We start from the raw sequence: 55,597 nt of genomic DNA on the forward strand, positions 1-55,597 counted from the left end.
AGTGATCCACCCCCAGTGCGACTGAACGATCTCGACGAACGCATCGTGCACGCCCTCGCCGAGGACGCCCGCCGCTCCTACGCCGACATCGGCCAGCTGGTCGGGCTCTCCGCGCCGGCCGTGAAACGGCGCGTCGACCGGCTGCGGGAGACCGGGGCCATCACGGGATTCACCGTGCGGGTCGACCCGGCCGCGCTCGGCTGGGAGACCGAGGGGTTCATCGAGATCTACTGCCGTCGCAACACCTCGCCGGAGGCGATCCGGCGAGGTCTGGAGAGGTATCCGGAGATCGCGTCCGCGTCCACCGTCACCGGTGACGCGGACGCGGTCGTCCAGGTCTTCGCCGCCGACATGCGGCACTTCGAACGGGTACTGGAACGGATCGCGGGTGAGCCGTTCGTGGAACGGACGAAGTCCGTGCTCGTGCTCTCGCCCTTGATGCGGCGCTTCTCCTCCGGGGCGCCCGCTTAGTCAGTCCGTCGGGTACGTGGGGTGCCAGGGTGTGACGTCGAAGTCGCCGGTGCTCTTCTTGACCTTCTCGAAGGGGGCGGAGCTGGTGCACTTGGTCAGCTTCTTCGTCCCGTCGGGGTGGCCCACCGCGGCCCAGCTGTAGCCCACGCGATCGTGCTTGCCCTGGTCGTGGACCGTGAAGCCCACACGGCCGCCCTTGATCTCCTTCAGGTTCGTGTCGGTGATGATGCCGGTGGCCGTGGCCACCTTGCCGCCCGTGATCAGGCAGTCGATGCGGCCCTTCGCCCAGCCGCCCTCGCCGCCCGGCTTGTCCAGGTGCACGAACTTGAAGGTGCCGGTCGCCTTGTCCGGGCGCATGGTGTCGCGCTGCGCCAGGTGCGCGTCGAAGGTGAACGTCACGTCCTCGGTGGTCTTGCGGTACAGCTTCGCGCTGCCGGTGAGGGCGGCGGCCTCGCGGGCCCGGGAGTCCGAGGCGGCCTCGGATGCTCCGCCGCCGTCCGACGCGACGGCGGCTCCCACCGCCCCCAGGGACAGCAGCAGGGCGGTCCCGACGGCGATCGCGCGGCTGCGCGTGCTGGTCGGGCGGCTGTCGGTGATCCGGGTGCTTGCGTTGCGGCTCACGGGGAGCCTCCGTCCGAAGTGCCGTTCACCCGGTCCTTCCGGGCGAGATCACCGTCTCGCGGCAGGGGGTACCGGCACGTCCGGCCACAGGCGGCAATCCGCCTCCGCCGCGCGGCGGGGAACACCTCCGCCCGCCCTGCACCCGGCGGTGGACACGGCTACGGCTCCGGTCCCACACCGTCGCGCAACGAATCGCCGCCGAGGGGCCCGTACGCGCAACAGATCAAGCATCTGCCCGCAACGCTCGCGCCTTGTCCCGGCAGGGCCGCCGACCGTACCGTCTAACGGACCCCACCTGCCCCTTCGTACGCCCCGAGGATCCGCCATGCCTGCGCTGCGCACCGCCCTGCTCCAGAGTTCCGGGCAGCTCGGCTCCGTCGCCGAGAACCTCAAGGCGCTCGACGACGCCGCGGGCCGTGCCGCTGCGGCGGGCGCGGGCCTCCTTGTCGCGCCCGAGCTGTACCTCACCGGGTACGCGATCGGCGACGACGTGCCGCGCCTCGCCGAGGCCGCCGACGGTGCGTCGGCCGCCGCGATCGCCGAGACCGCCGTACGCCACGGCGTCGCGATCGCCTACGGCTACCCGGAGCGGGACGGGGAGCGGGTCTTCAACTCCGTCCAGCTGATCGGTCCGGATGGTGTCAGTCTCGCGAACTACCGCAAGACCCACCTCTTCGGCTGCTTCGAGCGCGACTACTTCACTCCCGGTGAACAGACCGTCGTACAGGCCGAGTTGAGCGGTCTGCGGGTCGGTCTGATGATCTGCTACGACGTGGAGTTCCCGGAGAACGTCCGCGCGCACGCCCTCGCGGGCACCGACCTGCTGCTCGTGCCCACGGCCCAGATGCACCCCTTCCAGTTCGTCGCCGAGTCGGTCGTGCCGGTGCGGGCCTTCGAGAACCAGATGTACGTCGCGTACGTCAACCGGGTCGGCAAGGAAGGGGAGTTCGAGTTCGTCGGGCTCTCCACGCTGGCAGGACCCGACGGTGTCGCGCGCACCCGTGCCGGACGGGACGAGCAGCTGGTGTTCGCCGACGCGGACCCGGTCTTCCTCGCCGCGTCGCGCGAGGCCAACCCCTACCTCCGCGACCGCCGCCCTGGTCTGTACGCCTCCCTGGTCTGACCCCTGGTCCGCGCCGCCCCGAGCTTCCCCTTCTTCTGTTCTGCCGTTCCCGCAAGGAGTCCGTACCCCATGACGTCCACGGTGCCCACCGCCGTCCAGCACACCGACGCCCAGCCGCCGATCACCATGTTCGGTCCGGACTTCCCTTACGCGTACGACGATTTCCTCGCCCACCCGGCCGGCCTCGGCCAGATACCCGCGACCGAGCACGGCACGGAGGTCGCGGTCATCGGCGGCGGCCTGTCCGGCATCGTGGCGGCGTACGAACTGATGAAGATGGGCCTCAAGCCCGTCGTCTACGAGGCCGACCAGATCGGCGGCCGACTGCGCACCGTCGGCTTCGAGGGCTGTGACGGCGAGCTGACCGCCGAGATGGGCGCGATGCGCTTCCCGCCGTCCTCGACGGCGCTGCAGCACTACATCGACCTGGTGGGCCTCAAGACCCAGCCGTTCCCCAACCCCCTCGCGGAGTCGACCCCCTCGACGGTCGTCGACCTCAAGGGCGAGTCGCACTACGCCGAGACCGTCGCCGACCTGCCGCAGGTCTACCGCGACGTGGCGAAGGCGTGGAACGACTGCCTGGAGGAGGGCGCCGACTTCTCCGACATGAACCGCGCCCTGCGCGAGCGTGACGTGCCGAAGATCCGCGAGATCTGGTCCAAGCTCGTAGAGAAGCTCGACAACCAGACCTTCTACGGCTTCCTCTGCGAGTCCGAGGCGTTCAAGTCCTTCCGGCACCGCGAGATCTTCGGCCAGGTCGGCTTCGGCACGGGCGGCTGGGACACCGACTTCCCCAACTCCATCCTGGAGATCCTGCGCGTCGTCTACACCGAGGCCGACGACCACCACCGCGGCATCGTCGGCGGCAGCCAGCAGCTGCCCCTGCGCATGTGGGACCGCGAGCCGCAGAAGATCGTGCACTGGGCGCCCGGCACCTCCCTGAGCTCGCTGCACGAGGGCGGCGTGCCGAAGCCCGCCGTGACCCGTCTGGACCGCACCGCGGGCAACCGCGTCACCGTCACCGACGCATCGGGCGACATCCGCACCTACCAGGCCGCGATCTTCACCGCCCAGTCCTGGCTGCTGCTCTCGAAGATCGCGTGCGACGACACGCTCTTCCCCATCGACCACTGGACGGCGATGGAGCGGACCCACTACATGGAGTCCTCCAAGCTGTTCGTGCCCGTGGATCGGCCGTTCTGGCTGGACAAGGACGAGGAGACCGGGCGTGACGTCATGTCGATGACGCTCACCGACCGGATGACGCGCGGCACGTACCTGCTCGACGACGGCCCGGACAAGCCCGCCGTCATCTGCCTCTCCTACACCTGGTGCGACGACAGCCTGAAGTGGCTGCCGCTGTCGGCGAACGAGCGCATGGAGGTCATGCTCAAGTCGCTCGGCGAGATCTACCCGAAGGTCGACATCAGGAAGCACATCATCGGCAACCCGGTGACGGTGTCGTGGGAGAACGAGCCCTACTTCATGGGCGCCTTCAAGGCGAACCTGCCGGGGCACTACCGCTACCAGCGGCGGCTGTTCACCCACTTCATGCAGGAGTCGCTGCCCGAGGACAAGCGGGGGATCTTCCTTGCCGGGGACGACATCTCTTGGACGGCGGGGTGGGCCGAGGGTGCGGTGACGACCGCCTTGAACGCCGTGTGGGGCGTCATGCACCACCTGGGCGGTGGCACGGACGCGACCAACCCGGGGCCCGGGGACGTGTACGACGAGATTGCTCCCGTCGAGCTGCCTGAGGACTGACACCGCCGTCTTGCTCAGGGCGCGTGGGGACCTGCCGGACCGTCGTGGCTGGTCGCGCAGTTCCCCGCGCCCCTAGGGCTGCGCCCCTTCGGGGCACTCGCCCTATACCCCGGCCGCCCTCGCCGCCTCGTACACCTCCGCCGCCAAGTCCTTCAGTTCCTCCGCGTCCCTCGTGCTGCCCTGTAGTTCGATGAGGATTTCCTCCACCGCGCCCGTCGAGGCGTGTGCCTCGAGGTCCTCGACGATTTGGGCGACGTTGCCCCGGAAGGGGGCGCGCTTCTCGCCCTCGTACGGCTGCGCCGTGTACCGCGCGTTGGCCCGCAGGACGCTCTGGACCGGCTCGGTGCGGCCCCGCTCGGCAGCGAGTTCCTTCAGTGCCTGGGCCTGTTCGGCCAGCTTCTCGGCGCCCACGCCCACCGGCATCCAGCCGTCGGCGCGGTCGACGAGCCTGCGCAGGGCGCGCGGGCTGTTGGCGGGCAGCAGGATGGGGATGGGGCGGGCGGGCTTGGGGCCGACCACCGAGGGGGTGATCGTGGTCAGCTCACCCTCGTACGACACCGGGTCCGGGCCCCACACCGCGTGGCAGACGTCGATCAGTTCGTCCAGGACCTTGCCGCGCTTCTCGAAGGGGGCCACCCCCGAAGCCGCGTACTCGTCATGGGACCAGCCCGTGCCGAACCCCGCGACGACGCGGCCGCCGCTCGCCGCGTCCAACGTCGCCAGCGAGCGCGCCAGTTGGAACGGCACGTGCAGCGGGGCGACCAGGACGCTGGTGCCCAGGCGGGCCCGCTCGGTGGCTGCGGCGGCCAGGGTCAGTGTGATCAGCGGATCGGGCACCGAGCGGTAGGTGTCGGGCCAGGGCAGGCCCTCGACGCCGTACAGACCCTGGGTCGCGGGTTCGGGGAACAGGACGCGTTCGTAGACCCACAGGCTCTCGTACCCGATCTCCTCGGCGGCGCGGGCGACAGCCGGGACGTCCCGGCCGATGCTGTACTGCCGGCCCTGCGGGAGGCTGAGGCCGAGTCGTGTGGCCATGCTGGTGCTCCTTCGCGTCCTGGGTCATCCGGGGTCACTGCCTTCAACGTACAGCTACCGTCCGGGAGTTCCTCGGCGCGGGCACACGGCGGCCGGATCAGTCCGGCAGGGGAGTGAGCAGCATCCGGCCCACCAGGCCGACCGCTCCGTCCAGGCGCTCCAGGAACTCGTCGGCGACGCCGGGCAGTTCGTCCAGGGCCCGCATCGTCAGTGCCGTCGCCCAGGCGCTGTCCCTGGCCCGCTCCAGGCTCCAGGAACCCAGCAGGTGGGTGAGCGGATCGGCGATCTGGAAGAGGTCGGGGCCCGGCATCAGGTCCTCGCGGATGCTCTCCTCCAGCGAGACGAGGATGTCGCCCACGCGGTCGAACTCGTCCTCCAGGTCGGCCGGTTCACAGCCGAGCGTACGACAGGTGTCCAGGACGGCCAGCGGAAGGTCGTGGCCGATGTGCGCGTTGATGCCCGCGAGCGCGAACTGCAGCGGACGTACGCCGGGATGGCGCCGGAGCTGGAACAGGGGGCGCCAGCAGGCAGGCGGCCTGCGGTCGGCGGCCACCGCGTCGACCGCCCGCAGATAGCGCTCGGCGAAGAGCACGTCCAGCGTGACCGCGGCTGCGCTGTCCGGAAAACGCCCGGTGTCGAGATGGCGTCCCACCTCTTCGGTCACCGACAGATAGACCCGGTTGAAGACCCCGACCCCGTCGCCCGAGGGGAATCCGGCGCCCAGCGCGCGCATCCGCGTCACCACGCCGTCCACCCCGTGTGCCGAGCCCGTGAACTCCGCGAACCGCTCCGACTGCGCCATGGTGGCAGGGTCCCAGCCGTAGGCTGGCCCGAGTGCCACCGCACCGGCCGCTTCCCCAGAACGAGGGAACGGCGACCGTGTGTGCCCCTGGGGAGGGGAGCCGGCGCGCCGTGTCAGGGGGACACGGGAGAGGGGAGGGACAGCACACCGTGACAGGTAAACGCGCACGACATCGCGCCGACAGGACGACTGAGCGGAGCGCCGGGCACTCAGGCGCCGCCCGCCGCGGTGTCATGGTCGCCGCGGCCTCGGTCGTGGCCGCAGTCGGCACCGTCACCGGCATGGTGTCCGCCCTGGACGAAGGCGGCGGCAAGGACCAGGCGCGCCCGAAGGTGACGAAGTCGCCGACGCTCGAACCGCTGCCCGCCGTGCCGACGCCGTCCGCCACGAAGACCTCGGCGAAGCCTTCGCCCGCGAAGTCCTCCACGGCCCCGAAGCCGAAACCGAAGCCCTCGACGCAGCGCCCGAAGAAGCCGACCAGCGCCGCCGCCCCGGCCGCTTCCCTCTACCGGCACGGCGATTCGCAGGTCCTGGACTGGGTCAGGGCGAACCGGAGCGACCCGCGCAGGCCGCTCATCGAGTCGCGGATCGCCGCCCACCCCGCCGCCGTGTGGTTCGCGGACTACGCGCCGGGGACCATCACCTCCCGGGTGCGCGCGGTGACGTCGAACGCCGGGAGCCGGGTGCCCGTCGTCGTGCCGTACGCGATACCGGACCGCGACTGCGGTGGCGCGTCGCAGGGCGGGGCGCCGGACCTCGCGGCGTACGACGCGTGGATCGAGAAGTTCGCCGCGGGCCTCGGCTCCGGCGAGGTCATCGTCATCCTGGAACCGGACGCGATCGCGCTCTCCGAGTGCCTCTCGGCGCAGGAGCGCTCGGCCCGCTATGCCTCGCTCGCCCGCGCGGGCCGCACCCTGAAGGCCGCCAACCCCAGGGCCAGGGTCTATTACGACGCCGGGCACTCCGGCTGGAACGCCGCGGCCAAGCAGGCCGGACGGCTGCGCGCGGCGGGCGCGGCGTCCTCCGCGTCGTCCGACGGCGTCTTCACCAACGTCTCGAACTTCCACCGCACCGACGCCGAGGCCGCGTACGCACGCAAGGTCCTGTCCGCGCTCGGCGGTCCGGCGGGTCTCGGCGCCGTCATCGACACCAGCCGCAACGGAAACGGCGCCCCGGCGGACGGCGAGTGGTGCGACCCGGACGGCCGCACGCTCGGGCCGAACCCGACGCTGCGTACCGGCCAGGCCCGCATCGACGCCTACCTGTGGGTCAAACTGCCGGGCGAGTCCGACGGCTGCAAGGGCGCGCCGGGGACGTTCACGCCCGGCTACGCCTACGACTTGGCGCGCGGCTGAGGGCCGTCGCCCCTCTCGTCGGCGTCGGCGTTGGCGTCCCGGTCGGTGGCGTCGTACGTGGACGTGCCCGAATCGAGCAGCGGCTCCTGCGACTTGAGGTGCGGCGGCGCGAAGGCGCGAAGCACGTGGTAGCCGGTGATCACGACGATGGTGCCGAGCGCGATGCCGCTCAGCTCGAAGTTGTCGGTGATCTTCAGCGAGACGCCGCCGACGCCGATGATGATGCCCGCGGCGGCCGGGACGAGGTTCAGCGGATTGCGCAGATCCACCCCGGCGTTGATCCAGATCTGGGCGCCGAGCAGGCCGATCATGCCGTACAGGATGACGGTGATGCCGCCGAGCACGCCGCCCGGGATGGCCGCGACGACCGCGCCGAACTTGGGGCAGAGGCCGAAGAGCAGGGCGAAGCAGGCGGCGGCCCAGTACGCGGCGGTGGAGTAGACGCGGGTCGCGGCCATCACGCCGATGTTCTCGGAGTACGTCGTGTTGGGCGGGCCGCCGACCGCCGTGGAGAGCATGGAGGCGGCACCGTCGGCGGAGATCGCGGTGCCGAGCTTGTCGTCCAGGGAGTCGCCGGTCATCTCGCCGACCGCCTTGACGTGTCCGGCGTTCTCGGCGACCAGCGCGATGACGACGGGCAGCGCGACGAGGATCGCGGACCACTCGAAGCTCGGCGCGTGGAAGGTCGGCAGGCCGATCCAGTCGGCGTTGCCGACGGCGGAGAGGTCCAGGCGCCAGTGGTCGACGACCTTGCCCGAGCCGTCCGCCGAGTGGATCTTGCCGAAGACCAGGTCGAGGACCCAGGACAGGACGTACCCGAAGATCAGCCCCAGGAAGATCGCGACGCGTGACCAGAATCCGCGCAGGCACACCACGGCCAAACCGGTGAACAGCATCACCAGGAGCGCCGTCCACTGGTCCTGCGGCCAGTACGTGGACGCCGTGACCGGGGCCAGATTGAAGCCGATCAGCATGACGACGGCGCCGGTGACGATCGGCGGCATCGCGGCGTGGATGATCCGCGCCCCGAACTTCTGGACGGCGAGGCCCACCAGGAACAGCGCCGCGCCGACCACGAAGACCGCGCCCGTGACGGTCGCGGAGGAGCCGCCCTGCGCGCGGATGACGGCGGCCACGCCCACGAAGGAGAGCGAACAGCCCAGGTAGCTGGGCACCCGGCCGCGCGTGGCGAGCAGGAAGATGACCGTCGCGACGCCCGACATCATGATCGCGAGGTTCGGGTCGAGGCCCATCAGGACGGGCGCCACGAAGGACGCGCCGAACATGGCGACCACGTGCTGGGCGCCGAGCCCGAAGGTGCGCGGCCACGAGAGCCGCTCGTCGGGACGGACGACTGCTCCGGGCGCGGGGGTGCGCCCGTCGCCGTGCAGTCTCCAGCGCACGCCGAGATCCATGGTTCAGTTCCGCCTTCTGTGCGCCCGACTTTGTCAAGACCCGAATGAGTCAGCGCAATGTTAATCCGGCGTAAGGTTCACGGGTTCCCGGCGGGCGCGTCCGCCGGGACGACCGGAGTGGCCTCGCGGCCGTCCGTGCGCAGCACTCCCGCGAACACCGCGAGCCCGCAGGCGAGCACGGTCACCAGGCCGAAGGAGACGACCAGGCTCGTCGCGTCGGCGAGGGTGCCGATCGCGGACGGGGCGATCAGGCCCGACGTGTACGTGATGGTGGCGACGCCCGCGATGGCCTGGCTCGGGTTCGGTCCGCTGCGTCCTGCCGCGGCGAACGCGAGGGGCACCACGACCGCGATGCCGAGCCCGAGCAGCGCGAACCCGGACATGGCGACCGCCGGGTGCGGTGCCACCACCACGAGGAGACCGCCGAGCGCCGCGACCACGCCGCCCACACGGACCGTGCGGACCGCGCCGAAGCGGTCCACCACCGCGTCGCCCGCGAGCCGCGCGATGGCCATGGTGAGCGTGAACCCGGTGGTGCAGGCCGCCGCGACACCGGCCGAGCTGTCCAGGACGTCCCGCAGATAGACCGCCGACCAGTCCAGGCTCGCGCCCTCGGCGAAGACCGCGCAGAAGCCGACCGCGCCGATCAGGAGCGCCGACTTGGGCGGCAGCGAGAAGCGCGGCGGCGCCACGTCCTCGGGCTCCGCCTGGAGGTCGAGCACGCCCCGGCAGGCGATCAGGCCGATCGCGGTGAGCGCCGCGGCGGCGAGCGCGTGGTGCAGGCGCGCGTCCGCGCCCAGATGGGCGGCGACCGTGCCGGCCGCGGAGCCGATGAGGGCGCCGACGCTCCACATGCCGTGCAGTCCCGACATGATCGACTTCTTCATGCGGGCCTCTACCTCGACGCCGAGGGCGTTCATCGCCACGTCCGACATGCCCGCCGTCGCGCCGTACACGAACAGGGCCAGGCAGAGCGTGAGCAGGTTCGGCGCGAGCGAGGGCAGGATCAGGGAGAGCGTCCACAGGGCGAGCAGGCCGCGCAGCGCGGTCCGTGCGCCGAAGCGGTGGCTGACCCAGCCCGCGAGCGGCATCGCCACGGAGGCGCCGATCGCGGGGAAGGCGAGGGCGAGGCCGAGCAGTCCGGCGCTGAGGTCTGCGTGCTCCTGGATCCAGGGCACGCGGGTGGCGAAGGAGCCGGTGACGGCGCCGTGCACACAGAAGACGGCCGCCACGGCGTACCGCGCCCGCTTCAACTGCCCTACGTCGTAGGTCACTTCACTCATCGATGCCCTGCCCCTCCCGAGGTGCCGCCCGCTACGGCGACGTAAACTATCAGGAACCCTGCCTGATAAATAGCAGCTTTATGGAAGGATCCCCGGCATGCCCGCATCACCGAGCACCGCCCGGGCCATCAACGACCGGCTCGCCCTGGGGCTCCTGCAGCGCGAAGGACCGCTGACGGCCAACCAGTTGAAGCAGCTCACCGGCCTCTCCCGGCCCTCGGTCGCCGACCTGGTCGAGCGCCTCCAGGGCTCCGGCCTGATCGCCGTCGTGGGGGAGGCGGGTGCCCGGCGCAGGGGGCCCAATGCCCGGCTGTACGGGATCGTCGCCGACCGGGCCCACCTTGCGGCCGTCGACGTACGCACCGACGGCCTCTCCGTCGTGGTCACCGATCTGCTCGGCGCGGTCCTCGCCGAGGCCTCCACGCCCATCGGCGGCGACACCCGCACCGGGCCCGCCGTCGAACGTGCCGTCGCCCTCGTGGAGCGCACCGCGCGGGACGGCGGGGCCCAGCGGCTGCACACCGTGGCGATCGGCGCCCCCGGCCTCATCGACCCCGCCACCGGCGAACTGCGCGACACCACCTCGCTGCCCGCCTGGCACCGCCGCCTCGCCGGAGCGCTCCAGGAGCGGCTCCCGGCCCGCGTGCTCGTGGAGAACGAGACCAACCTCGCCGCCCGCGCCGAGCAGCGTGACGGCGCCGCCCACGACCGCGACACGTTCGTCCTCCTGTGGCTCGGCGAAGGCGTCGGCGCCGCCGTCGTGCTCGACGGGACCTTGCGCCGGGGGGCGTCCGGCGGCACCGGGGAGATCGGCTTCCTGCCGGTGCCCGGCACACACGTACTGCCCTCCGCCACGTCCTGCGAAGGCGGCTTCCACTCGCTGGTCTGCGCCGCCGCCCTGCGCGAGCTCGGCGAGAAGCACGGCATGGCGGCCGGGGGCGAGGCCGCGGACATGGTGCGCCGCGCGGTGGAGTCGGGCCCCGAGGCCTTCCTCGACGCCGCCGCCGACCGTGTCGCCGTGGGCGCCGCCGCCATGGCCGCCATCCTCGACCCCGGCTGCGTCGTCCTCGGCGGTGAGGTCGGCCGCGCGGGCGGCGACGCGCTGGCCGCCCGGGTGGCGGAGCGCCTCGCCGCCATGTCCCCGCTGCACACCGAGGTGCGCGCGAGCGTGCTCGGCGGCGCGGCCGTGCTGCGGGGCGCGCTGCTCGCTGCCCGGGACGCCGCGCAGGACGACCTTTTCGGGCCGGGACAGGGGCCCGGACACGGAGGCTGAGACCCGATGCGGGGGTCGTCACCGCCGGTCAGAGGTCTGTCACAGGCTGCTGTGAGCCAGGCCACAGGGGTTCGCCCGTATGGGCGCCGATCAGGCGTGGCACACTGGCCTCGTACCAAAAGCAGCGCACTCCGGGGTCGGTGTAATTCCGAACCGGCGGTTATAGTCCGCGACCCGGCCGCCTCCAGCGGTCGGTTGACCAGGTGAAACTCCTGGACCGACGGTGAAAGTCCGGATGGGAGGCAGTGCGCGGCGGGCGGGCATTCGTGCACGTCGCCGAGTGGCTTGTTTTTGGGATACCCGTTTTCTCGGGTTTCCCGGGGAGAGGTCTCGTTTCCGGCGACGCTCCCGGTGTCGCAGTCCGTACATTCTGTCGTCATCGACAGGCCCCGGAGTCCGTGCCCCATGAGGCAGGAGGACCCGGTGGCCACCGCACCCGCAACAGCAGCGGACGAGCACGAGCTCGCCGCCATGCGCCGTGCCATCTCGCTCGCCGCCCTCGGGCTCGGCTCCACCAGCCCCAATCCGGTCGTCGGATGCGTGATCGTCGACGCCGCCGGAGAGATCGTCGGCGAGGGACACCACCAGCGCGCCGGCGGCCCGCACGCCGAGGTCCACGCCCTGCGCGCGGCCGGCGAGAAGGCCCGCGGCGCCACCGCCCTGGTCACCCTCGAACCCTGCAACCACACCGGACGCACCGGCCCCTGCGCCCAGGCGCTCATCGACGCCGGCATCGCCCGCGTCGTCTACGCCGTCGGCGACCCGAACCCCACCGCGACCGGCGGTGCGCAGCGCCTGCGCACCGCCGGGGTCGACGTGCGGGCGGGCCTCCTGGAGGACGAGGCCGCCGCGGGCAACGCCGCCTGGCTCACCTCCGTACGCCTCGGCCGCCCCCACGTCACCTGGAAGTACGCGGCGACGCTCGACGGCCGCATCGCCGCCGCCGACGGCAGCAGCCGCTGGATCACCTCCGCCGAGGCCCGCGCCGACGTCCATCGGCTGCGCGCCGAGTGCGACGCGGTGGTCGTCGGCTCAGGCACCCAGCGCGCGGACGACCCGCACCTCGCCGTGCGGGGCATCGAGGGCGCCGTCCAGCCGCTGCGCGTCGTCGTCGACACGAACGGCACCGCGGTGACGCCCGGCGCCCGCGTCCTGGACGACGCGGCGCCCACGCTCGTCGCGGTCGCCGACAACGTGACCGCCGAAGGCACGGCTCAGACCGTCCGACTGCCGCGCGCGGACGGTGGGTTGGACATCCCCGCCCTCCTCGACGAACTCCACACGCGCGGGGTACGGGCCGTCCTCCTCGAAGGCGGGCCGACCCTCGCCGGAGCCTTCGTCGCCGCGGGCGCCGTCGACCGCGTCATCGCCTACCTCGCCCCCGTCCTGCTCGGCGCGGGCCCCGCCGCCCTCACCGGCGGCGGAATCACGACCATCACCGAAGCGTTGCGGCTCGACGTGAGCGAGACCGTCCGCATCGGCCCCGATCTGCGCGTCACCGCGACCCTCGTAGCGAAGGAGCACTGAAGTGTTCACCGGAATCGTCGAAGAGCTGGGCGAGATCACCGCCGTCGAGAACCTGGACGACGCGTCCCGCTTCCGCGTCCGTGGCCCCGTCGTCACCGAGGGCGCCAAGCACGGCGACTCCATCGCGGTCAACGGCGTCTGTCTGACGGTCGTGGAGCACGAGGGCGACGAGTTCACCGCCGACGTGATGGCCGAGACCCTGAACCGTTCGAGCCTCGGCGCGCTCGCGGCCGGATCGCGGGTCAACCTGGAGCGGCCCACCGCCGTGGGCGACCGCCTGGGCGGCCACATCGTGCAGGGGCACGTGGACGGTACCGGCGAGATCGTCGAGCGCAAGCCCTCCGAGAACTGGGAGATCGTCAAGGTCTCGCTCCCCGCGGACCTCTCCCGCTACGTGGTCGAGAAGGGCTCCATCACCGTCGACGGCGTCAGCCTGACGGTGGTCGACGCCGGGATCGACTACTTCACCATCAGCCTCATCCCCACCACCCTCGCCCTGACCACGCTCGGCATCAAGCAGCCCGGCGACCCGGTCAACCTCGAGGTGGACGTCATCGCCAAGTACGTCGAGCGCATGCTCGGCGACCGCGTCGGTGCCGCAGCTGCCGCCGCTCCCGCTCCCGCTCAGGAGGCCACGAAGTGAACTGGCTCAACTCCGAAGCCTTCACGGCCTTCGGGCAGCACGTGATCTGGTCCGACATGGTGGGCAACACCATCGGCCTGATCGCCCTCGCCCTCGGCTGGCGGCGCTCCATATGGACGTGGCCCGCCCAGTTCCTCTCCGGTCTCATCCTCGTCGGCGCCTACGCCTCCGCGCAGCTCTCCGGCGGCGTCGGCAAGCAGCTGCTCGTCATCGGCGTCGCCCTGTGGGGCTGGCGGCTGTGGACCAACGGCAGGCAGCAGGCGCAGGACGGCTCCATCGCCGTTCGGTTCGCCACCTGGAAGGAGCGCGGGGTGCTGCTCGGCGGCACCGCAGTCGGCACCCTGGCGGTCGGCGCCCTCTTCTCCGCCGTGCCCGACCTGTCCTGGAACCCCTGGCCCGACGCCTACATCTTCGTCGGCACCCTCGCGGCGATGGTCGCCCAGGCCCGCGGTCTGGTCGAGTTCTGGTTCGCCTGGCTGCTGGTCGACGTGGTGGGTGTCCCCCTCGCGTTCAGCAGTGGTCTGGCCTTCTCCGGCCTCGTGTACGTCATCTATCTCGCGCTCGTCCTGTGGGGCATGCGCGACTGGTGGCTGCGGTCGCGCACAGCGTCCTCGCAGCCCGTCATGGAAGGAGCCCCGGCATGAGCGCGGCACCGGTCTGGTACAGCACGGGACATGAAGAAGACGCCTCCGACCTGGCCCTCGACCCCGTCGAGGCGGCCATCCGCGACATCGCCGCCGGACGGCCCGTCGTGGTCGTCGACGACGAGGACCGCGAGAACGAGGGCGACCTCGTCATCGCGGCCGAGAAGGCCACGCCCGAGATCATCGCCTTCATGATGAGCGAGTGCCGCGGCCTGATCTGCGCGCCCATGGAGGGCGAGGAGCTGGACCGCCTCCAGCTCCCGCAGATGGTCGAGAACAACACCGAGTCGATGCGGACGGCCTTCACCGTCTCCGTCGACGCGAGCGGCGCGCACGGCGTCACCACCGGAATCTCGGCCGCCGACCGCGCCACCACGCTCCAGATGCTGGCCGCGGGCACGTATCAGCCCACCGACTTCGTGCGCCCGGGACACATCTTCCCGCTGCGCGCCAAGACCGGCGGCGTCCTGGTCCGCAACGGCCACACCGAAGCCGCCGTCGACCTGGCGCGGCTCGCGGGCCTGCGCCCGGCCGGCGCGATCGTCGAGATCGCGGGCGAGGACGGCACGATGCTCCGCCTGCCGGAACTGATCCCGTTCGCCCGCAAGCACGGCCTGACGATCATCTCCATCGAGGACCTGATCGCATACCGCGGCAGCTCCGAGCCGACCGTCCGCCGCGAGGCCGAGGTCCACCTCCCCACCGCCTTCGGCGAGTTCACGGCGTACGGCTACCGCTCCACCGTCGACGGCGTCGAGCACGTCGCCCTCGTCCACGGCGAGGTCGGCGAGGGCGACGACGTCCTGGTCCGCCTGCACTCCGAGTGCCTGACCGGCGACGTCTTCCACTCCCTTCGCTGCGACTGCGGCCCCCAGCTTGAGGCGTCGATGCGGCGCATCACGGACGAGGGACGCGGCATCGTGGTCTACCTCCGCGGCCACGAGGGGCGCGGCATCGGCCTGCTCTCCAAGCTGCGCGCCTACGAGCTCCAGGAGCGCGGCAGCGACACCCTGGACGCCAACCTGGAACTCGGCCTGCCCGCCGACGCCCGGGACTACGGAGCGGGGGCGCGCATCCTGGACGACCTCGGCGTCCGCAGCGTGCGCCTGATGACGAACAACCCCGACAAGACCGACGCGGTGATCCGGCACGGCCTGAAGATCACCGGACGCGAGCCCATGGCGGTCACGGCGGGCGAGCACAACCTGCGGTACCTGCGCACCAAGCGGGACCGCATGGGTCACGACCTGCCCTGGCTGGACACCCCTGAGGTGTCCGCCTGCGGCAATCAGTAAGTACCGGCATACGAGCAGCACGGCACACGAGAAACCAGGAGAAGCGCGTGAGCGGCAAGGGTGCACCCGAACTGAGCGTGAAGAACTGCGGAGACCTGCGGGTCGCGGTGATCGCCGCCCAGTGGCACGAGAAGGTCATGGACGGCCTCGTCGACGGCGCCCTGCGCGCCCTGCACGAGCTCGGCATCAGCGAGCCGACCGTCCTGCGCGTACCCGGCAGCTTCGAGCTGCCGGTCGTCGCCAAGGTCCTGGCCGGCCGTGGCTACGACGCGATCGTGGCGCTCGGCGTCGTCATCCGCGGCGGGACCCCGCACTTCGAGTACGTGTGCCAGGGCGTCACGCAGGGCCTGACCCAGGTCACGGTGGACACCGGCGTGCCCATCGGCTTCGGCGTCCTCACCTGCGACACCGAGGAGCAGGCCCTGGACCGGGCGGGCATCGAGGGCTCCCGCGAGGACAAGGGCCACGAAGCGGTCACCGCGGCCGTCGCCACCGCGACCACGCTGCGTACGATCTCCGAACCCTGGCGGTGAGCGGGGCCGGGGAGCCGCGTAAAGTAAGCGACATCATGTCCAAGAAGACTTTCGAGGAGCTCTTCACCGAGCTCCAGCACAAGGCCGCCAACGGCGACCCCGCCACGTCGCGCACCGCCGAGCTGGTCGACAAGGGCGTCCATGCCATCGGCAAGAAGGTCGTCGAGGAGGCCGCCGAAGTCTGGATGGCCGCCGAGCACGAGGGCAAGGAAGCCGCGGCCGAGGAGATCTCCCAGCTCCTCTACCACGTGCAGGTGATGATGGTCGCCCGCGGCATCTCCCTCGACGACGTGTACGCCCACCTCTGAGCCGTACACCCACTCCGCCCCACTCTCCCGTCACGCAAAGGAATCCGACCTCATGCTGCGCATCGCCGTCCCCAACAAGGGTTCACTGTCCGGACCTGCGTCGGCGATGCTCCATGAGGCCGGATACCAGCAGCGCAAGGAGTCCAAGGAGCTCGTCCTCGTCGACCCCGAGAACGAGGTCGAGTTCTTCTACCTCCGGCCCAAGGACATCGCGATCTATGTCTCGGCCGGCAAGCTCGACATCGGCATCACCGGTCAGGACCTCCTCGTCGACTCGGGCGCCAACGCCGAGACGATCCTGCCGCTCGGCTTCGCCCGCTCCACCTTCCGCTTCGCCGCCAAGCCGGGCACCGCGAACACCATCGCGGACCTCGCGGGCAAGACGGTCGCGACCTCGTACGAGGGCATCGTCGCCAAGCACCTCGCGGACAGCGGCATCGACGCCTCCGTCGTCCACCTGGACGGCGCCGTCGAGACCGCCATCGAGCTGGGTGTCGCCCAGGTCATCGCGGACGTCGTGGAGACCGGCACCTCGCTGCGCAACGCGGGCCTCGAGGTGTTCGGCGAGCCGATCATGAAGTCCGAGGCGGTCGTCATCCGGCGCACCGGCGCGGACACCGACGAGCCCAAGGTGCAGCAGTTCCTGCGCCGCCTGCAGGGCGTCCTGGTCGCCCGGTCGTACGTGATGATGGACTACGACTGCCGTGCCGAGCACCTGGAGCAGGCCGTCGCCCTCACCCCGGGCCTCGAGTCGCCGACGATCTCGCCCCTGCACAACGAGGGCTGGGTCGCCGTCCGCTCCATGGTCCCGGCCAAGGAAGCGCAGCGGATCATGGACGACCTGTACGCCATCGGGGCGCGGGCCATCCTGACCACGGCCATCCACGCCTGCCGCCTCTGAACGGGCAGGAGAACCCGCCTCATGTCCGAGCACCCCGCGCTCCCCGCCCTGCCCGTCACCTTCCGGCCCGGCCGGACCCGGGCCGTCCTGCTCACCGCGGGCGTCGCCATCCTGGTGGTCCTCACGGTGATCTCCCTGCTCATCCCGGGTCTCAGCCCGGGGGAGCGGCTCAGCTTCATCTTCACCGGCGTACTGCTCCTCGGTGTCCTGATGCTCCTGAGCAGGCCCAAGGTCGTCGCCGACGAGTCCGGCGTGACCGTCGTCAACATCGCCACCAGCAGGCGCCTCGCCTGGGCCGAGATCGTCCAGGTCAACCTGCGCCCCGGCGACCCGTGGGTGTTCCTCAACCTCAGCGACGGCACCAGCCTCCCCGCCCTGGGCATCCAGCCGGGCATCGCCAAGCAGCGGGCCATCGACGACGCCCGCGCGCTGCGCGCCCTCGCCGACGCCCGCAGCCCGCAGGGCTGACGCTTCGGGCCGGGTCTTGATTAATCTGGTGGCGGGGCACGCATGGTGTGCCGCCCCGCCCCTGTCGGGCCCGCCCGGTCCACAGGGGCTCCTGCTACCCGAGGAGTGACTCCCTCCGGCGATGGACGGTTCGTCCTGTAGTACATGCGCCGCCCCCTCCCGTCATACCGGGACTGGACACACCAGGGAGGCGGCGGCATGACCACCTCCCTGCTGCTTCTCGGGGCGGCATTCCTGCTGATTCTCGCCAACGGCTTCTTCGTGGCCGCCGAGTTCGGGCTCGTCACCGTGGAGCGCCCGGACGCCGAGAAGGCCGCAGCCGAAGGTGACCGACGGGCCCGTACGGTCGTCGCCGCACTCAAGGAGCTGTCCTTTCAGCTCTCCGGCACCCAGCTCGGCATCACCATCACCTCGCTCGTGGTCGGCATGCTCGCCGAACCGGCCCTCGCGCATCTGCTCGCGGGCCCGGTCACGGCGACCGGCCTCCCGGAAGGCGCCGTACCGGGCGTCTCCGTGGTTGTCGGCATGCTCCTGGCGTCGGCCGTCCAGATGGTGATCGGCGAGCTCGTCCCGAAGAACTGGGCGGTCTCCAAGCCGCTCCAGGTCGCACGGTTCGTCGCGGGCCCGCAGCACGTGTTCGCGCGTGCCTTCAGGCCCGTGATCTCCCTCCTGAACGCCACGGCCAACCGGCTCGTACGCCTCTTCGGCGTCGAGCCCGCCGACGAGCTGGCCTCGGCCCGCACCCCCGGTGAGCTGGTCTCGCTCGCCCGGCACTCGGCGCAGGCCGGCACCCTCGAACAGGACACGGCGGACCTGTTCGTGCGCACGCTCTCCCTGGGCGAGCTGACCGCGCAGCACGTCATGACCCCGCGGGTGAAGGTCAGCGCGCTGCAGACGTCGGCCACCGCGGAGGACGTGGTGAACCTGACCCGGGCCACCGGGCTCTCCCGCTTTCCCGTGTACCGGGAGCGGATCGACGAGATCGTGGGCATGGTGCACCTCAAGGACGCCCTCGCGGTCCCGGCCCACGAGCGCCTGCGGGCACCCGTCGGCCGCATCGCGCAGGCGCCCCTCCTGGTCCCGGAGACGCTGCCCGTGCAGCAGCTCCTGGAGCGGCTGCGCAGCCAGCAGCCGATCGCCGTCGTCGTCGACGAGTACGGCGGCACGGCCGGCGTGGTCACCCTGGAGGACATCGTCGAGGAGCTCGTCGGCGAGGTCCGCGACGAGCACGACCTGCTCGACCTGCCCGAGATCGCCGCGGCCCCGGCCGAGGACGGCCGCCCCGCATGGGAGGCCGACGGCAGCTGCCGCGTCGACACGCTCCAGCGCATAGGGCTCGACGTCCCCGAGGGGCCGTACGAGACCGTGGCGGGGCTCGTCGCCGACCTGCTCGGCCGCATCCCCGCCCCCGGCGACCGGGCCGAACTCCCGGGCTGGCGGCTCGCGGTGCGCCAGGTCGACCACTACCGCGCCGAGCGGGTCCGGCTCGTACGGACCCCGGAAGCAACAGAGACCGCGAAGACCCTGAGCGTGGCGGAGGCCGCCCGATGAGCGTGCTCCAACTCCTGTTCGCCCTCCTCCTCGTCCTCGCCAACGGCTTCTTCGTCGGGGCCGAGTTCGCGCTCGTCTCCGTGCGCCGCAGCCAGATCGAGCCCCTTGGCACCAAGCGGGCCCGTCAGGTCCTCTACGGCCTGGAGAATCTGCCGCAGATGATGGCGGCGGCCCAGTTCGGCATCACCGTGTGCTCGTTGACGCTCGGCGCGGTCGCCGAGCCGACCGTGGCGCACCTCCTGGAACCCGTCTTCGAGGCGGCGCACATCCCCGAAGGGGCGATCCATCCGCTCGGGTACGCCATCGCGCTCGCCGTGGTGGTCTTCCTGCACCTCGTCGTCGGTGAGATGGTCCCGAAGAACCTCGCGATGGCCGCCCCGGAGAAGACCGCGCTCTGGTTCAGCCCCGGACTCGTCGCCTTCGCCCGCCTCTGCCGTCCGGTCACGGTGGCGCTCGGGGCGTGCGCGCGCGTCGTGCTCAAGCTCTTCGGGGTGGAGCCCAAGGACGAGGTCGAGGCCGTCTTCACCAGTGAGCAGCTCAACCGCCTCGTCGGTGACTCGGGCCAGGCGGGACTGCTCGAACCCGAGGAGCAGGAGCGCCTGGAGGACGCCCTGGAGCTGGGCTCGCGCCCGGTCACGGACGTCCTGCTCGACCGGGCGTCTCTGGTGACCGTGGGCGCGGGGGTCACCCCGGCGCAGGTCATCGAAATCACCGGGCGCACCGGCTACTCCCGCTTCCCGGTCTGCGCGGAGAACGGCGCCTTCATGGGCTATCTCCACGTGAAGGACGTACTCGACCTCACCGACGGCGCCGAGACGGACCGAGCGGTGCCGCAGCAGGTCTGGCGCCCGATGACGACGCTGCGCGCCGAACTCCCCCTGGACGACGCCCTGACGGTGATGCGCCGGGCCGCGACGCACCTGGCGCAGGTCGCCGACGCGTCGGGCAAGGTGCTCGGCCTGGTCGCCCTGGAGGACGTACTGGAACTCCTGGTCGGCGAGGTCCGCGACCCGGCGCACCGGGTCGCCGTGCCGCGCAAGCCCCGGGAGACCTCTCGGGAGTCGCGGGACGGCGCCCTGGTGTGAGCGTGCGGGGCGGGGGCCTCAGACCCTCGGCGGGTCCTGCGGCCCCCGCCCCGAAAGCACCTCGCCGTACGCCTGCATCAGGTCGGGCAGCCGCAGGGTCGACAGATCGTCGCGGCTCGGCTCGCCCGGATAGCCGGAGAGCCGCAGGTCGCGATAGGCGCAGCTCTTCTCGTAGAGCGTGCGCAGGAAGCGGCCGTTGCCCAGCTCGTCGATCCACGACTGGTCGACGACGTGCCCGCTGATGGAGCGCAGCTCGTCCAGCGCCTCCTCGTCCCAGACATCGCCGTTGTCGGCGGCCAGGACCTCGCCGATGGAGGTGAGCTCCAGGGGGCGGTACGAGGGGAAGTCCACGCGGGTCGTGAAGCGGGACGAGAGCCCCGGGTTGGCGGCCAGGAGGCGGTCCATGCCCTCGGGGTAGCCCGCGAGGATGACGACGAGGTGGTCGCGGTTGTCCTCGGCGCGCTTGAGCAGGACCTGGAGGGCCTCGTCGCCGTACGCGTCGCCCTTGCCGTAGCCGGAGTTGGACAGGGAGTAGGCCTCGTCGACGAAGAGGACGCCGCCGATCGCCGAGTCGATCAGTTCGTTGGCCTTCACGGCGGTCTGGCCCAGATACTCGCCGACCAGATCGGCGCGCTGTGCCTCCACGAGGTGGTCGCCGCCGAGCAGGCCGAGGGCGTAGAACGCCCGCCCGAGGATGCGGGCCACGGTGGTCTTGCCGGTGCCGGAGGGGCCGGAGAAGACGAAGTGTCGTTTCGGCGGCTGCACGGGAAGCCCCTGCGCGGCCCGCAGGCGCGCCATGTTCAGCTGCGCCGAGAGCGCCTTGACCTGCCGCTTGACCGGTTCGAGGCCGACCATCCCCTCCAGCTCGGCGAGCGCGGCCTCCAGAAGCGCGGGGTCGGTGGGGCCGGGCGGCAGCTGCGGCAGCCCCGGCTGAATGGGGATCACGGCCTTCTCGCGCACCGAGTCGGTCTCGGCGGGGCCGCCGGTGGTCGGCAGTTCGGGCTCGGTGACCTTCAGGTCGCGGCCTTCCGTGCCGAAGAGCGGATCGATGCCGTCGGGGCCGTCCATCACGTCCTGCCCGAAGCCGGTCAGGGCGATCGCCGCCAGGTCGGTGACCTCGTCGTACCCGTCGCCCTCGGAGATCGCCGCGAGCCGCGCGGAGGTGTCCATGAAGGAGGGGTCGACGCGGTGCACCGCGCGGTAGAGCGGCAGGGCCGCCGCCGAACGTCCGGTGCCCTCGTGCGCGCGGGCCAGCCAGTAGCGAAGCTCCTTGCGCTGCGGCTGCTCGCTGCGGCAGCGCATCAGGGCGGAGGACAGCAGCGGCTCGGCCTGGCCGTACATCTCCAGGCGTACGCGGGCCATGCCTCCGAAGAGGCCGGCCTCGATGCCCAGCATCGCGTCGTCGATCAGCGAGTCCGTGTGCCGGACCAACTGCTCCCAGTCCTTGACCAGATAGGAGCGGCAGGCGTGCAGGAAGCGCACCTGCGGATCGGCGTCGACCGGCGGCAGACCGGCCAACGCCCGGTCGAGCTCCGGGACATGACGTCCGTCCAGCCAGTGCGAGGCGTGCGCGAGCAGCAGGTCACGCGTGCTCTCCAGGACGGGCTGCACCCACCAGCCCAGCCAGTACCAGGAGTTGAGCGTGCGCCCGTGCCGGGTTCGCTGTTCCCCGAACCTGTCCCTGTGCTGGAACATCCGGAGCAGCGCCGTCGTCGTGTCGATGCGCAGCGCGTGCAGCCCGAGCCAGCCGTCGGCCATCCCCGGATCCATCCGCACCGCCGCGCGGAACTCCTCCTCCGCCTGCGGATAGGCGCCCATCGTGTAGGCGTCGACGCCCCTCAGCCAGGCGAGGTCGGCCGGGGCGGGTGAGCCCACCGCGTCGAAGTCCATCACGTCCCCCACAAACCGTGCCCCCGTTTGTGTACCGCCGGACCGGTGCCCGTCGGCAAACTTCGTTGAACCGCCGTGCTGCGGACGGACGTTGAACCGGCGCGCAGAGCAGCCGTCCGTAAGTCGCACCGAAAGGCATCGTACCTGCGGGGGAGCACTCGGCCGTAGGGTGCCGCAGCGCGGGATCAGGCAGGTGTAGGTAAGCCTCTTCGTCACCGAGGGTGAGCGAAAGGCGGCTCGCAGCGTCCGGAATGCGAGGATGGAGGGCAGAACGAAGCCCCCGATCACGGGGGAACAACCGGGGGCTCCGAGTCTGCGGGCGACCCCGAAAGGCCGCACATTCAGAACGTAAGTCCTGTAAGGGCCCTCGGTCAAGCCGAGTTGAGGCACTCATGGAAACTGGCGCGAACTTCTGGGAGCGCTCTTAGCAAGGGTCAGCTGACCGCCTCTGGTCCCTCACTGTGCGTGACGATTTGGTTGTGCGCAGGCGTCTCATTCGGTCCCTGCCGCACCTCGTATCCCTCTCGCCACTGTCGCACCAAAGACTGAGCGAAGGGGCGCGAAGGGTCTTCCGCGAAGTGCCGGCGCTCCGCGGGCTCCCACCCGTCCCAGAAGTCGCTCTGGACCGACCCGTCCCGCTTTCGCCCCCTGCCCCAGGCCTCATCGCGTGGCAGCTCCATCCACAGCAGCCGCGCCAGGAACGGGCGCAGCGCGCGGCGGCCCGCACCGACCCCCTCGACGAGGATCACGGGCTCAGGTGCCACGGTGCGGATCTCGGGACCGAAGCGGCGCGCGTGCCAGTCGTACGTCTCATAGCGCGCCGCCTCACCGCGCGAGAGCGGCAGGACGATCTGCCGCCGCAGCCGCTCCGTCCAGTCGAACAGCGCGTCGTGGCTCGCGATGTCGTCGAGGCGCACGACGGGCGCGCCGCCCAGGGCGGCGGCGAGGCGGTCGGCGAAGGTGGACTTGCCGGAGCCCGCGTGCCCGTCGACGGCGACGAGACGGACGGGGCCGCACGAGGGCGGCAGGCGCCGCAGCTCCGCGGCGACGTGCGACAGGGGAGTGGGAGTGGCGTGTGCGGTCATCGTGGGCAAGCGTACGGGTGCGGAATCCGGCACTCCGCGCGCCGTCCCAGCTCACGCCAGTGGTCGAGGCCAATATTGGCGGACGCGGTGGTGGTCGAAGCGCTGGCAGAAGTCGGCTTGAAGCAGCCATAGTTGGCCTACCGCCGTGCACCTGACCTGCCCCTTCCGGACCCGTCCGGAGCCCACGTCTATTGGGGGTCCCCGCCATGGACCGAGCTGATGACATGTCCCGCAGAACCGTCCTCACCACGGCCGCGGCCGTGGCGGCGCTGGCCGCCACCGCGAGCCCGGCACTCGCATCGGGCGGCCCGCGTCCCGCGCCGCGCGCGAAGCGGCCCGTGAGCAACCGCTTCTGGGTGTCGCACGCCGACTGGAGCGCCGGCACCGCCGAAGGCACCCGGGCCGTCGCCGGAGCCCGCCCCGCCGTGGAGATCGCCGAGGCCGCCGGCCGCACCGACTACGCCGACCCGCACACCGGCAAGACCGCCACCTGGGAGTACGCCCGGTGGACCTCGCCCGTGCACCGGCCGACCGTGCCCGCGACGGAGGTCGTCGCCTCCTGGAACGCCCGCACACCCACCGGGACGTGGCTCCAGGTGGAGCTCCAGGGAACGTACTCGGACAAGGCGAAGACTCCTTGGTACGTCCTCGGCCGCTGGGCCTCGGGCGACGACAAGGAGAAGGACATCCGCCGTACGTCGGTCGACGACCAGAGCGACGGGAAGTCGAGCATCTGGACGGACACCTTCGCCGTCGACGACACGACGACGGGCCTGCGCCTCGTCTCGTACAAGCTGCGCCTGACGCTGTACCGCAAGCCGGGCGCCACCGAGACCCCCACGGTGTGGCGGCTCGGCGCCATGGCGTCCGCCGTCCCCGACCGCTTCACGGTCCCGGCGTCGAAGCCCGGGGTCTCCAAGGAGCTGAAGGTCCCGCGCTACTCGCAGGAGACCCACGTCGGCCAGTACCCGGAGTACGACAACGGCGGCGAGGCCTGGTGCAGCCCGACCTCCTCGCAGATGATCATAGAGTTCTGGGGCCGCAAGCCGACCGCCGCCGACCTCGCCTGGGTCGACCCGTCCTACGCCGATCCGCAGGTGTGCCACGCGGCCCGGTACACCTTCGACTACCAGTACGCGGGCTGCGGCAACTGGCCCTTCAACGCGGCCTACGCGTCGACGTACAAGGACATGCAGGGTGTCGTCACCCGCCTCGCCTCGCTCACCGAACTGGAGTCGCTGATCGCCGTCGGTATCCCGGTCATAACGTCACAGTCGTTCCTCAAGGAGGAGCTGACGGGCGCGGGTTACGGCACGGCGGGCCACCTGATGACGGTGATCGGCTTCACGTCGAAGGGCGACGTGATCGCCAACGACCCCGCATCGCCGAGCAACGAGGCGGTGCGCCGGGTCTACAAGCGGCGCGAGTGGGAGAACATCTGGCTCCGCACGAAGCGCTACAACTCCACCGGGAAGGTCGTCTCCGGCACGGGAGGCGTCTGCTACGTGTACTTCCCGGTGAAGCTCTCGGCGAAGCAGAAGGCGGCGCTGGCGGAGGTGGGCATTCACTGAGGTATCCAGGTATCCACTGAGGCACCCACTGTGACAGCGAAAGGCCCCCTCTCCGCTCGGCGGGGAGGGGGCCTTCGTGTTCCTTCGGGTTACTGAGCTGCCCCGGGAAGCCGCAGCGTCCGCGCGAAGTCGTCCAACGGCTCCATGACCGCGGCGATCACTTCCGGATCGTCGTGGTGCCCGCGCAGACAGACGTCGGGGAGGCCGGGCGGGGTGTGCCAGTGGTACGTCACGGAGGTCATCATGATGGTGCTGTCCGCGGGGTAGGAACGCGTGACCCGCACCCCGTCCTCGCCCAGATACGGCGAGGCGAAGGCGACGCTGCCGGACCGCTGCTGCCACTCGGGGATCTCGGGATGCGGCACGGTGGGCGCGGTGAGCCCTTCACAGGACGCCGCGTCGAGAGCCTCGCAGTGGATGCGGGTGGCATGCATCACCAGCGGCATGGAGGTCAGCGGCACCGGGTGATAGATGAACGCCTCGTCGGCTTGCAGCTTGTCCCGGAGGGTCACCACGGTCTGCTCGTAGAAGTTCTTGTGGAACCGGCGGAGTTTGCGGGTGAGTTCGATGCCGTGTTTGGAGGCCAGGTCGGTCAGCGACTCATCCAGCCAGACCTTGAACGTCTTCTTGTCGATCTGGAGCCAGAGATAACCCCAGAGCCCCTTGTTGGCATCCGTGTCGATGTGAAGCTCACCGAGGTCGGCGCTCCACAGGGTGCCTTCGGACATGAGCGGTCTCTTTCGTCGGGGGCGCGGGCGGGGATGCAGCCGTCAGCTGTAGCTCCAGCGGAAGGTGCCCATGACGGCGTCGAACAGCTCCACGAGGGTGTCGTAGAAGGCGGGGTCCGAGCCGGGCGCGATCAGGGCGCTGAAGGAGAACGTGAGGTACTGGTCGGGGACGCTGTCCGGAACCGGCACGAAGTACTCGACCCGGCGGTGCGCGACGTCGACGCCCTGGGCGGGATCGGCGGGTACATCGCGCTCCGAGCGCAGCGCCGCGGTCTCGTCGAGCTCCCGCACCTCGGCTCCCGGAGTCTCGGAGGCGAGCGCCAGCATGACCGCTTCCGGGCCGCTCTCGGGCCTGACCCTCGGAATCTCGATCGGTTCGGAGGCGACGATCGAGACGGGCAGCGCGACGCCGTGGAGCCGTTCGGTGGGGAGGTAGAGGGTCATGCCGCCTTTGGCGCTTGCCCGGCGTACGACCTTCTTCATCTCCTGGGTGAGCTTCAGCCGGGCCTTCGGGATGTCGTCCTTGGGGAAACCGACGGGCAGCTGCGCGATCGCCTTGCGGACGATGCGGTCCATCGCCTCCTCGGTACCCGAGTGCAGCGGAATCACGTCCCAGCCGGGCGGCGGCACCAGGTTGAAGCCGGTCGGGACCTCGCGGTGCTCAACGGAGGCCACGGTGCTCCCGCCTCTCTTCCAGGGCGTAGGCGACGCCGACGAAGAGCGCCCACGCGGGGGCAGCGATCATGCCCGCCCAGAAACCGAAGAACATCGAGGGCAGGAAGAAGCCACCGCCCATGGCGAGATCCCGGGTCAGGTAGGGCGGACGGCCCGCGTGGCGGGGGTACTTCACGAAGACCCACACGTAGTGCAGAAGGCAGCCGATGATTCCGGCCTCGTACACGTAAAGAACGGTGTTCATCATCGACTTCGGCACCAGGATCATGACCCCCAGTACCGGCAGGAACAGGGGCATTCCGATGATCAGGGTCAGCCGGAGCCGCCGGTTGGGGCCGGTGCCGAGTCCGGTACGAGCGGCTTCGGCCTCGGCAATGCGTTGCGCCGAGTACAGGTCCATGGTGGTTCCTCGCTACCAGTGGGTGTCGGGGGCGGGCTTGAGGGTGTTGTCCTTCCAGTCCGAGTAACCCGCGTTGTACGGCTTCTCGCCGGTTCCGAACTTCTCGTCCGTCACGCTTGTCAGGTCGCTCTTGCCCAGTGCCTTGTCCGCGACGTCCATCCCCATGCCGGTCCAGGCAAGGCCGAGACCCACCTGGTAGGACTTGTACGCCTTGTCCGCGGCCGCCCCCGCGGCGGCCGGGAACGTGGCCTTGTTCGCCTGCAACATCTTCGCCATGCCCGCCATCTCCTTGTCGCCGAGATGCAGCAGAGTCGAGAGCGGGCTGACCCTCAGCGGCCCCTTGGCCACCAGGCCGACGTTCTGGGAGATGGACTTGCGTATGCCGTTACGGGCAGCACCGACGACCTGTCGTCCTGCCCCTTCCGGCAGTCTGGTCATCAACCGCCCCATGTCGTCCATGATGCCCTTCACACCGCTGAGCCCTCGGCTCAGGCCGGCGGTCCGGGCGGCCTGAGCAGCGCCCGCGGTGGCCTTGGCCCCACTGGCGAGCTTCGCGGCGGCCCCGAGGCCGCCCACCACGAGCAGCCCGCCCACGACGTCGAAGATGACATCGGTCCAGGTGGCGTCGCCGGATGCCACCAGGAGGAGTCTGAGTCCGATCGTGAGCGCCGCTATGCCAAGAATGACCAGGTTGAGTCCGGGGATGAGCAGCGCCAAGAAGCCCAGCGCCGTCGCGATCCAGCCGAGAACGTCGATGAAGGCCTTGATCATGTCCGCGTTGTCATGGACCCAGCCCTTGACGTCGTCCCACCACGAGTCCTCGATGACATCGTCGATCTCGTCGTTGATCTTGCCGGCGTAGTGGCTTGCGTCGCTGTCGCGGTTCCCGGTGACGGTGCCGAGGCGGGTTCTGTACGTCTGCAGCGGGTCCTGATCAGCGCCGCTCGCCGTCGAGTTCGGCTTCTTGTCCTGGTCCTTTTCTTTGTCCGCCTTCTCGGCGTCCTTGGCCTTCTCCCGCTCGGCCTCCGCGTGCGCCTCCTTGGCCTCGCGCAGGATCCGGTCGGCGTCGTCCTGGTGGTCCTCGAGCTTGTTGGCCCACTTGGTGAGGTGCCCGTGCACCCGCTCGTACCGTGAGGCCACCTCCCGCATGTGCTTCTCCAGCGTGCCGGAGTCCTCGCGCAGGCGTTGGACGTACTTCCCCTTGAGCCTCTCCTCGTCCGAGATGGTCTTGAGGTTCTTCGCCTGTGTGCGCAGCTTCTCGGCGACCGAGACCATGTGCCGGACCTCTGCCCGGATCTCCTCCGGGTCGCCGGGAACGGGGTCACTCGCGCACAGCGGGTCCCAGTCGACGGGGCGGCGCTTCGATGCCGCAGTGGTCACTGGCCCTTCCCCTCGCCTTTGCCCTTGCCCTTGGTCTGCTTGGCGAGTTCTACGTCCAGGGCCTCGAACGACTTCTTCGTCTCCGCCACGAGCTTGCCCGTCGATTCCAGGCCTTCGATGAGCCTGGTGCGGTAGTCGTCCCAGTTGTCGACGAATCCGCCCATGGCGTCCGCGATGCTCCCGGCACCCCAGTGCTTCTCCATGTCGTCACGACGGTTCTCGATGTCCTTGAACGTCGTGCGCAAAGTACTGAGTTGGCGTTCGCAACCGCTCAGGAACTCGTAGTCGACCGTGAGGTTGCTGCCGGACAAGGCTCTCCCTCCCGTGGCCCGCCTGCTGTACGCGGCAGGCCGCAGAGCATGTTCAGTTCATGACCTGGGGATGGTAACCGACAAGGTTTACCCGATCATTACCGATGCGGACGGCCCCTCCCGGACAACGGGAAGGGCCGTCTGCGTGCCAACCGGTCGCTTGCCGGGCTACTTCGCCTCAGTCGTGCCCCTGCGCAGCCGCGCCGCCTTTTCGTCCACCTCGGTCTGGGAGGTTCCGGCCTGTACGACGATCACCGCCTGGGTGCCGTCCGGCAGCGTCGCCTCGCGCATCTCCGTGCCCAGCAACGCGGGTCGTTTCTGTTTCTGCTCGTGGTCCGGCATGAGACCTCCCAGTTCGACGGGGGACCCACCGTAGGCCTGGTCCCCCCGTCGACCGGGCGTCCGACAGGCCGCTTCACACGAACGCCGCCGCCAGACGACGGATGCCCCTCAGTTCTGGACGGGGTCCACCACCCAGTCCGGATGCCCCGGCATGGGCGGCGTCTTCGAGCCGTACAGCCATGGGTGCAGGAAGCCCTCCAGGTCCTCGCCCGCGACCTTCGACGCCAGGTCGATGAACTGCTGGGTGCTCGCGGTCTTTCCGCGGAAGCCGCTGACCCACGCCCGTTCGATCTTCTCGAATGTCGCGTTGCCGACCTGCTCGCGCAGGGCGTACAGGACCAGGGCGGAGCCGTCGTACCGCATGCGCTTGAAGAGGTTCGGCTCGGTCGGTTCCGCGGGGGCGCCGAAGTCGTGGCGCCACTGGTCGTGAGCGGCGTAGGCCGTCTTCATGGCGGTCTCGAAGCTGTCGCCGCCGTGCTCCTCGGAGTACATCCGCTCGTAGAAGCGGGCGTGCCCCTCGCTCACCCACAGGTCGGACCAGCTCTTCAGGGCGACGCTGTTGCCGAACCACTGGTGGGTCAGCTCGTGCACCATGTTCCGCTCGGCGTCGACCTTGGTGCCCAGCAGGTCCGCCTTCGGGATGAGCGAGAGCGTCTGGGTCTCCAGGGCGACGGCCAGGTCCGTGTCGCCGACCAGCAGGCCGTAACGGTTGAAGGGGTAGGGGCCGAGCTTCTCCTGGAGCCAGGCGAGGTGGTCGGGAGTGAGTTTGCGGTACTCCGCCGTCGGCTCGACCAGGGTGTCCGGGACCACGTCTCGGAGGGGCAGACCGCCGGGACCCTTGCCGTCGATCAGCCGGAACTTGCCGACCGCCATCTGCACCAGCTGGGTGGAGAGCGGCTGTTCGGAGTCGTACGTCCAGCGCACCCGGTCGCCGGGGCGTTCCGTGCGGTTCACCAGCTTGCCGTTGGCGACCGCGGTCAGGTCCTTCGGTGTGGTGATGCGGAAGGTGATCGGTGCGCGCTGGCTCGGATGGTCGTTGGCCGGGAAGATCAACCGGGCCCCGTTCGGCTGCGGATAGACCACAGTGCCGTCGGCGGTGGGTATCCAGCCGTAGTCCTCGATGGCGTCGTCGCGATGGCGCGTCTGCGTCGGGTCGGCGGTGTACGTGACCTTGGCGGTGAACGAACGGCCCTTCGCAATCTGGGACTTGGGCGTCACCGTCAGTTCGTCGCCGGCGCGGGACGTGCGCGCGGCCGAGCCGTCGATCCGCACGCCGTGCAGGGTGTTGCCCCCGAAATCCAGGTTGAAGCGGGACAGCGACTGCGTGGCGGTCGCCTTGATCGTCGCCGTCGCCTCGAACGGTGTTCTCGGCGCCTGCCAGTCGAAGTCCAGGGTGTAGCGGTCGACCCGGTATCCGCCGTTCCCGTCCAGCGGGAACATCGGGTCGCCCAGACCGGGCGCACCCGGCGAGGGTGTCCCGGAAGCGGACGGCGCGGCCTGTGACGCCGTTCCGGTGAGGGCCGCCGTCACGGTGACGGCGGCCGCGAGGGCGAGCCGCGCTCTGCGGCGGGGCGTCCGGTACGGCCGGTGCGTGCTCATCGGAAACCTTTCGGTCGGAAGGTTGCGCGGACGAGCGGCGGGGGGTGCGCCTGGGGGTGTGCCCCACCACGTGTAGTGAGACGCACGGCACTCGGTGCGAGTTGCACGGGACCTGCCCGGTGGGGGGCGGCGGCCGCGGTGGGCGGCCGGGCCCGCGAGTGACCAAGCTCTCGCCCGCGGCGGCGGAATCCGATGGCAAGGTGGTGGGGTCAGTGGGGGGAGTCCGCTGCCGGACGTCGCGTCGAGAGGCGTGACGCATACGTATCGAGTGATGCCATGACCGCTGCCACAGCCACTGCCACCGCACAGCCCCGGGCGACCACGCGCACCGGAGGCCCCAAGGAAGACGGCCCGAAGGTGCTCGAGCACGTCCTCGGCTGGACGCTCGTCGTCGTCCTCGCGATGCTCGTCACGCAGATCGGTCTGTTGTGACCCCGGTTACGCCGGTCTCCTGACCTCCCGTACGACCGCCGTGGGCCTGCCCCAGGTCGAGATCCGCCCGCCAGTGCCGGTGCGGCACGCCCACGAGTCCGTAGAGCAGGCGCACGGGTGAGCGCCGCGACAGCAGCGTGAGGCCCGCGATCACCGCGAACAGCGACAGGCCGAGCCACCCGCCCAGGAGCCGCACCAGGACGCTCGCGACGAGCGCGCCGACGAACGGCAGGCCGTAGACCCCGGCCGCCGCGACGGCGATCGCCAGGAACCGGTGGACTTTGCGGTCCTCGTCCGCGCCGGGCAGCGACCAGCCCTCCATCAGCCAGCCGATCTCCGTCAGCAGCATCGTGCCGATCACGGCCGCGCCGAAGATCAGCAGCGCGAGGAACGTGCCGGACGTCAGGAAGTCCAGTACGTGGTTGACCACGCTGTCCTGCCGCCAGCCTGTGAAGTCCCGGGACTCGGCGGAGAAGAACCGCTCGTACCCCCTGCCGTCCCAGCCGTGGACCAGCGTCCCGAAGAGCAGGAAGTACCCGCCCACGCACTGGAGATACGCCCAGTAGCCCGCCCCCACCAGCACGAGCCCCTGCGCCACCAGGAACCCGATGATCGCGGCGACCGGGATCCCGCCCGCGTAGAAGAGCACGAACCCGGCCCACACGCCGTCGTGCCCGTCCGCGACGTGCATCGTCGTCCACGCGGGGTTCTGCCAGAGCAGGAAAAGCCCGGTCGGCACCATCAGGACCGCCGCGAAGAGCGCGGTGAGCGCCAGATACGGATTGGCGGCACGGCTGCGCGTCCGCGGCCCCTCGCCCGCGTTGATCCGCTCCCACACCTGGAGCTGCCGGGCCGCGGACAGCGCGAACGTCGCACCGATCGCGTACGCCCAGAAGAGGGCCGCCTGAATCTGGATCATGCCGACGCCTTCAGGGTGAGGCCGCCCGCGACGATCAAGTCCGACGTGACGAGGGCCTGTTCGGCCTGAACGTCGGTCATGAAGACGAACGGCGGCACGACGGGCGGCACCGGCAGCTTGTCGGGCGTGAAGGTCAGGCAGAGCAGCCCCTCCAGGCAGCCCTTGAACTTCGTCAGATAGAGCGTGACGGAGCCGCTGAGGTCCAACGTGTCTGCGCCCAGGGCGAGTTCCTTGCTTCCGTCGCGCGTCTTCAGGCGGTAGTCGGTGAGCGAGGCGGCCTTCATCTTCAGCACCATGACCTTCAACGGCCCGTCGGCCGTGGGGATCTCGCGTACGCCGGCCAGGAGGAAGCCCTGCGGCGAGAAGAGCGTGGTGGTGACGGTCGGCGGAGTCCGCGCGGACACGATCTCCTCACCGGCCGCCGCCACGATCTCCGGACCGGGAGCCGCCCTCGCCGGAGCGCCGCCCCACAGCGTCGCCCCCACGATGACCACCGGAAGCAGCACACCGAGCGTCCGCGTGCCCTGCCCGTCCCGCGCCCTCGGCCGCTCGGAGTCCTCGTCGGCGCCCTCGGGCACCGGCGTCCAGCCGAACCCCATCGCGCTGCCGACGATGCCGAGCGCCATGCCCACCAGGAACCCGCCGAGGTTCGTGGCCGCGAACGAGAGCACCGACAGGATCAGGGCGTTGACGCTCACATAGTGATGGGCGTGCGGCAGCAGCCACAGGAAGATCCCGGCGGTGATCAGGGCGAGCCCGATGCCGATCGCCGCGAGCCCGCCGAGCCCCAGACTGACCAGGACGGTCAGCGGCGACAGCGGAACGAGGAGCAGCTCGGCGCCGCCCAGGATCAGCAGCAGGCCGCCCCAGAAGGGCCGGGTGCGCCGCCATCGGCGCAGCACCCGGCGCGCGTCGGGCAGCGGCAGGCGCTCGTCCAGCCGGCCGCCGCCGTCTCTGCCCCACGCCTTGACCCCGGCTCTCCGGCCGCCGGTCAGAAGCACTTCTTGCCACCGATGCTGACGTCGAGCTTCATGCCCTTGAGCCGGAAGTTCCCGCCGGTCGCCGACCAGGCGTGGGACCTCACCCCGGAGACGGTGATGTCCCCGGCCTGCAGCCCGAACTTCCCCCGCTCGCCCTTGACGCCGGACACCTCGTCCAGGGTCGACGCGTCCCGGCCGATCTCCGCCGTGCCGAAGCGGGCGTCGCCCTCCAGGTCCTCGCCGTCGATGATGAGATTGCTCGCGGTGACCTCGCCCGCGGAGCCGCCCGCGGTCAGCTTGAACACCACGGTGCCCACCGGGGTCTTCACCTCTGCGGCCTGGCAGATGTCGGACAGGGTCGCGTCACCGATCCCGAGGAGCGCCACCGGGTGCCCCTTGCCGTCGATGTCCCGGTCGGTCTGTACGTAGGAGGACAGGCCCTCGCTGGTGAGCTTGCCGGATGACACCTGGAAGCTGGTGCCGGAGACGGCGAAGGAGGCGGCGAGCGCCCCCTCGGCCATCACGGAGGCCATCGCGCCGACGGCCAGGACGGCCGGCAGGGCCACGACGGCCGTCTTCTTCCAGGAGGTTCTGCCCTCGCGTAAGGGGGTACGCGGTGCGCTCATGAATCTTCCTCCCGTACGGCGGTCCGTGTGCGCAGGGGGAGTGCGTGTGAGAGCGCCGTCGGGCGCAGAACCGGCAGGTGGCGTTGGTTCTGCCATACTGCGGATTCCCGAGGCAGTTGGAGACTAGGGCTGAAATTGAATAATAGTCAACAGCGCGGCATCGACCGTCCCGCGGACGCTCGCCCGCAGGCGCGCGGCACCGACCGCTCCGTGGCGCGCCGCGCCGAACTCATCACCATCGGGCGGAAGTTGTTCGCCGACACGTCGTACGACGCGCTCTCGATGGACGACATCGCCAAACAGGCAGCCGTCGCCAAGGGGTTGATCTACTACTACTTCAAGTCCAAGCGCGGCTACTACCTCGCGATCATCGAGGACTCGGTGGCGGAGCTGGTCGCGCGCGCCGGGCGCCACGACGACCTGCCGCCCGCGGAACGGGTGCACAGCACGATCGACGGCTATCTGCGCTACGCCGAGCACCACCAGGCCGCGTACCGCACCATCATCAGCGGCGGTGTCGGCTTCGATGCCGAGGTGCACGCCATTCGCGACGGTGTACGAGCGGCCCTGATCGGCGCGATCGCCGACGGGGCGTACGGCCGCCGTGACATACCGGAGCTCGCGCGCACGGCGCTGCTCGGCTGGCTGTGCAGCGTCGAGGGCGTCGCGCTCGACTGGATCGGCAGCCGGGGTCTGACGCGCGGGACGGTGTGTGACCTGCTGGTGCGGACCCTCGGCGACACCCTGCGCGTCATCGAGGAGTTCGAGCCGGCCTTCCCGGCCCCGCCGCGGTCGTGAAGGCTCGCCGGCGGCCATGACGGAGGGGCGGGAGCAGATCGGCTCCCGCCCCAACGCGTCTGCTCAGACGGTCAGTTGATGGCCTTGATCAGCTCACCGTCAGCCGTGTCACCGCTGAGCTCCCAGAAGAAGGTGCCACCGAGACCGGCCTGGTTCTTGTAGTCCATCTTCCCCGCGATGGTGGCCGGGGTGTCATAGCTCCACCAGTTGGTTCCGCAGTGCGCGTACGCGGTCCCGCCGACCGTGCCGTTGGCCGGGCACTTGGTCTTCAGTTCCTTGTAGTCGTCGATGCCCGCCTCGTACTTGCCCGCGGCGGCCCCGGTGGCGGTGCCGCCGGGCTCCTTCTGCGTGACGCCGGTCCAGCCGCGGCCGTAGAAGCCGATGCCGAGGAGCAGCTTGTCGGAGGGGATGCCGAGGCCCTGGAGCTTCTTGATCGTGGCGTCGGTGTTCCAGTTCGCCTTGGGCGCGCCCTCGTACGTCTTCAGCGGCGAGTGCGGGGCGGTCGGTCCCTTCGCCTCCCAGGCGCCGAAGTAGTCGTACGTCATCGGGTTGTACCAGTCGACGTACTGGGCGGCGCCCGCGTAGTCGGCGGCGTCGATCTTGCCGCCCTCCTCGGCGTCGGCCGGGATGGCCGCGGTGACGAGGTTGCCGCCGCCGAACTTCGCCCGCACCGCGGACATCAGGTCCTTGTACGCGGCCCGCCCGCTGGTGTCGCAGGTCAGACCGCAGGCGTTGGGGTACTCCCAGTCGATGTCGATGCCGTCGAAGACATCGGCCCACTTCGAGTTCTCGACCAGGTCGTAGCAGGACTGGGCGAACGCGGCCGGGTTCTTGGCCGCCTCGGTGAAGCCGCCGGACCAGGTCCAGCCGCCGAAGGACCACAGGACCTTCAGGTCCGGGTGGAGCTTCTTGAGCTTGCGCAGCTGGTTGAAGTTGCCGCGCAGCTCTTGGTCCCAGGTGTCGGCCTTGCCGTCGACGGACTGGTCGGCGGTGTACGCCTTGTCGGTCGCCGCGTAGGCGTCGCCCATCGTGCACTTGCCGCCCTGGACGTTGCCGAAGGCGTAGTTGATGTGCGTGAGCTTGTCGGCCGAACCGGACGTCTCGACGTTCTTGACGTGGTAATTCCGGTCGTAGGTACCCCACTCGGTGAAGTAGCCGACGACCTTGGAGCCGGCCGCGGCCTGCGCGCCCGCTGATGTGCCGGAACTGGCGCCGGTTTCGGGACCGGCGGTGGCGGTGCCCGCGCCGGCGAGCAGACCTCCGCCGAGCACGGCACAACACGCTGTGGCTATGAGCGCCCGGAAGGGGGCGCGGGAGAGGTGCGGTCTGAGCATCGTTTCTCCTCGTGGGGGGAGAGGGCGCATGGGGGGACATGGTGCTGTTGACCTGCGGGTGCCGTCCGAACGTCGGTGAACGTTGAATTGGCATGAACGCGGTAAGGCGCTCGGCTGGACTCTAGGAGGACTAGACCAGTGGGGTCAATGGTTCGGACCAATTCCGGGCCCCTCTTGCGGGCGTCGGCTATCTTTTGAGTAAGCGGTCGTTAACTAGTGACTGGCCGCCGCCGATCGGGCATACTCAACGCGCCAGAGCCGCTGGTCACAGCACCTTCCGCGACCCGGAAGGGCGCCATCGGCCGGGCGTGAGACACGGTGGCGCCGCACTACCCCGCGGGTCCGCCGCAGTGCCGAAAGGGAGGATGCGATCGTGCCTGAGCGAAGCTTGCAGCCGGTGGACCGTCAGCTGCCCACGGACGAGGCGCGGGATCTGTTCTCGCTCGTCCGTGACCTCGTCCAGCGGGAGATCACTCCCCGCGCGGCCGAGGAGGAGGACGCCGGGCGCTTCCCGCGCGAGGTCTTCGCCCTCCTCTCCGAATCCGGACTGCTCGGGCTTCCGTACGCCTCCGAGTTCGGCGGCGGCGACCAGTCGTACGAGGTCTATCTCCAGGTCCTGGAAGAGCTCGCCGCGGCACGGCTCACCGTCGGTCTCGGCGTCAGCGTCCACTCCCTGTCCTGCCACGCGCTCGCGGGGTACGGCACCAAGGAGCAGCAGGCCGAGCACCTCCCCGCGATGCTCGGCGGCGGACTCCTCGGGGCGTACTGCCTCTCCGAGCCGGCGTCGGGATCGGACGCGGCGTCCCTGCGGACGAAGGCCGTCCGTGACGGCGACAGCTGGGTGATCAGCGGGACGAAGGCGTGGATCACGCACGGCGGGGTCGCCGACTTCTACACCGTCCTCGCCCGCACCGGCGGCGAAGGCGCCCGCGGCATCTCCGCGTTCCTGGTGCCGGGCGACGCCGAAGGGCTGCACGCGGCGGTGCCCGAGAAGAAGATGGGGATGAAGGGCTCGCCCACCGCCCAGATCAACTTCGACGGGGTACGGGTGTCCGACGCCCGCCGCATCGGCGAGGAGGGCCAGGGCTTCGCGATCGCGCTCTCCGCGCTGGACTCGGGGCGGCTCGGCATCGCGGCGTGCGCGATCGGCGTGGCCCAGGCGGCGCTCGACGAGGCGCTCGGCTATGCCACCGAGCGGCGGCAGTTCGGCAAGCCGATCGCGGACTTCCAGGGACTTCGGTTCATGCTCGCGGACATGGCGACACAGATCGAGGCGGGCCGGGCGCTCTATCTCTCCGCGGCGCGGCTGCGCGACGCGGGCAGGCCGTTCTCCAAGCAGGCGGCCATGGCGAAGCTGCTGTGCACGGACGCCGCGATGAAGGTGACGACGGACGCCGTGCAGGTCCTCGGCGGGTATGGCTACACCGCGGACTTCCCGGTGGAGCGCTTCATGCGCGAGGCAAAGGTGCTGCAGATCGTCGAGGGGACCAATCAGATCCAGCGCATGGTCATCGCCCGTCACCTCGCGGGTCCCGAGACGCGCTGAACTGACCGAGCCTGACCGGAGGCGCCGCGAGCCGCACCCACTCCGGGTCGTGCCGCCCCGGCAGGGTCTTGCCCCGCTCGGCCCAGCTGCGGATGAGGGCGCGGTAGATGGGCGGGTCCTGGAGGTGCGGCGGCGGGGGCTGGGGCGGCGATTGCTGCTGGTGGTGCGGGTGGGGGCGCTGCGGCTGCTGAGGGCGCTGGGGAACCGATTCTGCGTCGGGCGGGGGAGCCGTCAGGAGGGTGCGCCTGCGGCGGCCGGTCGGCTGGTGCGCCATGGGCATCGGCGTGGGGGTGGTCATACGCGGCCAACGCGCCCCGCGGGGGACAAGTCACCGCCTGCGGGATTCGCCCCTCAGTTCGTGGCATGCCCGTGTCGAGGCTCGGGGTGGACCCGCTTTCCCGCGCCCCGGACGAAGGTGCGGCCCCGGCGTCGCGGCCTCCGAACGGGAAGGCGCGGCAACCGAACGCGGGCTGACACGTGTCTGGCTCCGGCACGCGGTCTGACGTACCGTCAACTCCGCGCCGGGGGCCCGGCATCGGCCGCGCGCCCGTCAACCACCGTGCGCCCAGGGAGGTTTGCCGTGGCAGACGACCGCCCCGTCCCGCTCGACGAGTACCCGATCCACCAGGTGCCGCTGTCCATGAAGCAGGTCGCGACGGGCGACCGCAACGCCTACGACCGCTGTATCTTCCATCTCTTCGATCACCAGGGGCAGGCGCTCCTCATCCTCGGGCTCGGTGTCTACCCGAACGTGGGTGTGATCGATGCGTACGCCACCTTGCGCGGCGGGGACACGCTCCACGCCGTACGCGCGTCCGACGCGCTCGGCGACGACCGCATGAACCTCTCCGTCGGCCCCCTGACCATCACCGTCGAGGAACCGCTGCGACGGCTGCGCCTGACCTGCGCCGCCGATCCCGCCGATCCCGAATCCCTCTCGTACGACATCACGTGGACCGCCGGTTTCCCCGCCCTCTGGGAACCGCACCACATCCAGCGGCGCGGCGACCGGCTCTCCCTCGAAGGGCGCCGCTTCGTCCAGGCGGGCGGCTGCGAAGGGGTGATCCGCGTCGGCGGCGAGGACATCGCCGTGACGGCGGGGGAGTGGACCGCCACCCGCGACCGCAGCTGGGGAGTGCGGCCCATCCCCGGCGAGGAACGCGGGCGCCTGGAGGAGGAGTTCGGCACCGAGGGCTTCCACTGGATCTGGAGCCCGGTCCGCTTCGAGGACCGCTTCCTGATGGTCATCACCCAGGAGGACGCGGACGGATACCGCTCACTGAACGAGGCCACGGTCGTGCGGCCCGGGATGCGCGACCGCCAACTCGGCTGGCCCCAGGCCGACATCACCTACCGCTCCGGCACCCGGCACCCCGAGCGCGCCGTCATCCACCTCACCGACCCGGACGCCCGCAAGCCCCTTGAGCTCGGCGTCGAGGTCCTCGCCTCCCTGCCCCTTGCCGTCGGCGCCGGCTATCCGCCCGCGGACGACTGGCAGCACGGCACCTGGCAGGGGCGGGGCTGGACCGACCGCCGTACGTATGACCTGTCGGATCCGGCGGCGCACCCGATGGCCGCGTACGGAGTCATCGACCATGCCGCGCGCTTCACCCTCAACGGGCAGACCGGGTACGGCATTTTCGAGCACGGCAGCTTCGGCCGCCACGACCCGAGCGGCTTCACCGGCTTCGCATCGGTCGCGCCCTGAGAGGAATCCGCGATGGCGACAGAACCCAGCAGGCCCCGCCTCCGCACCACCACCCGCGACCCCGAGGAACTCGCCCGCAGGCTCACGGCCTGGCTCGGCGCGCGGCTGCCCGGGGCCAAGGCCACCGGAGTGCGGGTGCCCGAGTCCAACGGCATGTCGAGCGAGACCCTCCTCTTCGACATAGAGCACCCACAACCACCGCTGCGGGCCTGCGCGTTGCGCGTGGCGGCGGATCCGGCCGCCTACACGATCTTCCCGGTCTACGACCTGCCGCGCCAGCACCGCACGATGCGGCTGGTCGCCGAGCACACCGACCTGCCGGTGCCGCGCGTGCTGTGGCTGGAGGAGGACCCGGGGCCGCTCGGCGCGCCCTTCTTCGTCATGGAGCGGGTCGAGGGACGCGTGCCGCCGGACGTCATGCCCTATACGTACGAGGGCAATTGGCTCCACGCGGCGAGCGACGCCGAGCGTACGCACCTGGAGGACGCGTCGATCCGCCTGCTCGCCCATCTCCACGACCAAGTGCCCGTCGCGGAAGCCGAGTTCCTCGCCCTGCCCGGCGAAGGCAGCCCGCTGCGCCGCCACGTCGACGCCCAACGCGCCTACTACGGCTGGGTGGTCGACGGCCTGCCCCGCTCACCCCTCATCGAGCGCGCCTTCGAGCGGCTGGAGGAGCTGTGGCCGGACGACGAGGGCGAGCCCGTCCTCAACTGGGGTGACGCGCGCATCGGCAACGTCATCTACGACGGCTTCGACCCCGTGGCCGTACTGGACTGGGAGATGGCGGCGCTCGCACCCCGCGAGGTCGACCTCGGCTGGTTCGTCTATCTGCACCGCTTCTTCCAGGACCTGACGGTGAGCTTCGGCCAGGAGGGCCTGCCCGGCTTCCTGCGCCGCGACACCATCGAGGAGGGCTATGCCCGGCTCACCGGCCACACACCCAGGTCCATGGACTTCCACACGCTGTACGCGGCACTGCGGCACGCCGTCGTCATGCTCCGCGTCGCCTACCGGCAGGTGCACTTCGGTGAGACCGCGGTCCCCGAGGACCCGGACACGCTGATCCTGCACCACGCCAGCCTGGCGGCCATGGTGCAGGGCAGCTACTGGTAGCCCTCAGGCCGCGGAGCGCCGGTCCGGCTGAGGCACGACGCGCAGCGGGCGCGAGCCCTGGCCGCCGACGTGGGAGAAGGGCTGGGTACGCCAGTCGAGCCCCTGAGGGAGCGTCAGGAGCAGGGCGGTGTCCTGCTCCTGAGCCTCCATCGACTCGTCGGCGGGCTCGGCGTCGGCCGCGGCACGGCCCGTGCCCGCGCACACCGTGAGCCCGAACGGGTTCCACGGCTGGGCGCACAGCGCGTGCTCGGGCAGCACGTCCTCGTCGGCCAGGAGCGCGATGGGCTGCGCGCAGTCCGGGCACGTCACCCGGTACATCTCGAAGGTGTCGTACGCGTCGAACTCGGATTCACCCGATTCGACGCCCTCCGATACGGGTGCGGACGCGGATTCGTCGGAGCGCTGCTGCTTGCTGCGGGCAGTGCGACCGGGGCGCTTCAGATTCTGCATGGGACTCTCCCCCTTGGGTGGGCCGAGAAGGCGCTGCGGCCTCGGCCACAGCAAGCACTTCCCGTCCCGTCGTAGACGTAATCGTGACATCCCTTTGGACACGGTCACAGGTATGTGGCGTTCGTCACATGCCCCGAGAAGATGCCGCCGTCGCGCCTATCGGTATCCGGAGGGATCAAGAGCCCTGTAGGTTCGGCGCATGGAGGAGCTGGACCGACAGATCGTGCAGCTGCTCGTCAAGGACGGGCGGATGAGCTACACCGACCTGGGCAAGGCCACGGGCCTGTCCACATCGGCCGTGCACCAGCGGGTGCGCCGCCTGGAGCAGCGCGGCGTCATCCGCGGCTATGCCGCGGTCGTGGACGCCGAGGCCGTCGGGCTGCCGCTCACCGCGTTCATCTCGGTGAAGCCGTTCGACCCCAGCGCACCCGACGACATCGCCGAACGCCTCGCGGGCGTCCCGGAGATCGAGGCGTGCCACAGCGTCGCGGGCGACGAGAACTACATCCTCAAGGTGCGCGTCGCGACCCCCCTTGAACTCGAACACCTGCTGAGCCGTCTGCGCGCACTGGCCGGCGTCTCCACACGCACGACGGTCGTCCTCTCCACGCCGTACGAGGCCAGGCCCCCGCAGGTCTGAACCGCCCGTGGGCGACCCCTGCGCGGGGCCCGCACGGGCAGGGGCCAGACTGGTCCCATGAGCGAGAGCACCACCCCCCAGAACGGGCCTCAGGGCCACCGCACCGTGCTGCTGCGCGGTGGCGACGTCCACAGCCCCGCCGATCCGTTCGCCACGGCCATGGTCGTCGAACGCGGGCACGTCGCCTGGGTGGGATCCGAGGGTGCGGCCGACGCCTTCGCCGACGGCGTGGACGAGGTCGTCGACCTCGAAGGAGCGCTCGTCACCCCCGCGTTCACCGATGCGCATGTGCACACCACGTCGACCGGCCTCGCCCTGACGGGCCTCGACCTGACGGGTGCCCGCTCCCTGGGCGAAGCGCTCGTTCTCGTGCGTGAGCACGCCGCCGCACGGCCGCACGACCGGGTCCTGCTCGGCCACGGCTGGGACGCGGCCCGCTGGGCGGACGGCCGTCCGCCCACGCGCGCGGAACTCGACGAGGCGGCCGGTGGCCGTCCCCTCTACCTCACCCGCATCGACGTGCACTCGGCCGTGGTCACCACGGCCCTGCTCGACCTCGTCCCCGGCATCACCGGACGCACCGGCTTCCGCCCGGACGCGCCCCTGACCGGCGACGCCCATCACGCGGTGCGCGCCGCGGCACTCGGCGCGCTCTCCCCGCAGCAGCGCACCGAGGCCCAGCGGGCGGCGCTGCGACGTGCCGCGTCCCTCGGCATCGGCTCCGTGCACGAGTGCGCGGGCCCCGAGATCTCCAGCGAGGACGACCTCACCGGGCTGCTGCGCCTCGCCGCCGACGAGTCCGGGCCGCGCGTCGTCGGCTACTGGGCGCAGCAGGGCGAGGAAGGCGTCGCCCGTGCAAAGGAACTGGGGGCCGTCGGCGCCGCGGGTGACCTCTTCGTCGACGGGGCCCTGGGCTCGCACACCGCCTGCCTGCACGAGCCGTACGCCGACTCCGGCCACGCCGGCACCGCCTACCTGGACGCGGCCGCCGTCGCCGCGCACGTCGTCGCCTGCACCGAGGCAGGGATGCAGGCGGGTTTCCACGCCATCGGTGACGCCGCGGTGACCGCCGTCGTCGAGGGCATCCGCGCCGCCTCCGAGAAGGTCGGCCTGGCCCGCGTCCGCGCCGCGAGGCACCGCATCGAGCACGCCGAGATGCTCACCCCGGAGACGATCGCCGCCTTCGCGGAACTCGGCCTCACCGCCTCCGTCCAGCCCGCGTTCGACGCCCTGTGGGGCGGCGACGACGGCATGTACGTGCAGCGCCTCGGCGCCGAACGGGCCCGCACCCTCAATCCGTACGCGGCCCTCCTGCGCACCGGCGTCCCGCTCGCCTTCGGCTCCGACAGCCCCGTCACGCCGCTCGACCCCTGGGGCACCGTCCGTGCCGCCGCGTTCCACCAGACCCTTGAGCACCGCGTGTCGGTGCGCGCGGCCTTCACGGCCCACACCCGGGGCGGCTGGCGGGCCATCGGCCGGGACGACGCGGGCGTCCTGGTGCCGGGGGCGCCCGCCGACTACGCCGTCTGGCGCACCGCGGAGCTCGTGGTCCAGGCGCCGGACGACCGCGTCGCCCGCTGGTCGACCGACCCGCGCTCCGGCACGCCCGGCCTGCCGGACCTCTCCCCGGGCGCCGAACTCCCCGTCTGCCTGCGCACGGTGGTCTTCGGACAGCCGGTCTTCGTACGGCCGGACGAGTGATGTCCCGGCGGTGCGTACGGCCGATCGCGGCCCGTTGTCGCGTCGCACGACCTGCGTATCCTCGGCACTGACCTGGCTGTCTTTGGAATCGGCCCAGGTCACATGGCTATTGACAGAACGCGGCCGTCGGCCGGTAGGTTCGGCCGGGTCCACCAAAGGACGTCCGACCGGAGAAATTCCACGCAGCCGTCGAACGCCGCTGGGCCATGGGCGGTGTGCCGCACCGGCGCACCACCACTGGGAGCCAGGTCCAGCGCCCGCGCCGCGGAAGCGAGGGAACGTTCCACCGGGCCGGCAGGTGTGACCCGGGTGGGGCCCGGACGCTCAGTAGACAACGGCTCTCGGTCGACCCGCAGCCAGCGGGCCCCAGGTCGGCCCGAAGGGTGCCGGGCCCCGATCCGCAGTACTCCCCTCTACCGCCCGTGCCGCCGTGGCCGTGCGGGAAGCGGCCACTATGGTGGTCCTCTGCGTACGAACGAAGGGGCAGTAGTGAACGACGGCGGTGCGGTCTCCGAAACCGGTGACCAGGGGAGGCAGTTCGGCCCGCTCGGCCTGGCCTTGGTGATCATTCCGACCTACAACGAGGCGGAGAACCTCCAGGCCATCGTCGGTCGTGTCCGCGTCGCCGTGCCCGAGGCGCACATCCTCGTCGCCGACGACAACAGCCCCGACGGCACCGGCAAGATCGCCGACGAGCTCGCGGCCGACGACGAGAACGTGCACGTGCTGCACCGCAAGGGCAAGGAAGGCCTCGGCGCGGCCTATCTCGCGGGCTTCCAGTGGGGCCTGGACAACGGCTACGGCGTGGTCGTCGAGATGGACGCCGACGGCTCCCACCAGCCCGAGGAGCTGCCCCGGCTGCTCACCGCGCTCAAGGGTGCCGACCTCGTGCTCGGCTCGCGCTGGGTGCCGGGCGGACGGATCGTCAACTGGCCCAAGTATCGCGAGATCATCTCCCGCGGCGGCAGCACTTACTCCCGTCTGATGCTCGACGTGCCGATCCGCGACGTCACCGGCGGCTACCGCGCCTTCCGCCGCGAGACCCTCGAAGGCATCGGCCTCGGCGAGGTCGCCTCGCAGGGGTACTGCTTCCAGGTCGACCTGGCGCGCCGCGCGATCAAGGCGGGCTATCACGTCGTCGAGGTGCCGATCACCTTCGTCGAGCGCGAGCACGGCGACAGCAAGATGAGCCAGGACATCGTGGCCGAGGCGCTGTGGCGGGTCACCGCGTGGGGCGTGGGGGAGCGGGTGGGCCGTGTGGGCCGCGCCCTGGGCCGCAAGGACGCCGAAGGTGCGCAGGAGCCCTCCAAGGACGCCAAGAAGCCCTGATCGTCGCTCCTGCGGCCGTTTGCCGTCGCCCGGCGGCCGTTTGTTGATCACTCCCTTATGCCGGTCTGAGCCGGGCCCAGGCACACTGGAGCCATGACGACTGGCGTACCGCCCACCAGACCCGCCCGGCCCCGGCGCTCCCGCGTCCTGAGGTTCCTGCCGCTCGGCATCGCCGCGTGGCTGGTCCTGGAGATCTGGCTGCTCACCGTCGTGGCGGGCGCCGCCGGCGGGCTCACGGTGTTCTTGCTGCTCGTGGCCGGTGTGGTGCTCGGCGGCATGGTCATCAAGCACGCCGGGCGGCGCGCCTTCCGCGAGCTGAGCGAGGCGGTCCAACAGCAGCAGAGCGGCCTGGCGCCGCATCCCTCCGAGCGGGGCGGCGGCAACGCCCTGACGATGCTGGGCGGCCTGCTGATCATCCTGCCGGGGCTGATCTCCGACGCCCTGGGACTGCTTCTGCTGGTGCCGCCCGTCCAGAAGGCCGTCAGCCGGACGGCGGAGAAGACCTTCGAGCGCAAGGTCCGCGAGGCGGCCACCCAGGGCGGTCTCGGCGAGGCCTTCCAGCAGGCGCGCATGCACCGACCGGACGGCAAGGTCGTCCAGGGAGAGGTCATCAGGGACGACGAGCGTCCGCCCCGCGGCCCGCACCCGGACGACCCGCAGCTGCCGCCGCGCTGAGCGGCCCGGCGCGGCACGAAGGACGCTGCGCAACGAACGCAGCACGAAGGCCGGGGCCACTGCTGAGCAGTGGCCCCGGCCTTCGTGTGCGGTGTTGTTCAGTTCGCCGTCAGGCGGACTTGCGGCTGTCCCGCGGATGCACCGCGATGTTCATGGCTCCTGACCGGAGAACCGCGAGGCGCTCCTCCAGGACCTCCTCGAGTTCCTCTCGAGTACGGCGCTCCATGAGCATGTCCCAGTGCGTACGCGCAGGCTTCCCCTTCTTCTCTTCAGGTCCGTCGCCGTCTACGAGGAGTGCCTGGGCCCCGCAGACCTTGCACTCCCACTCCGGCGGGATCTCCGCCTCGACCGAGAACGGCATCTCGAAACGATGTCCGTTCTGGCATGCGTACTCCACGGCCTGGCGCGGAGCCAGGTCGATGCCGCGGTCGGTCTCGTAGCTTGTCACCACGAGGCGCGTGCCGCGAAGAGCTCGCTCACTCATGAATCGTGCCTCCCGGGCTTGTCGCCCACAGGACAGGTGTCGCTGTCGTCGTCATCCGGTCAACGTCCGGTCGGCGGTAAAGATTCCCGTTAAGGGTCATGCGTCGCCGTCGTATGCCGCCCCTTGTTGTACCCACCAGCGCCCGGTATGTCACATCTGACAGAGGATGTCACCCTGCGTTTCTGAATCTACAGCGCGCAGTAACGGTCCGCCTGGTAAGCCAAACGCGTACACTACCGCCCTTTGGCTTCAGTTGCTAAATCCTGTCGGGTACGGGATTCCCCGCGTCGCGGATCGCGCGCCCTACGGGTACCCGCGCCAGCAGGACGAAACCGATCACGAAGAAGGCCACGAGCGAGAGGATCGCGTCCCGGTAGCTCCCGGTGAGCTGATAGGTCAGGCCGAAGATCAGCGGCCCCAGCCAGGCCATCCCTCGGTCGCTGATCTCGTACGCGGAGAAGTACTCGGCTTCCTTGCCCGCGGGCACCAGATGCGAGAACAGGGACCGCGAGAGCGCCTGCGAACCCCCGAGCACCAGGCCGATCCCCGCCGCGAGCACGAAGAACCACACCGGCGCGCCCGCGGGCAGGAAGAACCCCGCCCCGATCGTCACCGTCCACGCGACGAGTGAACCGAGGATGGTCCGTTTGGCGCCGTACTTCCGTGCGAGGCGTCCCATGGCGAGTGCCCCGGCCACCGCGAGCACCTGGACGAGGAGGACCGCCACGATCAGCGTGGACTGGCCGAGACCGAGCTCCTCGGAGCCGTAGACGGACGCCTGGGAGATCACCGTCTGCACGCCGTCGTTGTAGACGAGGTAGGCGAGCAGGAAGGACAGGGTGTGCGGGTGGCGGCGCATGTCGCGCACGGTCGACGCGAGCTGCCGCCAGCCGCGTGCCGACGCCGTGGAAGGCGGCACCTTGCGGTCACGCAGCCGCCGCAGCGGTACGAGCGTGAAGGCGCCCCACCACACGCCCGCCGAGGCCAGGCAGATGCGCACGGCCGTCGACTCCGAGACACCGAAGGAGTCGTGGGCCAGGAACAGGACCAGGTTCGCCACCAGGACGAGCGCCCCCGCCGCGTAACCGAACGCCCAGCCGCGCGAGGAGACCGCGTCACGTTCCTCGGGAGGGGCGATCTGCGGCAGGTAGGAGTTGTAGAGCACCATCGAGACGGCCAGCGAGGCGTTGGCGACGATCAGCAGGAAACCGCCGAGCAGATAGCGGTCGCCGTCCAGGAAGAACATGCCCGCCGTCGCCGCGGCCCCCAGGTAGGCGGCCACCGCGAGGAGCGGCTTCTTTCGGCCCGTGCGGTCGGCGGCGGCGCCCGCCATCGGCATGACCACCACGGACAGGATCACCGACGCCGACACCGCGTACGCGAAGAAGGACCCGGCGCTGACCGGGACGCCCAGCGGGTGGACGTAGCCGTCGCCGTCCGCTGCCGACTTGGCGATCTCGGTCAGATACGGGCCGAGGAAGACCGTCAGGACGCTGGTCGAGTAGACCGAGCACGCCCAGTCGTAGAAGTACCAGCCGCGCTGCTCCCGCCTGCGGTCGGCGGCGCTCTCGTCGGCCGGTGGCGTTGCCCGCACGGTGTCGGTGCCCACCCGTGCCCCCTCGCTGGTCCCCGTGGTCCGCTGCCGCCCTGCCAGGCGGTCAGGCCCAGGCTCCCCGGTCCTTCAGCACTTCGCGCAGCGTCTCGATGTGATCAGAGATGATGCCATCTACACCGAGATCGAGAAGAGCGGCCATGCGTCCCGCGTCGTTCACCGTCCAGACGTGCACCTGCAGCCCGCGCGCGTGGGCCGCGCGGACGAAGCGACGGTCCACCACCCGTATCGCGCCGTGCGTCTCGGGCACCTGTGCGCAGACCGCGGAGCGGCGTACGCCGGCCGGGACCCCGAACGAGCTCAGCCGCAGGGCCGCCACGCCCCGCGTGCCGTACGAGGTGGCCAGGCGCGGGCCCGCGAGCCGTTGGGCGCGGGCCACGCGGGACTCGGAGAAGGAGCCGACGCACACGCGGTCCCAGGCGTCGGTGCGGCGCAGCAGTTCGAGGAGCGGGAGCAGGGCGGGTTCGGCCTTGACGTCCACGTTCCAGCGGACGTCGGGGAAGGACTCCAGGAGGTCCTCGAAGAGGGGCACCGGCTCGCTGCCCGCCACGCGCGCGTGGCGCACGGCGCTCCAGGGGAGATCGGCGATCCGCCCGCCCGTGTCCGCCACCCGGTCGAGCGTGTCGTCGTGGAAGGCCACCAGGCGGCCGTCCGACGTGGCGTGCACATCCGTCTCGATGTAGCGGTACCCCAGGTCGACCGCGCGCCGGAACGCGGCGGCGGTGTTCTCCAGGCCGTCCGCCGCCCCGCCCCGGTGGGCGAAGGCGAGCGGTCCGGGATGGTCGAGGTAGGGATGGCGTACTCGCGGGGTCACCGCTGCAGTATCGCCTGCTCCGGTGGCCCGCCGGCAGCCACCACGCCTCCCTCGGATGGAGCAGGGGCGACGGTGAAGAAGCGCAGGAAGAACTGGGCGAGGGGGCCGATCGCCAGCGCGTAGAGCACCGTGCCGACGCCCACCGTGCCCCCGAAGGCGAAACCGGTGGCGACCACGGCCACCTCGACCAGCGTCCGCATCAGCCGGATCGAGCGGCCCGTCCGCTGGTGCAGGCCCGTCATGAGGCCGTCCCGGGGGCCGGGCCCGAACTTGGCGGCGATGTAGAGCCCGGTCGCCACGCCGTTCAGGACGATGCCCGCCACGAGCAGCGCGATGCGGGCGGCGAGCGCGTGCGCGTCCGGCATCAATGCGAGGGTGCCGTCCATCGCGAGGCCCACGACGAAGACGTTGGAGACCGTGCCGAGTCCGGGGCGCTGGCGCAGCGGGATCCACAGGAGCAGCACCGCCGCGCCGATGAAGATCGAGACGACACCGATGGACATCCCCGTGAGCTCGGCGAGGCCCTGATGCAGCACGTTCCACGGTTCGAGGCCGAGTCCGGCCACCACCAGGAGTCCGGAGCTCGCGCCGTAGAGCGCCAGGCCGACGTACAGCTGGATCAGCCGTCGTGCGAGATGTGGCTTGGTCGTGGACAAGAGATGCCCCCCTGCTGGTGGTGGTGGCCTGACGCATGACACTCTGTGGCTCGTAAAGGGATACCAACCATGGCCAATTCCAGGAAGGTGGACTGGGAATCATGGCTCAGTGGACTTCGGCGGTGGGCGCCACACAGCTCGCCCGGCTGCTCACCTCCCAGCAGACGCGCCCCGCGGGCCCCGGCTCGCGCCGTCCGCCCGCCTATCGCGCGCTGGCCGACGGCGTCCGCATGCTCGTCCTCGAAGGCCGTGTCCCGGTCGCCGCACGCCTGCCCGCCGAGCGTGAGCTCGCCGTGTCCCTCGCGGTCAGCCGGACCACGGTCGCGGCCGCGTACGAGGCGCTGCGCACCGAAGGCTTCCTGGAATCCCGCAGGGGAGCGGGCAGTTGGACCGCGGTCCCGGCCGGAAACCCGCTGCCCGCGCGCGGTCTCGAACCCCTCCCGCCCGAGGCGCTCGGCTCCATGATCGACCTCGGCTGCGCCGCGCTGCCCGCGCCGGAGCCCTGGCTCACCCGCGCCGTGCAGGGCGCCCTGGAAGAGCTCCCTCCGTACGCGCACACGCACGGCGACTTCCCCGCCGGTCTGCCCGCGCTACGCCAGATGCTCGCCGAGCGCTACACCGCGCGCGGCATCCCGACCATGCCCGAACAGATCATGGTCACGACCGGCGCGATGGGCGCCATCGACGCCATCTGCCATCTGTTCGCCCCGCGCGGCGAACGCATCGCCGTCGAGTCCCCCTCGTACGCCAACATCCTTCAGTTGATGCGCGAGACGGGCGCACGTCTCGTGCCCGTCGCCATGTCCGAGGGGCTCGAGGGCTGGGACATGGACCGCTGGCGCCAGGTGCTGCGGGACGCGGCGCCCCGGCTCGCCTACGTGGTCGCCGACTTCCACAACCCCACGGGCGCCCTTGCCTCCGAGGACCAGCGACGCAAGCTCGTCGACGCCGCGCGCTCCGCGGGCACGGTCCTCGTCGTCGACGAGACCATGATCGAGCTGCAGCTCGACGACGACCTGACGATGCCGCGCCCGGTCTGCGGCTTCGACCCGGCGGGCTCGACCGTCATCACCGTCGGCTCGGCCAGCAAGGCCTTCTGGGCGGGCATGCGCATCGGCTGGGTGCGGGCAGCCCCCGACGTCATCCGCAGCCTCATCTCGGCACGCGCGTACGCCGACATGGGGACCCCGGTCCTGGAGCAGTTGGCGGTGAACTGGCTCCTGAGCACCGGCGGCTGGGAGTCGGCCGTGCAGGTGCGCAGGGCGCAGGCCCGCGAGAACCGCGACGCCCTGGTGGCCGCCGTCCGCCGTGAACTGCCCGAATGGGAGTTCGCGGTACCGGCGGGCGGCCTCACCCTGTGGGCGCGCTCGGGCGGACTCTCCGGCTCCCGTATCGCCGAAGTGGGCGAGCGGGTCGGGGTCAGGGTTCCGTCAGGGCCACGCTTCGGGGTGGACGGAGCCTTCGAGGGGTATGTGCGGCTGCCGTTCACCGTGGGAGGCGCGGTGGCCGAGGAAGCGGCGGTGCGGCTGGCCGCGGCCGCGCGTCTGGTCGAAACCGGGGCGGGCGGGGGCGTGGAGGCCTCACGGGCCTTCGTGGCCTGAGTCCTGGGTCGGGGGGAGGCGTCAGCTTTCGGCGGGCACGGGCTCCGGTTGCGCGCCTGGCTTCACCGCGGCCGTGTCGGCGTCGGCGGGGGCGCTTCGCGCGGGGGGCGTGGAGGCCTCACGGGCCTTCGTGGCCTGAGTCCTGGGTCGGGGGGAGGCGTCAGCTTTCGGCGGGCACGGGCTCCGGTTGCGCGCCCGGCTTCACCGCGGCTGTGTCGGCATCGGCGTCGGCGACGGCCTCGGTGGGCGGCTCTTCTGTGCTCGTCCCGGCGTCGGCGGGGGCACTCCGTGCGGGCAGCAGGTCCACCACCGCCTGACGGTGGGCCTCGCTCGTCGCGTCGTCGTACGGATCGGGCGTCGCGGGCACCTGGAGCCGGTGCACCTGACCCGTGCCGAGCCGGGCGTACCCGCGGCCGGGCGGGACATCGCAGGTGGGCGTCGTGCGCGGCGGCACCCCGAGGATGTCCTCGACCTGGTCGAGCGTCGTGGGGCCGAGGACCACGCGCGCGCGTGTGTGTTGGCGCACCGGGTCGCTCAGGGCGTCGATGCTGTCGAACTGATCGGCCACCACGACCGTGACGTTGGCCGCCCTGCCGTGCCGCAGGGGCACCTGCAGCAGGGACTGCGGGTCCTGGCGTCCGTCGGCCGCCGCGAGGTGACCGAGCACACTGGGGCGGTCCATGAGGATCCACAGGGGGCGCTTGGTGTCCTCCGGGGCGGGGTGCCCCGCCTGCCGGGCGCGGTTGGCGGAGATGAGGCGACGCTCCGTCTCGTGCGCCGCCCACTCCAGGCTCGCCAGGGCGCCGGCGAGCCCGCACTCGATGGCCAGGACGCCGTCGCGCCCGGTCAGGCAGGCGTAGTCGCCGATGCCGCTGCCTTCGACGATCAGGACGTCGCCGTGCTGCAGGGCCTGCAGGGCGACGGAGCGGAGCAGGGTGGTGGTGCCGCTGCCGGGCTCGCCGATCACCAGGAGGTGCGGCTCGGTGGAGCGGGAGCCGGTGCGCCAGACGACGGGGGGTACGTCGCGCTGTGTGTCGCCGTCCGTCACGGGGAGGGTGCGCTGGACCCCGGTGGGATCGGTGAAGCCGAGCACGGTCTCGCCGGGAGCCGTGACGAACCGCTGGGCGGCGATGTCGGTGGGCAGCGGGGGCAGCACGTTCACCGTGAGCTGGTTGCCCTCCTCGTCCCACTCGAAGTGGTACTCGCGGCCACGGCCCGCCTTGGCGTGCAGCAGCTGCTCGATGCGGGTGCGGGACTCGGTCTCGCCGTCCGTGAAGTACGCGGGGTAGCGCACCACCAGATGGGAGACACGGCCGTCGTCGTCGAACTCGTACGACGTGAGGGCCTTGTCCCACTCGCCGCCGTGCGCGAAGAGCGGTGCCGGGTCCTCGGGGACCGAGAAGTACGGCACCAGCGCTTCGTAGAGGGATTGCAGCCGCAGGGTCTGCGCCTCGTCGGGGCCGGTGGGGGCCGGCTCCGTGCGTTCCCGGCCGGTCCACGCGGCGGCCGCCATCAGGCAGATGGCGGCGAGCAGCGGACCGTACGGCATGAGGGTCACGACCAGGATCACGGAGGCCACCAGGAACAGCAGCGGTCCGCGCCGGTCCTTGGGGGTGTCGGCCCACTTGCGCCGCCCGGCCCCTGCAAGGCGGCGCAGTCCACGAGTGATCGTGATCAGCGGGTGGAGGACGTCGGTGGCGCTGTCGGCGGCCGACCGTGCGAACTCCCGGCTGCGGGCGATCGAGGCGGTGCCGTTGCTCAGGATGCGGGGGAGGGGGCGCCGGGCCACGTCAGTCTCCAGATGGTGCGAACGAAGTGCTGCAGGGGGCAGGAGGCGTCAGAACTTGATCCCGCCGAGGAGGCTCGCCAGGCTCGCGCTGCCGGCCTTGATGCTCGGGGCGATGGCGGTGCCCGCCATGAAGAAGCCGAAGAGCGCGCAGACCACGGCGTGGGACGCCTTGAGCCCGTCCTTGCGGAAGAACAGGAAGACGATGATGCCGAGCAGCACGACGCCCGAGATGGAAAGGATCATGACGGTTCTCCTGGTTGGTGGGGGCAGTCACCATGAGTTGTTCCAGGTTCACAGCATGTATCCATACGATTAAAGGTGCAAATGGGGTAATTTTCGCGAATTTCCCTCGAATGGCGGAGGGTTGTTGGGCCTCCCGAGCGCGCCTCCGGCAGACGTCCGGGTGCCTTCGTGATCTTTGCCGCGGGCGCGCCCCGTCATGTGCCCGGACGGGCAGTACCCTGTCGATTCACTCGTACGGCTGCATCGGGCGCCGTACGCACCCCCGAAGTCACCCCGCAGTAGAAAGGCGGTCTGGTCCATGAGCGAAGCCCCCGACCCGGAAGTCGTGGAGCTGGCGACCAAGATCTTCGATCTGGCGCGCCAGGGCGACACCGCGGCCCTCGCCGCGTACGTGGACGCAGGCGTTCCGGCGAACCTCACCAACGACAGCGGCGACTCGCTCGTGATGCTCGCCGCCTACCACGGCCACGCGGACGCGGTCCGGGCGCTCCTGGAGCGGGGCGGTGACGCCAACCGTGCCAACGACCGGGGGCAGACGCCGCTCGCCGGCGCCGTCTTCAAGGGCGAGGACGCGGTGATCCGGGCGCTGCTCGACGGAGGAGCGGATCCGGCCGCGGGCACGCCGTCGGCGGTGGACACCGCCCGCATGTTCGCCAAGACGGAGCTGCTCGCGCTGTTCGGGGCGGCCTGAGCGGGGTACCTGACCAGCAACAACGGGGGCGCTGGAAATGTGGTCGCGGCGGTGTGAACCGCTGGGTCATCATGACGACGTGATTCACGGACGCGACGGCGGGGCAGGAGTTGCCGCACCGCGTGGACCGTGAGCGGCCCGCCCCCGGACCTCCCGTCCGGGATCTCTACGGGCCACCGACGAGAGGCAGAGAAAGATGGTCTACAGCAAGCAGAAGACGGCGGGCGGCCCGACGTGTTGGCGCACGGCCAGGTAATTCACGATTCCCGGTTGCGTCGACGCTTGATGTGAGGCTGTTTCCCATGTTCGATCCGGTCATAGCGCCCAGCGGTACGCTGCTCGGCCTGCTGCAGCGAGGCCGCGGCGACGGCACCCTGCACGCACTCACCGCAGCCAGGTCCGAGGCGCTCGCCGCCTTGGAGACCTGCGTGCTCCACGACCCACGCCACGACTGGCAGGTCGAGAACCGCTCCCTCTACTACGCCAGGCTCTACCTCGATCTCCGTGGCGGGATCGAGGAGATCGAGCGGCATCTGTTCGACCCCGAGGACGTCCTGAACACGGACGACTCACGCACCGGCCTGGCGCTCGCCGTCCTGGGGCACCTCGCCTCGTACGGCAGGCACGACGCCCTCGAACTGCTGCGCCGGTACGCCGCCTTCGGCACCAACTGGGCCTGGGCCCTGGACGAACTGGCGATGCGTGACGACGACGCGGGCCTGCGCGCCCTCGCCGTGCCGGTGCTCGCCAGGTTCCCCTCGGACGCCGAGGGCGAGGCCGAACTGGCCGCCGTCGTGCGCGACGCCTACGAACCCCGGCCCTGGCGGCTGTGGGAGGAGGACCCCCGGGAGGCCGTCGGTGCCCGGGTGCGCGCCGCACGCGAACAGGGCTCCTTCGACCGCTGGCAACGACAGATGCGCCCCTCGGGGCCACGCCCCGGCTGGAGCGTCCAGGCCGTCTTCGACTGGGCGCAGGAAGGGCTCGAACGCGGCACCGTCCTGCATGTGCCCGCCGCCCGCTGCCTGAGCGCGGTCGCCGGGCCCGAGGATCGCGCCGAGATCCTCGAAGCCGCCCGCAACGGCTCCGACGGGGCGCGCGGCACGGCCCTGCGCTACCTCGCCGACGCCCAGGACCCCGACGTGTTCGACCTCATCGAGTTCGCCGTGGAGAGCCCGTCGCGGGCCGTCGTGGACGCCGCGGCAGAGGCCTTCGAACGGATGCGCAGCGTCGCCGCCGTCGAGCGGGCCCGTCGCTGGGCCCAGCGGCCCGACGAGCTCGGCGCCGCCGCGGGACGGGTCCTCGCCTGCAGGGGCGGTGCCCAGGACAGCAAGCTCGTGCTCGCCGCACTCCGCGAGGCCGTCCGCGGCGAAGGCCCGGACGCGCCGACCCTCTGGACCCTCGTCGACGGCGCGGGACGGCTCGGCATCGCCTGCGCGGCCCCCGTCCTTCGCCACGTCTACCGCGAGACCGCCTCCTCCCACCTGCGCGGCCGCGCCGCCCGCGCGCTCGCCGCCACCGATCCCTCCTTCGCCGCCGGATTCGCCGTCGAGTGCCTGTGGGACTGCGAGGAATCCACCCGCGAGGTCGCCGCACGGCACGCCGAGACCGGTGACGCCCGCGTGGTCACCCAGCTCAGAAGGCTCGCCGCGGACCCCGCCGAGGAGGACGAGGTACAGACCGCGGTACGCAGCAGGATCGACCCCGACGCGGCCGAGGTGTGACCCGCGCGCCCCGGGGCGGGGCGCGCGGAGGGCAACGCTCATGGGACGTTCCTCGCCAGGAAAGATCCACGTTGACGTGACCACGCCCCGCGGGACGACAACACGGGTATGCGTGTCGTCATCGTCACCGAATCCTTCCCTCCCGACGTCAACGGCGTGGCGCACTGCGCCCTGCAGACCGCCCGGCAGCTCGCCGCACGCGGCCACGACCCCCTGGTCATCGCCCCGGCCCCTGCGGCCGGGGCGGACGCCGCAGCCGACGCAAGCGCGCCCTGCCCCGTCATCCGCGTCCCCTCCCTGCCGCTTCCCGGATACCCCCAGGTCAGGGTGGCCCTGCCCAGCTGGCGCCTGTCGGCGGCGCTGAGCGCGCACGGGGCCCAACTCGTCCACCTGGCCAGCCCGTTCGTCCTCGGCGCGCGCGGCATGGCGTCCGCCGCGCGCCTGGGCCTACCCGCCGTCGCCGTCTACCAGACGGATCTGGGCGGCTACGCCCGTACGTACATGGGGATGGGCGAGTCCACCGCCTGGCGCCGCATCCGTGCCGTCCACGCCGCGGCCGACCGCACCCTCGCCCCGTCGTCCGCGGCCCTGCGTGATCTCGTGGCGCACGGGGTGCCGCGGGTGCGGCTGTGGCCTCGGGGCGTGGACACGGCCCGGTTCCGTCCCGCCCTTCGGGATGAGGCCGTACGCCGTGAACTCGCGCCGAACGGCGAGCTGATCGTCGGCTACGTGGGGCGTCTCGCCCCCGAGAAGCAGGTCGAGCTCCTCGCCGGGGTGTGCTCCCTTGAGGGCGTGCGTCTGGTCGTCGTCGGTGACGGACCCAGCGAGGGGTCCGTACGGGCGGCGCTGCCCGGCGCGGTGATGCTGGGGCGCCGCACCGGGGGTGAACTGGCGCGGATCTTCGCCTCGTTGGACCTCTTCGTGCATACGGGGCCCTACGAGACGTTCTGCCAGACGGTGCAGGAAGCCATGGCCAGCGGTGTGCCGGTGATCGCGCCCGCCGCGGGCGGGCCGCTCGACCTCGTCGTCCCGGGGCGCACCGGAGCCCTGGTGCCGCCGTGCGACGCCCTCGCGGTGCGGGACGCGGTCTGGGCGCTCGCCGCCGATCCGGGGCTGCGCGCGGCGTACGGGCGGGCGGGGCGTGCGGCCGTGGAGGGGCGGACCTGGGACGCGGTGGGCGAGCAGCTCGTCGACCACTACTCGCAGGTGCTTGCCGCGCGGACGGCGGGGGTGGCGGCGTGAGGGCGTCCTTGTACCGGGAGGCGGCTTACCGTGCGGCTGCGGCGGCTCGCGCGGCTGCGGCTGCGGCTAGGGCTGGGGGCGGTGGGGCAGGGGGCGGCGGGCGTCCCGCTGACTCGCTGCGCATCGTGCGGCTCGCGAACTTCGTGGCCCCCTCGTCAGGCGGACTGCGGACCGCGCTGCGGGAGCTGGGGCGCGGTTACCGCGCTGCCGGGCACGAGCCCGTGCTGATCGTGCCCGGCGAGCGGGCCGGCGTCCGCGACACCGACCAGGGCCAGGTCGTGACCCTGCCGGGCACGCTGCTGCCCGGCACCGGCGGCTACCGCGTCCTCATGGACCGACGGAGGGTGGCCCGGGTCCTCGAACGCCTCGCCCCCGACCGCATAGAGGTCTCCGACCGTACGACCCTGCGCTGGAC

At 71.1% G+C, this 55,597-nt stretch carries 57 protein-coding genes and 1 riboswitch (2 of these 58 cut by a window edge); of the genes, 31 read left to right on the top strand and 26 right to left on the bottom strand.

The window, feature by feature from the left end; translation table 11 throughout:
* Together AB0I66_RS29905 and AB0I66_RS29910 are read left to right on the top strand one after the other, a co-directional pair.
* Positions 1–5: the 3' portion of an amino acid permease gene (locus AB0I66_RS29905; protein WP_363211042.1), read on the top strand. Its footprint begins 1,465 nt before the window's first position; only the last 5 of its 1,470 coding nucleotides appear in the window; the start codon falls outside the window, past its left edge; its stop codon occupies positions 3–5.
* 10 nt (positions 6–15) lie between these two features.
* Positions 16–471 carry an Lrp/AsnC family transcriptional regulator gene (locus tag AB0I66_RS29910; protein WP_363211043.1) on the top strand — a complete coding sequence of 152 codons (456 nt, stop codon included), beginning with the start codon at positions 16–18 and terminating at the stop codon, positions 469–471.
* Here the strand turns inward: AB0I66_RS29910 and AB0I66_RS29915 are convergent, their stop codons facing one another.
* Positions 472–1,092, bottom strand: a complete 621-nt coding sequence (locus AB0I66_RS29915) for a Repetin (protein WP_363211044.1) — start codon at positions 1,090–1,092, stop codon at positions 472–474.
* Positions 1,093–1,417: 325 nt separating this feature from the next.
* On the opposite strand from AB0I66_RS29915, the gene AB0I66_RS29920 reads away from it, so the two are divergent.
* Both AB0I66_RS29920 and AB0I66_RS29925 read left to right on the top strand, forming a co-directional pair.
* Positions 1,418–2,215: a carbon-nitrogen hydrolase family protein gene (locus AB0I66_RS29920; protein WP_363211045.1), complete on the top strand. Its 798-nt coding sequence runs from the start codon at positions 1,418–1,420 to the stop codon at positions 2,213–2,215.
* A 69-nt stretch (positions 2,216–2,284) separates the two neighbouring features.
* Positions 2,285–3,979: an NAD(P)/FAD-dependent oxidoreductase gene (locus tag AB0I66_RS29925; RefSeq protein ID WP_363211046.1), complete on the top strand. Its 1,695-nt coding sequence runs from the start codon at positions 2,285–2,287 to the stop codon at positions 3,977–3,979.
* A 102-nt stretch (positions 3,980–4,081) separates the two neighbouring features.
* Here AB0I66_RS29925 and AB0I66_RS29930 read toward each other — a convergent pair whose 3' ends face one another.
* Positions 4,082–5,014 carry an LLM class F420-dependent oxidoreductase gene (locus AB0I66_RS29930; protein WP_363211047.1) on the bottom strand — a complete coding sequence of 311 codons (933 nt, stop codon included), beginning with the start codon at positions 5,012–5,014 and terminating at the stop codon, positions 4,082–4,084.
* Positions 5,015–5,111: 97 nt separating this feature from the next.
* Positions 5,112–5,816: a DUF5995 family protein gene (locus AB0I66_RS29935; protein WP_363211048.1), complete on the bottom strand. Its 705-nt coding sequence runs from the start codon at positions 5,814–5,816 to the stop codon at positions 5,112–5,114.
* Positions 5,817–6,049: 233 nt separating this feature from the next.
* Between AB0I66_RS29935 and AB0I66_RS29940 the strand changes: the two genes are divergently transcribed.
* Positions 6,050–7,171 carry a glycoside hydrolase family 6 protein gene (locus tag AB0I66_RS29940; RefSeq protein ID WP_363211049.1) on the top strand — a complete coding sequence of 374 codons (1,122 nt, stop codon included), beginning with the start codon at positions 6,050–6,052 and terminating at the stop codon, positions 7,169–7,171.
* Here the strand turns inward: AB0I66_RS29940 and AB0I66_RS29945 are convergent.
* On the bottom strand, positions 7,150–8,586 hold the full coding sequence (locus AB0I66_RS29945) for a solute carrier family 23 protein (RefSeq protein WP_363211050.1): 1,437 nt from the start codon (positions 8,584–8,586) through the stop codon (positions 7,150–7,152). The genes AB0I66_RS29940 and AB0I66_RS29945 overlap by 22 nt on opposite strands.
* A 77-nt stretch (positions 8,587–8,663) precedes the next feature.
* Entirely contained in the window at positions 8,664–9,869 is a 1,206-nt protein-coding gene (locus AB0I66_RS29950) for an MFS transporter (RefSeq protein WP_363211051.1), read from the bottom strand.
* A gap of 97 nt (positions 9,870–9,966) precedes the next feature.
* On the opposite strand from AB0I66_RS29950, the gene AB0I66_RS29955 reads away from it, so the two are divergent.
* From AB0I66_RS29955 to AB0I66_RS30005, 11 genes are all read left to right on the top strand, one after another.
* On the top strand, positions 9,967–11,142 hold the full coding sequence (locus AB0I66_RS29955) for an ROK family transcriptional regulator (RefSeq protein ID WP_363211052.1): 1,176 nt from the start codon (positions 9,967–9,969) through the stop codon (positions 11,140–11,142).
* A 122-nt stretch (positions 11,143–11,264) separates the two neighbouring features.
* A riboswitch (FMN riboswitch) is annotated at positions 11,265–11,395 on the top strand.
* Positions 11,396–11,547: 152 nt separating this feature from the next.
* Positions 11,548–12,669, top strand: coding sequence for a bifunctional diaminohydroxyphosphoribosylaminopyrimidine deaminase/5-amino-6-(5-phosphoribosylamino)uracil reductase RibD (gene ribD, locus AB0I66_RS29960; protein WP_363211053.1), 1,122 nt, complete (start codon positions 11,548–11,550; stop codon positions 12,667–12,669).
* Position 12,670: 1 nt separating this feature from the next.
* Positions 12,671–13,312: a riboflavin synthase gene (locus tag AB0I66_RS29965; RefSeq protein ID WP_363211054.1), complete on the top strand. Its 642-nt coding sequence runs from the start codon at positions 12,671–12,673 to the stop codon at positions 13,310–13,312.
* A gap of 56 nt (positions 13,313–13,368) precedes the next feature.
* Positions 13,369–13,956: a nicotinamide mononucleotide transporter family protein gene (locus tag AB0I66_RS29970; RefSeq protein ID WP_363211160.1), complete on the top strand. Its 588-nt coding sequence runs from the start codon at positions 13,369–13,371 to the stop codon at positions 13,954–13,956.
* Complete coding sequence (locus AB0I66_RS29975) at positions 13,953–15,251, top strand: bifunctional 3,4-dihydroxy-2-butanone-4-phosphate synthase/GTP cyclohydrolase II (RefSeq protein ID WP_363211055.1); 1,299 nt, start codon at positions 13,953–13,955, stop codon at positions 15,249–15,251. The genes AB0I66_RS29970 and AB0I66_RS29975 overlap by 4 nt, the downstream gene beginning before the upstream one ends.
* Positions 15,252–15,298: 47 nt before the next feature.
* The gene (ribH, locus tag AB0I66_RS29980; protein ID WP_363211056.1) at positions 15,299–15,784 is read left to right on the top strand and encodes a 6,7-dimethyl-8-ribityllumazine synthase; all 486 of its coding nucleotides are present in this window, start codon (positions 15,299–15,301) and stop codon (positions 15,782–15,784) included.
* A gap of 35 nt (positions 15,785–15,819) precedes the next feature.
* On the top strand, positions 15,820–16,092 hold the full coding sequence (locus AB0I66_RS29985; RefSeq protein WP_055564821.1) for a phosphoribosyl-ATP diphosphatase: 273 nt from the start codon (positions 15,820–15,822) through the stop codon (positions 16,090–16,092).
* Positions 16,093–16,144: 52 nt separating this feature from the next.
* Complete coding sequence (gene hisG, locus AB0I66_RS29990; RefSeq protein ID WP_363211057.1) at positions 16,145–16,993, top strand: ATP phosphoribosyltransferase; 849 nt, start codon at positions 16,145–16,147, stop codon at positions 16,991–16,993.
* A gap of 21 nt (positions 16,994–17,014) precedes the next feature.
* Entirely contained in the window at positions 17,015–17,461 is a 447-nt protein-coding gene (locus tag AB0I66_RS29995) for a PH domain-containing protein (protein ID WP_363211058.1), read from the top strand.
* A 198-nt stretch (positions 17,462–17,659) separates the two neighbouring features.
* Positions 17,660–19,012, top strand: a complete 1,353-nt coding sequence (locus tag AB0I66_RS30000) for a hemolysin family protein (protein WP_363211059.1) — start codon at positions 17,660–17,662, stop codon at positions 19,010–19,012.
* A complete protein-coding gene (locus tag AB0I66_RS30005; protein WP_363211060.1) occupies positions 19,009–20,097 on the top strand; it encodes a hemolysin family protein in 1,089 nt (362 codons plus the stop codon). The genes AB0I66_RS30000 and AB0I66_RS30005 overlap by 4 nt, the downstream gene beginning before the upstream one ends.
* A gap of 18 nt (positions 20,098–20,115) precedes the next feature.
* Here the strand turns inward: AB0I66_RS30005 and AB0I66_RS30010 are convergent, their stop codons facing one another.
* Together AB0I66_RS30010 and AB0I66_RS30015 are read right to left on the bottom strand one after the other, a co-directional pair.
* On the bottom strand, positions 20,116–21,987 hold the full coding sequence (locus AB0I66_RS30010; RefSeq protein ID WP_363211061.1) for an AAA family ATPase: 1,872 nt from the start codon (positions 21,985–21,987) through the stop codon (positions 20,116–20,118).
* Between the two features lie 434 nt (positions 21,988–22,421).
* Entirely contained in the window at positions 22,422–23,072 is a 651-nt protein-coding gene (locus tag AB0I66_RS30015; RefSeq protein ID WP_363211062.1) for an AAA family ATPase, read from the bottom strand.
* Between the two features lie 206 nt (positions 23,073–23,278).
* Here AB0I66_RS30015 and AB0I66_RS30020 point away from each other — a divergent pair, with 206 nt between their 5' ends.
* Complete coding sequence (locus AB0I66_RS30020) at positions 23,279–24,643, top strand: peptidase C39 family protein (protein ID WP_363211063.1); 1,365 nt, start codon at positions 23,279–23,281, stop codon at positions 24,641–24,643.
* Positions 24,644–24,732: 89 nt separating this feature from the next.
* Here the strand turns inward: AB0I66_RS30020 and AB0I66_RS30025 are convergent, their stop codons facing one another.
* The 7 genes from AB0I66_RS30025 to AB0I66_RS30055 all read right to left on the bottom strand — a co-directional run bounded on the left by AB0I66_RS30025 (position 24,733) and on the right by AB0I66_RS30055 (position 30,078).
* Entirely contained in the window at positions 24,733–25,371 is a 639-nt protein-coding gene (locus tag AB0I66_RS30025) for a hypothetical protein (RefSeq protein WP_363211064.1), read from the bottom strand.
* Between the two features lie 42 nt (positions 25,372–25,413).
* Positions 25,414–26,046 carry a hypothetical protein gene (locus AB0I66_RS30030; RefSeq protein WP_363211065.1) on the bottom strand — a complete coding sequence of 211 codons (633 nt, stop codon included), beginning with the start codon at positions 26,044–26,046 and terminating at the stop codon, positions 25,414–25,416.
* Entirely contained in the window at positions 26,033–26,446 is a 414-nt protein-coding gene (locus AB0I66_RS30035; RefSeq protein ID WP_363211066.1) for a hypothetical protein, read from the bottom strand. Before AB0I66_RS30035 ends, AB0I66_RS30030 begins: the two co-directional genes overlap by 14 nt.
* Positions 26,447–26,458: 12 nt before the next feature.
* Positions 26,459–27,826 carry a hypothetical protein gene (locus tag AB0I66_RS30040; RefSeq protein WP_363211067.1) on the bottom strand — a complete coding sequence of 456 codons (1,368 nt, stop codon included), beginning with the start codon at positions 27,824–27,826 and terminating at the stop codon, positions 26,459–26,461.
* Positions 27,823–28,137, bottom strand: a complete 315-nt coding sequence (locus AB0I66_RS30045) for a hypothetical protein (protein WP_363211068.1) — start codon at positions 28,135–28,137, stop codon at positions 27,823–27,825. Before AB0I66_RS30045 ends, AB0I66_RS30040 begins: the two co-directional genes overlap by 4 nt.
* Before the next feature lie 168 nt (positions 28,138–28,305).
* Entirely contained in the window at positions 28,306–28,479 is a 174-nt protein-coding gene (locus AB0I66_RS30050) for a hypothetical protein (protein WP_363211069.1), read from the bottom strand.
* A gap of 108 nt (positions 28,480–28,587) precedes the next feature.
* A complete protein-coding gene (locus AB0I66_RS30055) occupies positions 28,588–30,078 on the bottom strand; it encodes a M1 family metallopeptidase (RefSeq protein WP_363211070.1) in 1,491 nt (496 codons plus the stop codon).
* A 276-nt stretch (positions 30,079–30,354) separates the two neighbouring features.
* Here AB0I66_RS30055 and AB0I66_RS30060 point away from each other — a divergent pair, with 276 nt between their 5' ends.
* Positions 30,355–30,510, top strand: coding sequence for an SCO1431 family membrane protein (locus AB0I66_RS30060; RefSeq protein WP_363211071.1), 156 nt, complete (start codon positions 30,355–30,357; stop codon positions 30,508–30,510).
* On the opposite strand, the gene AB0I66_RS30065 is transcribed toward AB0I66_RS30060, so the two are convergent.
* Genes AB0I66_RS30065 through AB0I66_RS30075 form a run of 3 tightly spaced genes read right to left on the bottom strand, consistent with a single transcriptional unit; the run spans position 30,488 to position 33,035 of the window.
* Positions 30,488–31,429, bottom strand: a complete 942-nt coding sequence (locus AB0I66_RS30065) for a hypothetical protein (protein ID WP_363211072.1) — start codon at positions 31,427–31,429, stop codon at positions 30,488–30,490. The two genes, AB0I66_RS30060 and AB0I66_RS30065, sit on opposite strands and share 23 nt — an antisense overlap.
* Entirely contained in the window at positions 31,426–32,430 is a 1,005-nt protein-coding gene (locus AB0I66_RS30070) for a DUF6114 domain-containing protein (protein ID WP_363211073.1), read from the bottom strand. The genes AB0I66_RS30065 and AB0I66_RS30070 overlap by 4 nt, the downstream gene beginning before the upstream one ends.
* Positions 32,421–33,035 (bottom strand): DUF6230 family protein, encoded by a 615-nt coding sequence (locus tag AB0I66_RS30075; protein WP_363211074.1) that lies wholly within the window; start codon positions 33,033–33,035, stop codon positions 32,421–32,423. The genes AB0I66_RS30070 and AB0I66_RS30075 overlap by 10 nt, the downstream gene beginning before the upstream one ends.
* Before the next feature lie 135 nt (positions 33,036–33,170).
* Here AB0I66_RS30075 and AB0I66_RS30080 point away from each other — a divergent pair, with 135 nt between their 5' ends.
* The gene (locus AB0I66_RS30080; protein ID WP_363211075.1) at positions 33,171–33,833 is read left to right on the top strand and encodes a TetR/AcrR family transcriptional regulator; all 663 of its coding nucleotides are present in this window, start codon (positions 33,171–33,173) and stop codon (positions 33,831–33,833) included.
* Positions 33,834–33,904: 71 nt separating this feature from the next.
* On the opposite strand, the gene AB0I66_RS30085 is transcribed toward AB0I66_RS30080, so the two are convergent.
* Entirely contained in the window at positions 33,905–35,167 is a 1,263-nt protein-coding gene (locus tag AB0I66_RS30085; protein WP_363211076.1) for a glycoside hydrolase family 18 protein, read from the bottom strand.
* 373 nt (positions 35,168–35,540) lie between these two features.
* On the opposite strand from AB0I66_RS30085, the gene AB0I66_RS30090 reads away from it, so the two are divergent.
* Complete coding sequence (locus tag AB0I66_RS30090; RefSeq protein WP_363211077.1) at positions 35,541–36,713, top strand: acyl-CoA dehydrogenase family protein; 1,173 nt, start codon at positions 35,541–35,543, stop codon at positions 36,711–36,713.
* Here AB0I66_RS30090 and AB0I66_RS30095 read toward each other — a convergent pair.
* Positions 36,676–37,011 (bottom strand): hypothetical protein, encoded by a 336-nt coding sequence (locus tag AB0I66_RS30095; protein ID WP_363211163.1) that lies wholly within the window; start codon positions 37,009–37,011, stop codon positions 36,676–36,678. The two genes, AB0I66_RS30090 and AB0I66_RS30095, sit on opposite strands and share 38 nt — an antisense overlap.
* 282 nt (positions 37,012–37,293) lie before the next feature.
* Between AB0I66_RS30095 and AB0I66_RS30100 the strand changes: the two genes are divergently transcribed.
* Together AB0I66_RS30100 and AB0I66_RS30105 are read left to right on the top strand one after the other, a co-directional pair.
* Entirely contained in the window at positions 37,294–38,421 is a 1,128-nt protein-coding gene (locus AB0I66_RS30100; protein WP_363211078.1) for a hypothetical protein, read from the top strand.
* Positions 38,422–38,433: 12 nt separating this feature from the next.
* Entirely contained in the window at positions 38,434–39,534 is a 1,101-nt protein-coding gene (locus AB0I66_RS30105) for a phosphotransferase family protein (protein WP_363211079.1), read from the top strand.
* Positions 39,535–39,537: 3 nt separating this feature from the next.
* Here the strand turns inward: AB0I66_RS30105 and AB0I66_RS30110 are convergent, their stop codons facing one another.
* Positions 39,538–39,984 (bottom strand): hypothetical protein, encoded by a 447-nt coding sequence (locus tag AB0I66_RS30110; RefSeq protein WP_363211080.1) that lies wholly within the window; start codon positions 39,982–39,984, stop codon positions 39,538–39,540.
* A gap of 199 nt (positions 39,985–40,183) precedes the next feature.
* On the opposite strand from AB0I66_RS30110, the gene AB0I66_RS30115 reads away from it, so the two are divergent.
* From AB0I66_RS30115 to fxsA, 4 genes are all read left to right on the top strand, one after another.
* A complete protein-coding gene (locus AB0I66_RS30115) occupies positions 40,184–40,624 on the top strand; it encodes an Lrp/AsnC family transcriptional regulator (protein ID WP_160503714.1) in 441 nt (146 codons plus the stop codon).
* A gap of 57 nt (positions 40,625–40,681) precedes the next feature.
* A complete protein-coding gene (locus tag AB0I66_RS30120) occupies positions 40,682–42,325 on the top strand; it encodes an amidohydrolase (RefSeq protein ID WP_363211081.1) in 1,644 nt (547 codons plus the stop codon).
* Between the two features lie 489 nt (positions 42,326–42,814).
* Positions 42,815–43,654: a polyprenol monophosphomannose synthase gene (locus tag AB0I66_RS30125; protein ID WP_363211082.1), complete on the top strand. Its 840-nt coding sequence runs from the start codon at positions 42,815–42,817 to the stop codon at positions 43,652–43,654.
* A gap of 93 nt (positions 43,655–43,747) precedes the next feature.
* Positions 43,748–44,329, top strand: a complete 582-nt coding sequence (gene fxsA, locus AB0I66_RS30130) for an FxsA family membrane protein (RefSeq protein WP_363211083.1) — start codon at positions 43,748–43,750, stop codon at positions 44,327–44,329.
* A 109-nt stretch (positions 44,330–44,438) separates the two neighbouring features.
* Here fxsA and AB0I66_RS30135 read toward each other — a convergent pair whose 3' ends face one another.
* The 4 genes from AB0I66_RS30135 to AB0I66_RS30150 form a co-directional block, all read right to left on the bottom strand.
* Positions 44,439–44,813 carry an RNA polymerase-binding protein RbpA gene (locus AB0I66_RS30135; protein WP_030360404.1) on the bottom strand — a complete coding sequence of 125 codons (375 nt, stop codon included), beginning with the start codon at positions 44,811–44,813 and terminating at the stop codon, positions 44,439–44,441.
* Positions 44,814–45,069: 256 nt separating this feature from the next.
* Complete coding sequence (locus AB0I66_RS30140) at positions 45,070–46,422, bottom strand: MFS transporter (RefSeq protein ID WP_363211084.1); 1,353 nt, start codon at positions 46,420–46,422, stop codon at positions 45,070–45,072.
* Positions 46,423–46,471: 49 nt separating this feature from the next.
* The gene (locus tag AB0I66_RS30145) at positions 46,472–47,239 is read right to left on the bottom strand and encodes a glycerophosphodiester phosphodiesterase (protein ID WP_363211085.1); all 768 of its coding nucleotides are present in this window, start codon (positions 47,237–47,239) and stop codon (positions 46,472–46,474) included.
* Positions 47,236–47,895, bottom strand: a complete 660-nt coding sequence (locus tag AB0I66_RS30150; protein ID WP_363211086.1) for a hypothetical protein — start codon at positions 47,893–47,895, stop codon at positions 47,236–47,238. The genes AB0I66_RS30145 and AB0I66_RS30150 overlap by 4 nt, the downstream gene beginning before the upstream one ends.
* 101 nt (positions 47,896–47,996) lie before the next feature.
* On the opposite strand from AB0I66_RS30150, the gene AB0I66_RS30155 reads away from it, so the two are divergent.
* Positions 47,997–49,496 (top strand): PLP-dependent aminotransferase family protein, encoded by a 1,500-nt coding sequence (locus tag AB0I66_RS30155; RefSeq protein WP_363211087.1) that lies wholly within the window; start codon positions 47,997–47,999, stop codon positions 49,494–49,496.
* A 160-nt stretch (positions 49,497–49,656) separates the two neighbouring features.
* Here AB0I66_RS30155 and AB0I66_RS30160 read toward each other — a convergent pair whose 3' ends face one another.
* Positions 49,657–51,285 (bottom strand): ATP-binding protein, encoded by a 1,629-nt coding sequence (locus AB0I66_RS30160; protein WP_363211088.1) that lies wholly within the window; start codon positions 51,283–51,285, stop codon positions 49,657–49,659.
* Positions 51,286–51,333: 48 nt separating this feature from the next.
* Positions 51,334–51,528 carry a hypothetical protein gene (locus AB0I66_RS30165; protein ID WP_160503705.1) on the bottom strand — a complete coding sequence of 65 codons (195 nt, stop codon included), beginning with the start codon at positions 51,526–51,528 and terminating at the stop codon, positions 51,334–51,336.
* A 298-nt stretch (positions 51,529–51,826) separates the two neighbouring features.
* Between AB0I66_RS30165 and AB0I66_RS30170 the strand changes: the two genes are divergently transcribed.
* The 4 genes from AB0I66_RS30170 to AB0I66_RS30185 form a co-directional block, all read left to right on the top strand.
* A complete protein-coding gene (locus tag AB0I66_RS30170) occupies positions 51,827–52,219 on the top strand; it encodes an ankyrin repeat domain-containing protein (RefSeq protein WP_363211089.1) in 393 nt (130 codons plus the stop codon).
* Positions 52,220–52,521: 302 nt separating this feature from the next.
* Entirely contained in the window at positions 52,522–53,940 is a 1,419-nt protein-coding gene (locus AB0I66_RS30175; protein ID WP_363211090.1) for a HEAT repeat domain-containing protein, read from the top strand.
* A gap of 108 nt (positions 53,941–54,048) precedes the next feature.
* Entirely contained in the window at positions 54,049–55,182 is a 1,134-nt protein-coding gene (locus AB0I66_RS30180) for a glycosyltransferase family 1 protein (protein ID WP_363211091.1), read from the top strand.
* A 116-nt stretch (positions 55,183–55,298) separates the two neighbouring features.
* Positions 55,299–55,597, top strand: partial view of a glycosyltransferase gene (locus tag AB0I66_RS30185; protein ID WP_363211161.1) — the beginning only. 868 nt of this gene lie beyond the right edge of the window; only the first 299 of its 1,167 coding nucleotides appear in the window; it begins with the start codon at positions 55,299–55,301; the stop codon falls past the right edge of the window.

This window comes from Streptomyces sp. NPDC050439, from assembly GCF_040655335.1.
Lineage (GTDB): Bacteria > Actinomycetota > Actinomycetes > Streptomycetales > Streptomycetaceae > Streptomyces.

Coding starts and splice junctions, on each gene's coding strand:
- AB0I66_RS29920 (WP_363211045.1), top strand. CDS start 1,418: ATGCCTGCGCTGCGCACCGCCCTGCTCCAGAGTTCCGGGCAGCTCGGC.
- AB0I66_RS29925 (WP_363211046.1), top strand. CDS start 2,285: ATGACGTCCACGGTGCCCACCGCCGTCCAGCACACCGACGCCCAGCCG.
- AB0I66_RS29930 (WP_363211047.1), bottom strand. CDS start 5,014: ATGGCCACACGACTCGGCCTCAGCCTCCCGCAGGGCCGGCAGTACAGC.
- AB0I66_RS29935 (WP_363211048.1), bottom strand. CDS start 5,816: ATGGCGCAGTCGGAGCGGTTCGCGGAGTTCACGGGCTCGGCACACGGG.
- AB0I66_RS29940 (WP_363211049.1), top strand. CDS start 6,050: ATGGTCGCCGCGGCCTCGGTCGTGGCCGCAGTCGGCACCGTCACCGGC.
- AB0I66_RS29945 (WP_363211050.1), bottom strand. CDS start 8,586: ATGGATCTCGGCGTGCGCTGGAGACTGCACGGCGACGGGCGCACCCCC.
- AB0I66_RS29950 (WP_363211051.1), bottom strand. CDS start 9,869: ATGAGTGAAGTGACCTACGACGTAGGGCAGTTGAAGCGGGCGCGGTAC.
- AB0I66_RS29955 (WP_363211052.1), top strand. CDS start 9,967: ATGCCCGCATCACCGAGCACCGCCCGGGCCATCAACGACCGGCTCGCC.
- ribD (WP_363211053.1), top strand. CDS start 11,548: ATGAGGCAGGAGGACCCGGTGGCCACCGCACCCGCAACAGCAGCGGAC.
- AB0I66_RS29970 (WP_363211160.1), top strand. CDS start 13,369: ATGGTGGGCAACACCATCGGCCTGATCGCCCTCGCCCTCGGCTGGCGG.
- AB0I66_RS29975 (WP_363211055.1), top strand. CDS start 13,953: ATGAGCGCGGCACCGGTCTGGTACAGCACGGGACATGAAGAAGACGCC.
- AB0I66_RS29985 (WP_055564821.1), top strand. CDS start 15,820: ATGTCCAAGAAGACTTTCGAGGAGCTCTTCACCGAGCTCCAGCACAAG.
- hisG (WP_363211057.1), top strand. CDS start 16,145: ATGCTGCGCATCGCCGTCCCCAACAAGGGTTCACTGTCCGGACCTGCG.
- AB0I66_RS29995 (WP_363211058.1), top strand. CDS start 17,015: ATGTCCGAGCACCCCGCGCTCCCCGCCCTGCCCGTCACCTTCCGGCCC.
- AB0I66_RS30000 (WP_363211059.1), top strand. CDS start 17,660: ATGACCACCTCCCTGCTGCTTCTCGGGGCGGCATTCCTGCTGATTCTC.
- AB0I66_RS30005 (WP_363211060.1), top strand. CDS start 19,009: ATGAGCGTGCTCCAACTCCTGTTCGCCCTCCTCCTCGTCCTCGCCAAC.
- AB0I66_RS30010 (WP_363211061.1), bottom strand. CDS start 21,987: ATGGACTTCGACGCGGTGGGCTCACCCGCCCCGGCCGACCTCGCCTGG.
- AB0I66_RS30015 (WP_363211062.1), bottom strand. CDS start 23,072: ATGACCGCACACGCCACTCCCACTCCCCTGTCGCACGTCGCCGCGGAG.
- AB0I66_RS30020 (WP_363211063.1), top strand. CDS start 23,279: ATGGACCGAGCTGATGACATGTCCCGCAGAACCGTCCTCACCACGGCC.
- AB0I66_RS30025 (WP_363211064.1), bottom strand. CDS start 25,371: ATGTCCGAAGGCACCCTGTGGAGCGCCGACCTCGGTGAGCTTCACATC.
- AB0I66_RS30035 (WP_363211066.1), bottom strand. CDS start 26,446: ATGGACCTGTACTCGGCGCAACGCATTGCCGAGGCCGAAGCCGCTCGT.
- AB0I66_RS30050 (WP_363211069.1), bottom strand. CDS start 28,479: ATGCCGGACCACGAGCAGAAACAGAAACGACCCGCGTTGCTGGGCACG.
- AB0I66_RS30055 (WP_363211070.1), bottom strand. CDS start 30,078: ATGAGCACGCACCGGCCGTACCGGACGCCCCGCCGCAGAGCGCGGCTC.
- AB0I66_RS30060 (WP_363211071.1), top strand. CDS start 30,355: ATGACCGCTGCCACAGCCACTGCCACCGCACAGCCCCGGGCGACCACG.
- AB0I66_RS30065 (WP_363211072.1), bottom strand. CDS start 31,429: ATGATCCAGATTCAGGCGGCCCTCTTCTGGGCGTACGCGATCGGTGCG.
- AB0I66_RS30075 (WP_363211074.1), bottom strand. CDS start 33,035: ATGAGCGCACCGCGTACCCCCTTACGCGAGGGCAGAACCTCCTGGAAG.
- AB0I66_RS30085 (WP_363211076.1), bottom strand. CDS start 35,167: ATGCTCAGACCGCACCTCTCCCGCGCCCCCTTCCGGGCGCTCATAGCC.
- AB0I66_RS30095 (WP_363211163.1), bottom strand. CDS start 37,011: ATGACCACCCCCACGCCGATGCCCATGGCGCACCAGCCGACCGGCCGC.
- AB0I66_RS30105 (WP_363211079.1), top strand. CDS start 38,434: ATGGCGACAGAACCCAGCAGGCCCCGCCTCCGCACCACCACCCGCGAC.
- AB0I66_RS30110 (WP_363211080.1), bottom strand. CDS start 39,984: ATGCAGAATCTGAAGCGCCCCGGTCGCACTGCCCGCAGCAAGCAGCAG.
- AB0I66_RS30115 (WP_160503714.1), top strand. CDS start 40,184: ATGGAGGAGCTGGACCGACAGATCGTGCAGCTGCTCGTCAAGGACGGG.
- AB0I66_RS30120 (WP_363211081.1), top strand. CDS start 40,682: ATGAGCGAGAGCACCACCCCCCAGAACGGGCCTCAGGGCCACCGCACC.
- fxsA (WP_363211083.1), top strand. CDS start 43,748: ATGACGACTGGCGTACCGCCCACCAGACCCGCCCGGCCCCGGCGCTCC.
- AB0I66_RS30135 (WP_030360404.1), bottom strand. CDS start 44,813: ATGAGTGAGCGAGCTCTTCGCGGCACGCGCCTCGTGGTGACAAGCTAC.
- AB0I66_RS30155 (WP_363211087.1), top strand. CDS start 47,997: ATGGCTCAGTGGACTTCGGCGGTGGGCGCCACACAGCTCGCCCGGCTG.
- AB0I66_RS30165 (WP_160503705.1), bottom strand. CDS start 51,528: ATGATCCTTTCCATCTCGGGCGTCGTGCTGCTCGGCATCATCGTCTTC.
- AB0I66_RS30170 (WP_363211089.1), top strand. CDS start 51,827: ATGAGCGAAGCCCCCGACCCGGAAGTCGTGGAGCTGGCGACCAAGATC.
- AB0I66_RS30175 (WP_363211090.1), top strand. CDS start 52,522: ATGTTCGATCCGGTCATAGCGCCCAGCGGTACGCTGCTCGGCCTGCTG.
- AB0I66_RS30180 (WP_363211091.1), top strand. CDS start 54,049: ATGCGTGTCGTCATCGTCACCGAATCCTTCCCTCCCGACGTCAACGGC.